This window comes from Bacillus sp. FSL K6-2971, from assembly GCF_038006405.1.
Taxonomy (GTDB): Bacteria; Bacillota; Bacilli; order Bacillales; family Bacillaceae; genus Bacillus; species Bacillus pumilus.
Genome location: NZ_JBBOVD010000001.1, coordinates 2,293,446 through 2,351,116, shown reverse-complemented (window position 1 = coordinate 2,351,116; position 57,671 = coordinate 2,293,446). Strand labels below are relative to the sequence as shown.

Annotated in this window: 61 protein-coding genes, 1 other RNA gene, 4 pseudogenes and 1 riboswitch (2 of these 67 cut by a window edge); of the genes and pseudogenes, 23 read left to right on the top strand and 43 right to left on the bottom strand. The window is 36.3% G+C overall.

The window, feature by feature from the left end:
- From MHI33_RS12420 to MHI33_RS12365, 12 genes and pseudogenes are all read left to right on the top strand, one after another.
- Positions 1 to 1,242, top strand: partial view of a DEAD/DEAH box helicase gene (locus MHI33_RS12420; protein WP_340911688.1) — the 3' portion only. Its footprint begins 1,005 nt before the window's first position; the window shows 1,242 of its 2,247 coding nt (coding positions 1,006-2,247); the start codon falls outside the window, past its left edge; the stop codon is at positions 1,240 to 1,242.
- 23 nt (positions 1,243 to 1,265) lie between these two features.
- On the top strand, positions 1,266 to 2,513 hold the full coding sequence (locus MHI33_RS12415; protein WP_340911685.1) for a ribonuclease H-like domain-containing protein: 1,248 nt from the start codon (positions 1,266 to 1,268) through the stop codon (positions 2,511 to 2,513).
- Positions 2,514 to 2,828: 315 nt separating this feature from the next.
- Positions 2,829 to 3,068, top strand: coding sequence for a spore coat protein CotD (gene cotD / locus MHI33_RS12410; protein WP_034661015.1), 240 nt, complete (start codon positions 2,829 to 2,831; stop codon positions 3,066 to 3,068).
- 49 nt (positions 3,069 to 3,117) lie between these two features.
- Entirely contained in the window at positions 3,118 to 3,660 is a 543-nt protein-coding gene (locus MHI33_RS12405) for a DUF1273 domain-containing protein (protein WP_221450818.1), read from the top strand.
- 75 nt (positions 3,661 to 3,735) lie between these two features.
- Complete coding sequence (gpsB, locus tag MHI33_RS12400) at positions 3,736 to 4,041, top strand: cell division regulator GpsB (RefSeq protein WP_044141143.1); 306 nt, start codon at positions 3,736 to 3,738, stop codon at positions 4,039 to 4,041.
- Positions 4,042 to 4,102: 61 nt separating this feature from the next.
- Positions 4,103 to 4,486, top strand: an RNA gene (rnpB, locus tag MHI33_RS12395) — RNase P RNA component class B.
- A 110-nt stretch (positions 4,487 to 4,596) separates the two neighbouring features.
- Positions 4,597 to 5,751: a THUMP domain-containing class I SAM-dependent RNA methyltransferase gene (locus MHI33_RS12390; RefSeq protein ID WP_065098229.1), complete on the top strand. Its 1,155-nt coding sequence runs from the start codon at positions 4,597 to 4,599 to the stop codon at positions 5,749 to 5,751.
- Positions 5,752 to 5,856: 105 nt separating this feature from the next.
- Positions 5,857 to 6,054: a hypothetical protein gene (locus MHI33_RS12385; protein WP_113768505.1), complete on the top strand. Its 198-nt coding sequence runs from the start codon at positions 5,857 to 5,859 to the stop codon at positions 6,052 to 6,054.
- A 74-nt stretch (positions 6,055 to 6,128) separates the two neighbouring features.
- Positions 6,129 to 8,066 carry an ATP-dependent DNA helicase gene (locus MHI33_RS12380; RefSeq protein WP_278175298.1) on the top strand — a complete coding sequence of 646 codons (1,938 nt, stop codon included), beginning with the start codon at positions 6,129 to 6,131 and terminating at the stop codon, positions 8,064 to 8,066.
- Positions 8,067 to 8,194: 128 nt separating this feature from the next.
- Positions 8,195 to 9,700 carry a carboxypeptidase M32 gene (locus tag MHI33_RS12375; RefSeq protein ID WP_003216050.1) on the top strand — a complete coding sequence of 502 codons (1,506 nt, stop codon included), beginning with the start codon at positions 8,195 to 8,197 and terminating at the stop codon, positions 9,698 to 9,700.
- A gap of 136 nt (positions 9,701 to 9,836) precedes the next feature.
- A riboswitch (purine riboswitch) is annotated at positions 9,837 to 9,936 on the top strand.
- Positions 9,937 to 10,054: 118 nt separating this feature from the next.
- On the top strand, positions 10,055 to 10,639 hold the full coding sequence (gene xpt / locus MHI33_RS12370) for a xanthine phosphoribosyltransferase (RefSeq protein WP_065098227.1): 585 nt from the start codon (positions 10,055 to 10,057) through the stop codon (positions 10,637 to 10,639).
- Positions 10,636 to 11,028: pseudogene (locus tag MHI33_RS12365) on the top strand (solute carrier family 23 protein); the annotation flags it as partial. The gene xpt and the pseudogene MHI33_RS12365, both read left to right, overlap by 4 nt.
- A 58-nt stretch (positions 11,029 to 11,086) precedes the next feature.
- Here MHI33_RS12365 and MHI33_RS12360 read toward each other — a convergent pair.
- Entirely contained in the window at positions 11,087 to 11,332 is a 246-nt protein-coding gene (locus MHI33_RS12360; RefSeq protein WP_340911666.1) for a hypothetical protein, read from the bottom strand.
- 206 nt (positions 11,333 to 11,538) lie between these two features.
- Between MHI33_RS12360 and MHI33_RS12355 the strand changes: the two genes are divergently transcribed.
- From MHI33_RS12355 to MHI33_RS12340, 4 genes are all read left to right on the top strand, one after another.
- Positions 11,539 to 12,648 (top strand): response regulator aspartate phosphatase, encoded by a 1,110-nt coding sequence (locus tag MHI33_RS12355; RefSeq protein ID WP_340911663.1) that lies wholly within the window; start codon positions 11,539 to 11,541, stop codon positions 12,646 to 12,648.
- The gene (locus tag MHI33_RS12350; RefSeq protein ID WP_268493610.1) at positions 12,649 to 12,783 is read left to right on the top strand and encodes a hypothetical protein; all 135 of its coding nucleotides are present in this window, start codon (positions 12,649 to 12,651) and stop codon (positions 12,781 to 12,783) included.
- Positions 12,784 to 12,872: 89 nt separating this feature from the next.
- A complete protein-coding gene (locus tag MHI33_RS12345) occupies positions 12,873 to 14,636 on the top strand; it encodes a T7SS effector LXG polymorphic toxin (protein WP_340911654.1) in 1,764 nt (587 codons plus the stop codon).
- Between the two features lies 1 nt (position 14,637).
- Positions 14,638 to 15,210 (top strand): SMI1/KNR4 family protein, encoded by a 573-nt coding sequence (locus MHI33_RS12340; RefSeq protein ID WP_340911652.1) that lies wholly within the window; start codon positions 14,638 to 14,640, stop codon positions 15,208 to 15,210.
- A 109-nt stretch (positions 15,211 to 15,319) separates the two neighbouring features.
- Here the strand turns inward: MHI33_RS12340 and MHI33_RS12335 are convergent, their stop codons facing one another.
- Both MHI33_RS12335 and MHI33_RS12330 read right to left on the bottom strand, forming a co-directional pair.
- Positions 15,320 to 16,102, bottom strand: a complete 783-nt coding sequence (locus MHI33_RS12335; RefSeq protein ID WP_340911649.1) for a hypothetical protein — start codon at positions 16,100 to 16,102, stop codon at positions 15,320 to 15,322.
- Between the two features lie 43 nt (positions 16,103 to 16,145).
- Positions 16,146 to 16,331: a hypothetical protein gene (locus MHI33_RS12330; protein ID WP_340911646.1), complete on the bottom strand. Its 186-nt coding sequence runs from the start codon at positions 16,329 to 16,331 to the stop codon at positions 16,146 to 16,148.
- 145 nt (positions 16,332 to 16,476) lie between these two features.
- On the opposite strand from MHI33_RS12330, the gene MHI33_RS12325 reads away from it, so the two are divergent.
- From MHI33_RS12325 to MHI33_RS12305, 5 genes are all read left to right on the top strand, one after another.
- Positions 16,477 to 16,806: a YolD-like family protein gene (locus tag MHI33_RS12325; RefSeq protein ID WP_340911644.1), complete on the top strand. Its 330-nt coding sequence runs from the start codon at positions 16,477 to 16,479 to the stop codon at positions 16,804 to 16,806.
- Positions 16,799 to 18,067, top strand: coding sequence for a Y-family DNA polymerase (locus tag MHI33_RS12320; protein WP_340911641.1), 1,269 nt, complete (start codon positions 16,799 to 16,801; stop codon positions 18,065 to 18,067). Before MHI33_RS12325 ends, MHI33_RS12320 begins: the two co-directional genes overlap by 8 nt.
- A gap of 261 nt (positions 18,068 to 18,328) precedes the next feature.
- A complete protein-coding gene (locus MHI33_RS12315; RefSeq protein ID WP_340911639.1) occupies positions 18,329 to 19,339 on the top strand; it encodes a DUF418 domain-containing protein in 1,011 nt (336 codons plus the stop codon).
- Positions 19,340 to 19,354: 15 nt separating this feature from the next.
- Positions 19,355 to 19,705 (top strand): DUF1093 domain-containing protein, encoded by a 351-nt coding sequence (locus tag MHI33_RS12310; RefSeq protein WP_340911636.1) that lies wholly within the window; start codon positions 19,355 to 19,357, stop codon positions 19,703 to 19,705.
- A gap of 51 nt (positions 19,706 to 19,756) precedes the next feature.
- On the top strand, positions 19,757 to 20,800 hold the full coding sequence (locus MHI33_RS12305; protein WP_340911634.1) for a YdcF family protein: 1,044 nt from the start codon (positions 19,757 to 19,759) through the stop codon (positions 20,798 to 20,800).
- Positions 20,801 to 21,339: 539 nt separating this feature from the next.
- Here MHI33_RS12305 and MHI33_RS12300 read toward each other — a convergent pair.
- From MHI33_RS12300 to MHI33_RS12240, 13 genes and pseudogenes are all read right to left on the bottom strand, one after another.
- Positions 21,340 to 21,513, bottom strand: a complete 174-nt coding sequence (locus MHI33_RS12300) for a hypothetical protein (protein WP_340911631.1) — start codon at positions 21,511 to 21,513, stop codon at positions 21,340 to 21,342.
- Between the two features lie 89 nt (positions 21,514 to 21,602).
- Positions 21,603 to 21,857, bottom strand: a complete 255-nt coding sequence (locus tag MHI33_RS12295) for a phage holin (protein WP_340911629.1) — start codon at positions 21,855 to 21,857, stop codon at positions 21,603 to 21,605.
- Positions 21,858 to 21,870: 13 nt separating this feature from the next.
- Positions 21,871 to 22,260, bottom strand: coding sequence for a hypothetical protein (locus MHI33_RS12290; protein ID WP_106037369.1), 390 nt, complete (start codon positions 22,258 to 22,260; stop codon positions 21,871 to 21,873).
- A 108-nt stretch (positions 22,261 to 22,368) separates the two neighbouring features.
- Positions 22,369 to 23,121: pseudogene (locus MHI33_RS12285) on the bottom strand (peptidoglycan-binding domain-containing protein); the annotation flags it as partial.
- Between the two features lie 153 nt (positions 23,122 to 23,274).
- Positions 23,275 to 23,721 (bottom strand): annotated as a pseudogene (locus tag MHI33_RS22080) (peptidoglycan recognition protein family protein); the annotation flags it as partial.
- Between the two features lie 129 nt (positions 23,722 to 23,850).
- Entirely contained in the window at positions 23,851 to 25,968 is a 2,118-nt protein-coding gene (locus MHI33_RS12275) for a tail fiber domain-containing protein (protein WP_340911625.1), read from the bottom strand.
- 24 nt (positions 25,969 to 25,992) lie between these two features.
- Positions 25,993 to 26,811, bottom strand: a complete 819-nt coding sequence (locus MHI33_RS12270; protein ID WP_340911622.1) for a hypothetical protein — start codon at positions 26,809 to 26,811, stop codon at positions 25,993 to 25,995.
- Positions 26,812 to 26,828: 17 nt separating this feature from the next.
- Positions 26,829 to 29,522: a DUF7359 domain-containing protein gene (locus MHI33_RS12265; RefSeq protein WP_340911619.1), complete on the bottom strand. Its 2,694-nt coding sequence runs from the start codon at positions 29,520 to 29,522 to the stop codon at positions 26,829 to 26,831.
- 10 nt (positions 29,523 to 29,532) lie between these two features.
- Positions 29,533 to 30,324, bottom strand: coding sequence for a phage tail domain-containing protein (locus tag MHI33_RS12260; RefSeq protein WP_216927292.1), 792 nt, complete (start codon positions 30,322 to 30,324; stop codon positions 29,533 to 29,535).
- A 45-nt stretch (positions 30,325 to 30,369) separates the two neighbouring features.
- The gene (locus MHI33_RS12255; RefSeq protein WP_340911616.1) at positions 30,370 to 37,215 is read right to left on the bottom strand and encodes a phage tail tape measure protein; all 6,846 of its coding nucleotides are present in this window, start codon (positions 37,213 to 37,215) and stop codon (positions 30,370 to 30,372) included.
- Between the two features lie 88 nt (positions 37,216 to 37,303).
- Complete coding sequence (locus tag MHI33_RS12250; protein ID WP_340911613.1) at positions 37,304 to 37,474, bottom strand: hypothetical protein; 171 nt, start codon at positions 37,472 to 37,474, stop codon at positions 37,304 to 37,306.
- Between the two features lie 38 nt (positions 37,475 to 37,512).
- Positions 37,513 to 38,211, bottom strand: coding sequence for a BRO-N domain-containing protein (locus MHI33_RS12245; protein ID WP_340911611.1), 699 nt, complete (start codon positions 38,209 to 38,211; stop codon positions 37,513 to 37,515).
- Positions 38,198 to 38,434 (bottom strand): hypothetical protein, encoded by a 237-nt coding sequence (locus MHI33_RS12240; protein ID WP_024428177.1) that lies wholly within the window; start codon positions 38,432 to 38,434, stop codon positions 38,198 to 38,200. Before MHI33_RS12240 ends, MHI33_RS12245 begins: the two co-directional genes overlap by 14 nt.
- Positions 38,435 to 38,690: 256 nt before the next feature.
- Between MHI33_RS12240 and MHI33_RS12235 the strand changes: the two genes are divergently transcribed.
- Positions 38,691 to 38,906: a helix-turn-helix domain-containing protein gene (locus MHI33_RS12235; RefSeq protein WP_024428178.1), complete on the top strand. Its 216-nt coding sequence runs from the start codon at positions 38,691 to 38,693 to the stop codon at positions 38,904 to 38,906.
- A gap of 48 nt (positions 38,907 to 38,954) precedes the next feature.
- A complete protein-coding gene (locus MHI33_RS12230) occupies positions 38,955 to 39,203 on the top strand; it encodes a hypothetical protein (RefSeq protein ID WP_340911606.1) in 249 nt (82 codons plus the stop codon).
- 11 nt (positions 39,204 to 39,214) lie between these two features.
- On the opposite strand, the gene MHI33_RS12225 is transcribed toward MHI33_RS12230, so the two are convergent.
- The 27 genes and pseudogenes from MHI33_RS12225 to MHI33_RS12095 all read right to left on the bottom strand — a co-directional run.
- Positions 39,215 to 39,844: a hypothetical protein gene (locus MHI33_RS12225; RefSeq protein WP_340911603.1), complete on the bottom strand. Its 630-nt coding sequence runs from the start codon at positions 39,842 to 39,844 to the stop codon at positions 39,215 to 39,217.
- 77 nt (positions 39,845 to 39,921) lie between these two features.
- Positions 39,922 to 40,461 carry a hypothetical protein gene (locus MHI33_RS12220; protein WP_340911598.1) on the bottom strand — a complete coding sequence of 180 codons (540 nt, stop codon included), beginning with the start codon at positions 40,459 to 40,461 and terminating at the stop codon, positions 39,922 to 39,924.
- 86 nt (positions 40,462 to 40,547) lie between these two features.
- Complete coding sequence (locus tag MHI33_RS12215) at positions 40,548 to 40,898, bottom strand: helix-turn-helix domain-containing protein (RefSeq protein ID WP_340911595.1); 351 nt, start codon at positions 40,896 to 40,898, stop codon at positions 40,548 to 40,550.
- Positions 40,899 to 41,041: 143 nt separating this feature from the next.
- Positions 41,042 to 42,043 (bottom strand): tyrosine-type recombinase/integrase, encoded by a 1,002-nt coding sequence (locus MHI33_RS12210; RefSeq protein WP_340911592.1) that lies wholly within the window; start codon positions 42,041 to 42,043, stop codon positions 41,042 to 41,044.
- Positions 42,044 to 42,062: 19 nt separating this feature from the next.
- Positions 42,063 to 42,485 carry a hypothetical protein gene (locus MHI33_RS12205; RefSeq protein ID WP_217012346.1) on the bottom strand — a complete coding sequence of 141 codons (423 nt, stop codon included), beginning with the start codon at positions 42,483 to 42,485 and terminating at the stop codon, positions 42,063 to 42,065.
- On the bottom strand, positions 42,485 to 42,964 hold the full coding sequence (locus tag MHI33_RS12200) for a hypothetical protein (protein ID WP_217012347.1): 480 nt from the start codon (positions 42,962 to 42,964) through the stop codon (positions 42,485 to 42,487). Before MHI33_RS12200 ends, MHI33_RS12205 begins: the two co-directional genes overlap by 1 nt.
- Before the next feature lie 74 nt (positions 42,965 to 43,038).
- On the bottom strand, positions 43,039 to 43,227 hold the full coding sequence (locus tag MHI33_RS12195) for a hypothetical protein (RefSeq protein WP_216927275.1): 189 nt from the start codon (positions 43,225 to 43,227) through the stop codon (positions 43,039 to 43,041).
- Positions 43,214 to 43,360 (bottom strand): XkdX family protein, encoded by a 147-nt coding sequence (locus tag MHI33_RS12190; RefSeq protein WP_254117325.1) that lies wholly within the window; start codon positions 43,358 to 43,360, stop codon positions 43,214 to 43,216. Before MHI33_RS12190 ends, MHI33_RS12195 begins: the two co-directional genes overlap by 14 nt.
- A complete protein-coding gene (locus MHI33_RS12185) occupies positions 43,361 to 43,633 on the bottom strand; it encodes a hypothetical protein (RefSeq protein ID WP_073205334.1) in 273 nt (90 codons plus the stop codon).
- A gap of 14 nt (positions 43,634 to 43,647) precedes the next feature.
- Positions 43,648 to 44,730, bottom strand: coding sequence for a hypothetical protein (locus tag MHI33_RS12180; RefSeq protein WP_340911580.1), 1,083 nt, complete (start codon positions 44,728 to 44,730; stop codon positions 43,648 to 43,650).
- On the bottom strand, positions 44,730 to 45,098 hold the full coding sequence (locus MHI33_RS12175) for a hypothetical protein (protein WP_216927273.1): 369 nt from the start codon (positions 45,096 to 45,098) through the stop codon (positions 44,730 to 44,732). The genes MHI33_RS12180 and MHI33_RS12175 overlap by 1 nt, the downstream gene beginning before the upstream one ends.
- A gap of 41 nt (positions 45,099 to 45,139) precedes the next feature.
- On the bottom strand, positions 45,140 to 45,715 hold the full coding sequence (locus MHI33_RS12170) for a hypothetical protein (protein ID WP_216927272.1): 576 nt from the start codon (positions 45,713 to 45,715) through the stop codon (positions 45,140 to 45,142).
- A gap of 25 nt (positions 45,716 to 45,740) precedes the next feature.
- The gene (locus MHI33_RS12165) at positions 45,741 to 46,532 is read right to left on the bottom strand and encodes a hypothetical protein (protein ID WP_216927270.1); all 792 of its coding nucleotides are present in this window, start codon (positions 46,530 to 46,532) and stop codon (positions 45,741 to 45,743) included.
- A gap of 42 nt (positions 46,533 to 46,574) precedes the next feature.
- Positions 46,575 to 47,303 carry a hypothetical protein gene (locus MHI33_RS12160; protein ID WP_216927268.1) on the bottom strand — a complete coding sequence of 243 codons (729 nt, stop codon included), beginning with the start codon at positions 47,301 to 47,303 and terminating at the stop codon, positions 46,575 to 46,577.
- Positions 47,297 to 47,812, bottom strand: a complete 516-nt coding sequence (locus tag MHI33_RS12155; RefSeq protein ID WP_216927266.1) for a hypothetical protein — start codon at positions 47,810 to 47,812, stop codon at positions 47,297 to 47,299. The genes MHI33_RS12160 and MHI33_RS12155 overlap by 7 nt, the downstream gene beginning before the upstream one ends.
- Positions 47,809 to 48,453 (bottom strand): hypothetical protein, encoded by a 645-nt coding sequence (locus tag MHI33_RS12150; RefSeq protein ID WP_340911573.1) that lies wholly within the window; start codon positions 48,451 to 48,453, stop codon positions 47,809 to 47,811. The genes MHI33_RS12155 and MHI33_RS12150 overlap by 4 nt, the downstream gene beginning before the upstream one ends.
- On the bottom strand, positions 48,440 to 48,676 hold the full coding sequence (locus tag MHI33_RS12145) for a hypothetical protein (protein WP_340911570.1): 237 nt from the start codon (positions 48,674 to 48,676) through the stop codon (positions 48,440 to 48,442). The genes MHI33_RS12150 and MHI33_RS12145 overlap by 14 nt, the downstream gene beginning before the upstream one ends.
- Positions 48,673 to 49,074, bottom strand: a complete 402-nt coding sequence (locus MHI33_RS12140; RefSeq protein WP_340911567.1) for a hypothetical protein — start codon at positions 49,072 to 49,074, stop codon at positions 48,673 to 48,675. Before MHI33_RS12140 ends, MHI33_RS12145 begins: the two co-directional genes overlap by 4 nt.
- Before the next feature lie 10 nt (positions 49,075 to 49,084).
- Positions 49,085 to 49,555, bottom strand: coding sequence for a hypothetical protein (locus MHI33_RS12135; protein WP_340911565.1), 471 nt, complete (start codon positions 49,553 to 49,555; stop codon positions 49,085 to 49,087).
- 35 nt (positions 49,556 to 49,590) lie between these two features.
- Positions 49,591 to 50,604: a hypothetical protein gene (locus MHI33_RS12130; protein WP_144534008.1), complete on the bottom strand. Its 1,014-nt coding sequence runs from the start codon at positions 50,602 to 50,604 to the stop codon at positions 49,591 to 49,593.
- 41 nt (positions 50,605 to 50,645) lie between these two features.
- Positions 50,646 to 51,182 carry a hypothetical protein gene (locus tag MHI33_RS12125; RefSeq protein ID WP_340911558.1) on the bottom strand — a complete coding sequence of 179 codons (537 nt, stop codon included), beginning with the start codon at positions 51,180 to 51,182 and terminating at the stop codon, positions 50,646 to 50,648.
- A gap of 17 nt (positions 51,183 to 51,199) precedes the next feature.
- Positions 51,200 to 52,621 (bottom strand): hypothetical protein, encoded by a 1,422-nt coding sequence (locus MHI33_RS12120; protein ID WP_340911556.1) that lies wholly within the window; start codon positions 52,619 to 52,621, stop codon positions 51,200 to 51,202.
- A 37-nt stretch (positions 52,622 to 52,658) separates the two neighbouring features.
- Positions 52,659 to 54,134: a hypothetical protein gene (locus MHI33_RS12115; RefSeq protein WP_340913833.1), complete on the bottom strand. Its 1,476-nt coding sequence runs from the start codon at positions 54,132 to 54,134 to the stop codon at positions 52,659 to 52,661.
- Between the two features lie 69 nt (positions 54,135 to 54,203).
- Positions 54,204 to 55,972, bottom strand: a pseudogene (locus tag MHI33_RS12110) (terminase large subunit domain-containing protein).
- Positions 55,959 to 56,882: a hypothetical protein gene (locus tag MHI33_RS12105; protein WP_340911553.1), complete on the bottom strand. Its 924-nt coding sequence runs from the start codon at positions 56,880 to 56,882 to the stop codon at positions 55,959 to 55,961. Before MHI33_RS12105 ends, MHI33_RS12110 begins: the two are co-directional and overlap by 14 nt.
- A gap of 76 nt (positions 56,883 to 56,958) precedes the next feature.
- A complete protein-coding gene (locus MHI33_RS12100; RefSeq protein ID WP_340911551.1) occupies positions 56,959 to 57,543 on the bottom strand; it encodes a hypothetical protein in 585 nt (194 codons plus the stop codon).
- Between the two features lie 42 nt (positions 57,544 to 57,585).
- Positions 57,586 to 57,671: the end of a hypothetical protein gene (locus MHI33_RS12095; RefSeq protein ID WP_340911547.1), read on the bottom strand. Its footprint extends 214 nt past the window's final position; 86 of the gene's 300 nt are visible here — the last part of the coding sequence; the start codon falls outside the window, past its right edge; it ends in the stop codon at positions 57,586 to 57,588.

Here is a 57,671-nt window from a genome sequence, read left to right as displayed (position 1 = left end):
ATTGAAAAAGGATTGAGAGAAGGAGACATTCTAGGTGTCGTCAGTACGAACGCACTAGAATTAGGTGTGGATATAGGTCAGCTCAAGGTCTGTATCATGACCGGGTATCCTGGCAGTGTAGCGAGTACATGGCAGCAGGCTGGCCGTGCTGGAAGGCGTCATGAGGAAGCACTTATTATTATGGTGGCAAGCTCCGCACCTCTTGATCAATATATTGTCAGACACCCTGAATATTTCTTTAATAGACCACCTGAAGCTGCCAGAATTAACCCTGAAAACCTCATTATCTTAGTGGATCATTTAAAATGTGCATCCTACGAGCTTCCGTTTCGGGAGGATGAACAGTTTGGCGGTATGGACGTAGAAGAGATTTTGCAATACTTACATGAGGAAGGCGTTCTCCATTTTAGCGGGAATCGGTATTATTGGTCAGATCAATCGTTCCCGGCGCATGGCATCAGCCTTCGATCTGCAAGCCAGGAAAATGTCGTGATTGTGGATCAATCAGAAGTGGCAAATGTTCGGATTATTGGAGAGATGGACCGTTTCAGTGCGATGACGCTGCTTCATGATGAAGCCATTTATTTACACGAAGGGGTTCAGTATCAAGTGGAAAAGCTAGATTACGAGCATCTAAAGGCTTATGTGAAACAAGTAGATGTAGAATACTATACAGATGCGAATTTAGCCGTCCAACTTAAGGTGCTTGAAATCGATCAGACGACAGAGAAGAAAGCTGTATCTGTTCACTACGGTGATGTGACCGTCAACGCAATGCCGACGATTTTTAAAAAAATCCGACTAAGTACCGGTGAAAATATCGGGTCTGGACCGATTCACTTACCGGAAGAAGAAATTCATACGAGTGCGGCTTGGTTTGAATTACACGAAGCAGAGCGGAGATTTGAAGAGAAGACACTTGAACAGCTGCTGCTAGGCATCGCAAATGTTCTTCAGCACATTGTACCTGCTTTTGTGATGTGTGACCGTTCTGATATTCATGTGGTTTCACAAATTAAAGCGGCACATACCGGAAAACCGACGGTCTTTTTATATGACCATTATCCTGGCGGCATTGGCTTAAGTAAGGAAGTACAAGCTCGTTTCGATGAAATAGCAGGCGCAGCCATTCAGCTCATTGAGCGGTGCCGCTGTGAAAATGGCTGTCCATCCTGCATTGGCATGGAAATGAAAGAAGTCAACGGAAAAAGCAGCATCGTTGAATTGATGTCCGTATTTTAAGGAAAGGAGGGGGACACCTGCTCATGTCTTTAAAAGGGAAATTAAACAGAATGAAAAAGCATCTATCACACAATCAGACACATGAAAACCGGCAGAAAACATCGGAAGGACAACCTCAGCCTGTAACTTCAGAAAATATCCCATTTTTAAAAGAATGGGAAGCATTAGGTGTGTCTCCTTATCATTTTGAGGATTCCTTTTGTCTGGTTCGGGAAGTCACCTATTCATTAGATGATCAGCATGGACGCTATTCGTTTGCGGAACTGCCGAAGATCATCGAGGCATGGAACGAAAGCGGCATCCAGCATTCGCTATCGGCTAAAGGGTACGAGCCGCACGAGCTGTTTTTCTTTGATACTGAAACAACAGGATTATCTGGCGGTACAGGAAATATGATTTTCTTGCTTGGACACGCACGTGTCTTTTCAGGCAAAGTGGTGGTGAAACAACACCTGCTCACCAATCCAGGAAATGAAGCGGCTCTTTACAAAAGCTTTCTGGATGAAGTAAATGTAGAATCGTTAGTTACATATAATGGTAAAACGTTCGATTGGCCGCAAGTGAAAACGAGACATACACTTTTACGAGATCAAATCCCTGCACTTCCTGAATTCGGCCATTTTGATCTACTGCACGGATCAAGACGATTGTGGAAGCATAAATATGAACGAATGGCGCTATCCGTTGTGGAAAAAGAAGAGCTGCACGTGCAGCGTGAAAACGACACGCCGGGGTTTTTGGCACCGATGATTTATTTTCATTTTTTAAAGGAACAAAACCCAAAGCTGATTGAAGGAATCTTGACTCATAATGAACTAGATGTCTTATCGTTAATCAGCCTCTACATCCATCTATCCAAAAAAATACTATCTGAGGATGCGGTAAAGGAATACAATGAGAAGTATGCGCTCGCTAGGTGGCATCTTGCTCATCGTGATGTACAGGAAGCAACGAAGCATTTGCAAGAATTAACGGATGCTGATTTTGAGCATGCGAATCAGGCGTCTTATGATCTTTCCTTGCAATATAAACGACAAAACGAGTGGGATGAAGCGGTTCAAATATGGGGGGGATTATTTGAATCAAGCGATCTCCATTTAGCATTAAAAGCGGGTATAGAGCTTGCGAAGTATAAAGAACATCGAGAAAAAGATGCAAGCTCTGCTCTATCCATCACTGAATCTTTATTATCATTCTCATCGTTAAGTCAGCGAGACATAGAAGAACTTGAAAAGCGAAAAAAACGACTTTTGAGAAAAGCTGGGCAATAAACATTATTGCCCGGGAAAGCGCAAAACATGACAACGTTCGGCTCTCGGCCGAAAATAAAAATTGTTTAGCACTTTTATTGTAGAAAAGTCATGAATCCTGTAAAATAACGTTAGATATTGAATGAGGAGCGTAGAGCATGTATAAGGGTCTTTTCTACTTGTTTTTTCTTGTTGTCATTTTGGTCGCATTTGTGTTTTCAAACTATAAGGATGTTTTCCTTGCAAACTTTTAAAATAGGTTAATGCATTAGTACATGTACACCTCTTAATTCATACATTGTTAATGTAAGTAAATTAAGGAGAGGGGAATGCTACATGTACCATCATCATCATCATTGCCAACCAAATGTTACACAGCCAATTGTTCATCCGACGAATCATTGCTGTACACACAGTGATTCAACAACAATTGTGCCGCATATCCATCCGCAACATGTGACAAATGTTCACCATCAAAATTTCAAACATGTTCACTACTTCCCGCATACGTTTTCTCAGGTGGACCCAGCAACACATCAACACTTTAACTGCGGTGGACCTTGCTGTAACAGATAAAGTGGAATGGGACTTTTATAAGTCCCTTTTTTTTAAAGCAGGTGGAAAAATGAAAATTATTGCTGTCACAGGGTACAAGCCATTTGAGCTTGGGATATTCAAACAAGACGAGCCTGCACTTCAATACATAAAAGCGGAGCTTCAAAAAAGGCTGACAGCCCTGATTGAAGAAGGCCTGGAATGGGTTCTCATATCAGGACAGCTTGGGGCAGAAATCTGGACAGCTGAAGTGGTATTTGAGCTTCAAGAGGAGTATCCAGCGTTAAAACTTGCCGTCATTACGCCATTTTATGAACAGGAAGAGCGCTGGAATGAACAAAACAAAGAGTTGTATGAAGGAATTCTTGCACAGGCCGATTTTGTAGAAAGTGTCACGCATAGACCGTATGAAAGTCCGGCACAATTTAAACAAAAGAACCGTTTTTTTATTGAAAAAACAGATGGACTCCTCGTCCTTTATGATCCGGAGCATGATGGCTCACCAAAGTACATGATCAAAGAAGCGGAAAACTATACCGATTACCCCATTATGTACATCACAATGGATGATTTGAGAGCGCAAGTTGAGGCGGAAGATCCGTTTTTTGACTAAAAGCAAGAGAAAATTTGACAACGTCACGTATTTCTGAAAAAATATACTATGAATTCACGATATGAGGTGAAAAAGATGCTTGCTGATAAAGTAAAGCTTTCTGCAAAAGAAATTTTAGAAAAAGAATTTAAAACAGGTGTCAGAGGATACAAACAAGAAGAAGTCGATAAATTTTTAGATATGGTCATTAAAGACTATGAGACCTTCAACCAAGAAATCGAAAAGCTTCAACAAGAAAACCTCCACTTGTCTAAACAGCTTGAAGAAGCCGTTGAGCAAGGGAAAAGACAGCCTGCACAGTCTAATACAACAAACTCTGATATTTTAAAAAGACTATCTAACCTTGAGAAACACGTTTTCGGCAGCAAACTTTATGATTGAGCCCTGCTGAAAAAAGCTTGTGCCTGATGTCATTGTCGTTTATAATAACGCTTGTTGATTAACGTTCGGGTAATCGCTGCAATGCTTTTAGACATTGCAGAGGAAAGTCCATGCTCGCACGGTGCTGAGATGCCCGTAGTGTTCGTGCCTGGCGAAAAAATAAGCCAGGGCAGCCTGGGAAAGGCTGACGGCAGGAAAAATGCCTACGTCCTTTTAGGATATGGCAAAGTATCCTTGAAAGTGCCACAGTGACGAAGTCTCACTAGAAATGGTGAGAGTGGAACGCGGTAAACCCCTCGAGCGAGAAACCCAAACTTGGTAGGGGAACTTTCTCAAAGGAACCAAACGGAGAGAAGGACAGAGAATTCTGTAGATAGATGATTACCACCTGAGTACGAGGCATTTGCCGTTTGCAGTACAATGGAACAAAACATGGCTTACAGAACGTTATATCCGTTATGATAAACATGATGAAAACAAAGCTCTCCTATTTCAACATATGGAGAGCTTTTATCTTGGAATACATAAAAGGACGAGAAAACAGGTGATAAATCAATGAAAACCTATACACTTATCGCAACGGCTCCAATGGGAATTGAAGCGATTGTTGCAAAAGAAGTAAGAGACCTTGGCTATGACTGCACAGTAGACAACGGAAAAGTGATTTTCGAAGGAGACGCTCTTGCGATTTGCCGTGCGAACCTTTGGCTGCGTACAGCAGACCGCATAAAGGTACAAGTTGCTGAATTTTCGGCAAAAACATTCGATGAGCTGTTTGAACGCACAAAGGCGATTGACTGGGCCGCTTTTTTACCGAAAAACAGCACGTTCCCAGTCATCGGTAAATCTGTGAAATCACAGCTTGCCAGTGTGCCGGATTGCCAGCGTATCGTCAAAAAGGCGATCGCGCAAAAGCTCATATCCACTTACAACATACAGTCTGAATGGCTTGAAGAAACAGGACCTGAGTATAAAATTGAGGTTGCTCTTTTAAAAGATAAAGCTGTGCTCACGCTTGATACATCTGGTGTAGGTCTTCATAAACGGGGGTACCGCATGGATCAAGGCGGAGCACCTATTAAAGAAACCCTTGCGGCTGCACTCGTGCTATTAACGAACTGGACACCTGACCGTCCGTTTGTTGATCCTTTCTGCGGATCAGGAACAATCGCTATTGAAGCGGCCATGATTGGACAAAACATTGCCCCAGGATTTAACCGGGAATTTGCGTCCGAGTCATGGGAATGGATTGGTGAAGATGTATGGAACAAAGCGCGTCACGAAGTGGAAGAAAAAGCGAACTATGATCAGCCGCTCCACATTATTGCAAGTGATATCGACCACCGGATGATAGACATTGCAAAAATGAATGCAGAAGAAGCGGGACTAAGTGAATTGATTGAGTTTAAACAAATGCAAGTGAAAGACTTTCAAACAAAAGAAGATTACGGTGTGATTGTCGGAAATCCGCCTTATGGAGAACGACTCAGTGATAAACCAGCTGTTGAAAAAATGTATCAAGGAATGGGCGAAGCATTTAAAAGCCTAGACACATGGTCCATTTACATCTTAACGTCACATGAAAAGTTCGAAGAGTGCTTTGGTAGAAAAGCAACGAAAAAGAGAAAACTGTTTAATGGTTTTATTAAAACAGACTATTACCAATATTGGGGAAAACGCCCGCCTAGAAAACAGACAACTGAATTATAAAAAATGTCACACCTACAGAAGGTGTGGCTTTTTTTATCCCAGAAAGGTATAAACCTTCACGGGACGGAATAAACTGAACTTGATTTTAAAAAAAGAGGTGTCTCCATGATACAATATGATCAATTTCAGTTAATCCAAAAAGCACTCGCTTCGACTGCTCAAGAAATTGAAGGGCAAGAAGGTGGACAATCTGCTCATCTGACAGCAGCCATCGAAGATTTAGCGCTTGCTCAGGCTTACATAGAGCGTTCTGAGCATGCATTTTTAATGAAAGAAACCTATCAACATCGTTTGCGTTCGTAAAAAAGATTGTCATTCCCCAGCAAAAATGTTACTATAGAATGTCTGAATGATTCAAAAGTTGGGGGTTGAAGCAGGTGACAGCATCTCGTTTGCCTTTTTCATTATCAAAAGAACATAATTTTTACGAAGAACTGGGCAACTGGATTGGTGATGTGTTCTATGACATTTTGCCAGAAAAGGGCTTTGATCTTCGAGATGAACAAATATTCATGGCTTTTCAACTAGAAAGAGCCTTTAAAGAAAAAAGTGTGATGTTTGCCGAAGCTGGGGTAGGCACAGGCAAAACCATCGTTTACCTATTATTTGCGGTCACATATGCAAGGTATACAGGGAAACCTGCGATTATTGCATGTGCAGACGAAACGTTAATTGAACAGCTAGTGAAACAAGAGGGTGATATCTATAAAATTGCCAATCACCTTGATATTCAAATAGATGCGAGATTAAGTAAATCACATGATCAATATTTATGCTTAAAGAAATTAGAGAAAACCATGCAGCGTGAAGATGATGAGAAGTGGCTCGATATTTATGAATCGCTTCCTTCGTTTGTTCATGAATCACATGGGATGCAGAACTTTTATCCGTACGGTGATCGAAAAGAGTACCCAGAGCTATCCAATGATGAATGGTCACGCATTGGCTATGACTCGTTTCAGGACTGCTTGACGTGCGATATGCGTCATCGCTGTGGTCTGAATTTATCAAGAGATCATTACCGGAAAGCAGCAGACCTTATCATCTGTTCTCATGATTTTTATATGGAGCATGTGTGGACGAAGGAATCTCGCAAACGCGAGGGCCAGCTTCCGCTGCTTCCAGAACATAGCTCCGTTGTATTTGATGAAGGCCACCTTCTTGAATTTGCCGCACAAAAAGCACTGACATACCGAGTGAAGCAATCAATGCTCGAAACCTTTTTAGAGCGCCTGCTTCAAAACGATATACGCGAAGAGTTTGCCGAGCTCGTTGAAGATGCACTTGCCACAAACGATGAGTTCTTTTATCTCTTAAAAACACATGCCAAAGAAATCAAGGGCTCGCATCGACTTGAAATTGGACGTGTGGATGAGGTGAAGCGTTCTGCAAGTGAATTGTGTGATTTACTTGAAAAAATTGGAGAAGCACTCGTATTTGAATCAGAGATGTATACAATCGATCAATACGAATTGTCTGTTGTGGAAGAGTACATTGAACAAATGGCGTATTCTCTGTCGCTTTATCAAAAAAATGCGATTAGCTGGCTTGAAAAGCAGGAATTAGATACGACATTTGTTGTGATGCCAAAGACTGTCGCAGAGGTGCTTGGTGAAAAGGTATTCTCGCAAAAAAGACCATACATTTTCTCTTCTGCTACATTGTCTGAAAATCAATCCTTTGATTATTTAGCTGAAAGTCTTGGGATTAAAGATTACTTATCAATGAGTGTCGCTTCGCCGTATGATTACGATGAACAAATGAAGATTTATTTCCACGGGATTCAGCAGCTTCAAGAGCAAGAAACAAAAGGACAGCAAGTGATCACTCAGCTGAAAGATAATGGAGGACGCTCTCTCATTTTGTTCCCTTCATTTGATGAACTTCATTTCTTTAGAAAGCATCTTGAGGCATCGAATGAATCACTGCCTTTCCATGTGTACTTTGAGGGAGACGAGGAAATCAGCACGATTGTTCAAAAGTTCCAAGCAGATGAGACATCTGTGTTATGCTCTGTTCACCTTTGGGAAGGGCTGGATATTCCAGGACAATCATTAACAAATGTGATCATCTGGGGACTTCCTTACCCGCCTCATGATCCGGTATTTGAGGCGAAACGGAATGAAGCAAAGGATGCTCGTGCAGAAGTCGACCTTCCGTATATGCTGCTGCGCTTACGACAAGGTATTGGAAGACTGATTCGGACAAGCCAAGATGCAGGAACCATTCATATTTACTTTGACCGCAAGGAAGATACAGAGCTTCAAAGTAAAATTGAATCCGTTCTGCCAGTAAAGCCAATCATCACATCTTAAATAACACCCGAACGAGAAAAAGAGGAGGATACCATCTGTGTATCCTCCCTTTTTCATTGACAAAAGAACATTTCTTGAAGTAGCCTTGAAACGTACATACATATTTTATCGATTGGGGGAACAAACATATGAGTCTTGAAGCAAAAGAGAAAGCGTTTTATCAATTACTAGGAAAAATCGCCCACTATACGGAGGCGCTCCATTTACTTTATTGGGACTCTAGAACACAGGCGCCTAAAAAAAGCGCCGATTTCAGAGCTGAAACGATCGGTCAATTATCAAGTGATATTTTTAATATGAAGACTTCTGATGAAATGAGAGATCTTCTTCACGCATTAAATAAACACCGAGATGAGCTGTCAAAAGATACACAAAAGGCGCTCGAATTATCACAAAAAGAGTATGATGAAAACAGCAAAATTCCGAAAGAAGAATTTAAAGAATACTCCATTTTACAATCAAAAGCAGAGCATGTCTGGGTAGAAGCAAGGGAGAAATCAGACTTTTCACTCTTTGCACCATACTTAAAACAGCTCATTGATTTTAACAAGCGTTTTATTCAATATTGGGGCGTGAAACAAACGCCATATGACGTGCTGCTCAATAACTATGAACCAGATATGACGGTTGAACAGCTCGATCAAAAGTTTGGTGCACTTCGTGATGCCATTGTTCCTCTCGTGAAAAAAATCGAAGCCTCTCCTCATAAACCGGATACTTCATTTTTATCGAAAAGCTTTCCGATCGACAAACAAAAGGAACTGAGTCTTTTCTTCTTAAAAGAATTAGGGTATGACTTTGACGCAGGACGTCTGGATACAACAGTTCATCCGTTTGCTGTGACATTGAGTAGAGGGGACGTTCGTGTGACGACCCGTTATGATGAGCATGATTTTCGGATGGCGATCTTTGGCACGATTCATGAGTGTGGTCATGCCATCTATGAGCAAAACATTGATGAGGCACTGAGTGGAACGTTATTATGTGATGGCACATCAATGGGGATCCATGAATCACAGTCTCTTTTCTTTGAGAACTTTATTGGCAGACATGAAGACTTCTGGAAAACGTATTATCAAAAGCTTCAAGAAGCGTCTCCTGAGCAGTTTAAAGATGTCTCTTTAGAAGACTTTGTGCATGCAGTGAATGAATCGAAGCCGACTTACATTCGAATTGAAGCAGATGAGCTCACATACCCGCTTCACATTATCATCCGCTATGAAATTGAAAAAGCGATATTTAATGAAGAGGTGGCGGTCGAAGACCTGCCTGCACTGTGGAATGAAAAATATAAGGCATATCTTGGCATTACGCCTCCTAATGATGCACTCGGCATCTTGCAGGATGTTCACTGGTCTGATGGTAGCTTTGGATATTTCCCTTCATATGCCCTTGGTTATATGTATGCGGCGCAACTAAAGCACCAAATGATCAAAGATTTACCGAATTTTGATGAGCTAATTCAAAATGGGTCTTTTGCACCGATAAAAGAATGGCTCACAACACATGTTCACCAACACGGAAAACGCAAAAAGCCATCTGAAATCATTCAAGATGCGACTGGTGAGGAATTAAATGTACAATATTTAATCGATTATTTAACTGATAAATATACGAAACTGTATTTATCTTAAATAAAAGGCACCCTTTGCTTAGAAGGGTGCTTTTTTGATGCTTGAATATTCTAAAAACGAACGTTTTGATCTGATCTATTATTTAAGTTCGGTATTTTTCTAGAAAAGTGCTTTCCAAGCGTCTGAAATCTTGTTATAATTTGAACACTATAACACTCATATAATCGCGTGATGATGGCACGCAAGTTTCTACCGGACACCGATACCGTCCGACTATGAGTGAGCAAATGAAACAGCTCTTGTTTGAGCTGAAGATCCGTGGATCGTTTTCGCATTGCTTGCTCCTCATGGACAGCAATGCTTTTTTTATGCGAAAAATGAAAATGTTTGCCAATATGCTGGGAGGAAGAAATGATGGAATTGTTACGTCAAAAAATTGAGAACGAAGGAATCGTTCTGTCAAATCAAGTGTTAAAGGTTGATGCCTTTTTAAATCATCAAATTGATCCTGTCTTAATGCATGAGATTGGGCAAGAGTTTGCTAGATTATTCAAGCATGATGGCATTACAAAAATTATCACAATCGAATCTTCGGGCATTGCACCTGCTGTGATGGCTGGACTAGCTCTTCAAGTACCCGTTGTTTTTGCTCGAAAACGTCAATCACTAACACTAACAGAAAACCTATTAACAGCGAGTGTGTACTCTTTTACAAAAAAAGTAGAAAGCACGATCGCTGTCTCAAATACGCATCTCGGTGAAAAAGATTGTGTATTAATCATTGATGACTTTTTGGCGAACGGTGAAGCCGCTAAAGGACTTGCGGCAATCGCAAAGCAGGCGAAGGCAAAAGTAGCCGGATTTGGCATTGTCATTGAAAAGTCATTCCAGCCGGGAAGAGATGTACTTGTTCAAATGGGCTACCGCGTCGAATCCCTTGCACGGATTGAATCACTTGAGAAAGGGAAAGTCACGTTTGTACGAGAGGTACAATCATGAGTGCTACTAAAAAAGTCAAAACGCTCTCGCTAGGGATTCAGCATGTGCTGGCGATGTATGCAGGGGCCGTTCTTGTGCCGCTCATTGTGGGAGATGCACTCGGCCTCACGCCTGCACAACTGACTTACTTAATCTCAGCAGATATTTTCATGTGCGGGGCTGCCACGCTTCTTCAAGTTTGGAAAAACCGTTTCTTTGGTATCGGTTTGCCTGTTGTATTAGGCTGTACATTTACTGCGGTTTCTCCTATGATTGCGATTGGCTCTAAATACGGGATTTCGTCTATCTATGGAAGTATTATTGCTTCGGGGTGTATCATCATTCTACTTTCTTTTTTCTTTGGGAAGCTTGTGAAATTTTTCCCGCCTGTCGTGACAGGGTCTGTCGTAAGGAATATAGTTTGAGTACAACATAAATTTGTATGAAAAAAGAGCCGTACAATAGGCTCTAGTCTATAGATAAGTTGTTCATAAATTGATTGACTGCTCGATTGGTTTGAACCAAAGCTTCATCAGAGGGCTTGTTACTTGAATAAACTGTTATGTTATAACCTCCTTTAGAATACTTGGAAACACTTTCTGCCTCATCAATTTCTAAAGAATCTAAGGTCTTCTCAATAAACTTTAGAACACGTATGTAACTCGATTTGATAAAATCATTTGTGGAAATTTCGTTATGTATGTACTCGGTCATCATTTTCACCTCCCCTTAATCTATGATACCACATATATATGTAATTTGTATTTTATTAAATGATTATTTCTGCATAAAACATATCTTTTATAGATAAACATTTTGCGGTATGCCGAAAACTTTCAAAATGAGCAACTCAACTTTACATATGTTGTAAATATCGTGTTAAAATTATACAAAGGAATTGTTTACAAGGGGGTAACGGGATGACAAGGTTAATTGCCTCTCAAGAGGTAGGAAACATGTTAAATACTTGGAATCTTGCCATACAAAAAGGGGATTTATCAGCAGCTATTGAAATGCAAGATGATATAGACAGTGCAATTGAAACAATGGAAGAAAATCAGGATATTCTTTTGTATTATCAGCTACTGAGCTTTAGACTTAAGCTGAAACTTCAGAATATTAGCAGAAATTTAGACAAGCCATTCTTTGAGAGAAACGCCCCAGATGAAAAAGAAGAAAAAACAAATAAACTCATGTCCTATTACTTCTACTTTTATAATGGGATATATCATGACTATTTGCAAGATTATGATAAGGCACTAAGTTATTTCAGAATTGCTGAAAAGAAGTTGGCTTATGTTGATGATGAAATAGAAAAAGCAGAGTTTCATTATAAATTAGCTGTTCTATTCTATGATATGAAAATGACTTTCCTATCTAAATATCATGCTCAAATCGCTTCAGATACTTTTAATGCACATGAAACATATATCAAAAGACAAATCAACTGTAGGTTGCTTCACGCACTAAACTTAATAGATCAATTTAAATATGATGATGCAAGTGACCTCTTTAATGAAGCAGAGGGAATGATTAAGAATATAGACGATAATCACTTAATAATTCACCTGTATTACAATATGGGGTTTTTAGAAAGTAAGAAAGGTAATTACTCAGATGCAGCGGAATTATACAGGCGCACCTTAAGCTACAGAGAAATTGAAAACCAAGATTTATTGAAATTGAGATGTTTGTACGAATTATCTAGAGTTGAAATTTCCACTCAAAGTAAAGAAGCAATAGAATTAATTGACCAAGGGTATGGTTTATCTGAACAAGTTGGACATGAAATCTTTCAGATTAAATTTAAATTATTAAAAGAGCTTGCTTATGATGTTACTGAGTCTCAAATAAATAATATTACCACCCTGTGCTCAGAACTTGAAGAAAAAGGAGTGTGGGTTGATTTAGAGGAAATCTTAGTTGATGTGGCGAAATATTTAGAGAGAATAGGCTTGCTGCAACAATCATTGGATTTCTATAAAAGAGCCTTACGTGCAAGCCAGTATGTGGGAAAAGGAGTGAATTAAATGAAAAAGTCAATTTTTATAACATTATCAATAGCTGTAGTTGCACTAGGTACACTTTTCTTTACAAATGGTTTGATTCAACCTCTACATGATGATATCCAAACAGTTGCATCAAGAGGAAGCTCTGGAGGTTGAATGGTTAAAATTAGATAAAATGGATTAAAGCATAAGGCTCCTTATGGTATTCTAGTAAAAGAATATTCCATAAAAGGAGTCTTTTTTATATGAAAATATTAGATGCTCCTTCCCTGATATCAGCTGTAGAGAAGAGATCGAAGGTATATCAACAGCTTAGGGAAGAAATAACAGACTTAAAAAAAGCATTGCAAGGCGTGGCTAATTTAGGTGATGAGTTTACTGGAAAAGGTGCGGATAATATCAAAGCTTTTTATAATGATCTTGCACTTTACACGGATTCTTATCTTGATTTTATCGATATGCAAAAGGCTTTTTTAGATGGAGTGAAAGGAAAGCTTGATGATGAATCATTAGGCGGTAGTACATTTATTGACGAGCACTTCTTAGACGCTCAATTGAAGCAAGGCATTCAGAACAATAAAGATATGGTTAAGGAACAAAAAGAAGCCCTTACGGCTATTTTTGACGATGTCAGTGATCTAATTGAATTGCAGACGTTTTCCAGCAAAGAGGTAGATGAGCATTTAGATGATGCGAACGAAGAAAGAAAAGATGCGATTGAGGCATTACATAAAATAGACCATGATCTAAAAACAGAATACGCAAAGTCAGAAGCGATTGAAAAACATCTCGAAACTTTTTATTCAAAAATGATGGCTGCTACAGGACAAGGTAAGAACGCTCAGCCCATGTATTATGATGCAAAGGCATTTCATGAGACAGATGTGTACAAGAATCATGATAAAATCGATGCACAGGTGAAAGCATATTTAAAAGTGAAAAAAGAAGAAAAAGAGAAGCGAAGAATCAAAGAATTGAAAGAAAAGCTCAATGATCCTTCGTGTATATCAGAAGCGAAATACTTTGAGATTGTAGATGAAATTGGATATGAAAATCTTTCTTACGATCAAAAAATGTATTACAGCCAGCTGCTCCAAATCAAAGCACAGGAAGAAGCATCAAGTGTCTTTATTGATGGTGTAAAAGGCGCAGCAGTTGGTATATACGATGTGGCAAAAGACACAGTGACCGGAATATATGATCTTGTCACTGACCCTGGTGGGGCTGTAGAATCAGTTGTGACAGCTGTTTCTCATCCGATTGAAACATCGAAAGCAATTGGGAAATCTATTTCAGACTCCTATGAAAGAGATATGGTAAACGGTGACTCTTATTCGAGAGCGCATTGGGTGAGCTATGCAACAGGCACCATTGCTACTTCTATATTTGGAACAAAAGGTTTAGGGTCTGTTTCTAAAACTGGCGTATCAACAACGAAAACAGCGGTTATAAGCGGTGTGAATAAAACTAAGCATTTTGCTAACATTTCCATATACGACTTGCTTCCTTATTCGCCAAAGCATCAACTAGCAGGGATTTCAAATGTTCCTTATAATGTAGTAGATGGAGCTTCTTTAAAAGAACGTTTAGTAATGCTGGCTGAAGGAATAAAAAACCCAAGAACTCGTCTTCCGAGATCAAATGGACGATGGGAAGGTGTGCCAGGTAACGGAAAATGGTATTCAGATAACCCAAAAGTAAAGGTCGTTACTGGAGGAAAACCAGTAGAATTTATAGATAATCGCCCAAATTTTACTCCTTGGGAAAAGGGTCGACTTCATTTTAAAGAGGGGAAATTGACTGGTGAAAAATCTGATTTTAGCTTGGTTTATAAAAAACTAAAAAAACAGTATGGGTTTAAAACACAACATGAGGTGAAAGAATGGCTTGCAAAAGTGAAGCTAACTCCTCATCATTTAGATAATAAAACAATACAGCTTGTTCCGACTGACTTACATAAAAATGTACCACATATTGGTGCTGCATCAGATTTAAGAGGAGGCTATTAAAATGAGTTTTAAACGAATTAAAGACAAACTTGATCAATACACTATCGATATTAGATCAACCAAAACAAATGATTCATTAAACGAAATGAATAAAATAGAAGAAGAAAATGGATACCATATTTCTTCTGATTATAAAAGTTTTATTAATGAATATGGGGAATGTTGGATTGAGGATAATATATATAGCTATCTAAGAGAAAAACCAGTTTGGTTAGTTGGTGAATCGGTGCCAGTCGAATTGTTTTATGGGTTGGAGCAGAATGATTATGATATACGAGAAGCCATAAAAACATATAAAGAACAATTGCCAGAGCAAATAATTCCTATCGCAGATGCAGATGGCGGAGACCTAATTTGCTTAGATGTTAGTGAAAAAAATCAAGGGAAAATATATTTCTGGGATCATGAACTAAGAGATGGTGAACAAGACCTATTCCTGATTGCTGATACTTTCACTGAATTTATTGAAGGATTATTTGTTGTCGAAGAAGATGATGACGAAGATAATGATACAGAAGATATTGATATCCAACTTAGTGACGATCTCTTAAAAATGTTAAAGGAAAGAGATTAAAAGTTAGCAAACTATCTATGAATGTTACTTTTAATTTAATGACTTTTAAGTTTAAAGGGTGCTAAAAAGCATCCTTTTCTATTATTAAAAACACCCAACAAGGGGTGTCTTAATTTGAATTAACTATAGAACGTAAAGCATCATCATATTCTTCTAAATCATAACCTGGATGAGCTTTTAGCATTGTATACTTAACAGTTTTGTCAGGATTGTTTAAAAAGTATTCAGCAAGTCTAATGAGCGCAGCACGAATATCTTGGTCGTTGATATCATTAAAATCAAAGTATTCACATTCACCGAACCTTGCTTTATAAAGACAAATTTTACTGAATTCAATGTCATCGAAAGGAAGACTTTCTGATACGCCATAGTTGTGCTCTATTTCTTTTAAAAGTTTATTAAGAAGAAAGTATCCAGTTAACTGAAGAACATCCGCAGACTTGTATCCCACATCTTTAACTACTTTGAAATCATAAAGTACATCATCAACTAGAATATCTGCATCTGCACCATCAACCAATAGGGAAGCAATGCCAAAGTGAGGGTTGAAAACCACATTGCTGTCTGTTTTAACAAGTCCACTACCAATGAATTTTTCTTCGAATGTATTCATTAATCCATTTAGTTCATTAGTTAGCGTGTCCTTTCTTTGTATATCGAAAATATCAGTCTCGCTAACACCTGCCAGTATATTAGCTCTAGAGTACCTCTCCAAGTTCGCAAGTTTTAAGGCTGTCACACAAACCTCATTGTTCAATGATTGTTCGCCTTTAATAAAGGTATCAATGTCTTTTTGAATAGTTGAATAATATTTATCTTCCAAACTATTATTCCCAGTGAATTTTTGCAATTTTTTAAGTCCGTTATAGGCAACTAGTTCTTTAAAGCTCATCTCTAGATTTATTATTTGGGCTATTCTAAACCTTGCTAAATAATCAAAAGCAGTCCCCTATTAAGCTTGCATCAGATGGATTCTCCAATGTATAAGGTACTAACGTTTTATACTCTTTAGAAAAGGGACTTTTCCCACTTAAAGTTTTGAAATCTTTCTTTTTAGGCGCAATAGCAGCAACTATTTCTTTGAATTGTGGTACTTTGCTTAAGTTCGATGTAAGTGACATTGTTAACCTCCTAATTGTTATACATAAATTGTAACAGAAGGATAGAATTTGTATACCAATATTTACACCGAACAAAAGTTCTTAAAATGGATTGATAAAGAACGTTTGTTCTGTTACTATTTAATCATTCAGAAGGAGTGATTAAATGCTTAGAGACAGAGGTACGATAAAATGGACAGCTATGATGTTACCTGAGCATGTTGCACGACTTAAACACGACCTAGCAGAAACGAAAAAAACAGATAAACCAATTATAGATGAACAACAAGCAGAAGAATTTGAATCAACAATCGCCTATGCAATGAGTGTTAACAAGCCTTTGAATTTTTCAGTTTTTGATTTGGGAGTTGTCAATCAACTAAAAGGTTTTACACAATACATCAACTACGAAAAGAAAATGCTACATATAAAGGATTTATCAGATGATATTCACTTTGTTTTATTAGATGACATAGTGGGTGTTTCTAATGATTGATTACTCAAATTTCCCACGTCACAAGATACTGTGTGTAGACATGAAATCCTTTTATGCTTCCATTTCAGCAGTTATGATGGGTTTAGATCCTCTGAAGTGTTATCTAGCCGTTGTAGGAAACACAGAGAGACAGGGGAGTGTAGTGTTAGCAGCAAGCCCCAAATTAAAGCAAGATTTTAAAATTAAAACTGGCTCAAGATTATTTGAAATTCCTAGTGATCCAAGAATCCATATTGTTAATCCTAAGATGGATACATTTATAAATGTTTCAACGAAAATTACTCAATTGTTTTATCGTTACGTCCCAGAATGTGATGTTCACACTTATTCCATAGACGAATCTTTTTTAAAAGTTGACGGTGTTATGAGAATGTGGAACAGTGTTGAAGAGATTGCTGAACATATCCAAGATGCAATCATGAGAGAGTTTGGGCTGCCTTGCACAATTGGGATTGGTGACAATATGCTGATCAGCAAACTTGCTTTGGATTTAGAAAGTAAGAAAGCACCGAATGGTATTGTTAGATGGAGATATGAAGACATTCCAGAAAAGCTATGGCCAGTTAGACCAATCTCTAAAATGTGGGGAATAGGCAGGAGAATGGAGCAAAACTTGAATAGAATGGGTATATTCACAGTCGGTGCATTAGCTAAGTATTCACTGGAAACCTTAGAAAAGAAATTCGGAGTAATGGGGAACCAAATCTTCCACCATGCATGGGGAATTGATTTATCTGAGATAGGTGCTCCAGTACTACAAGGACAAGTGAGCTTTGGTAAAAGCCAGATTCTGCTCAGAGATTACACGACAAAAGAAGAAATCAAAGCAGTCATACTTGAAATATGTGAAGAGGTTGCTAAAAGAACAAGAGATCACAACAAAGCAGGGAGAACGATTAGCTTAGGTATCGGATATAGCAAAGATGAATATGGAGGAGGGTTTCACAGAAGCAAAACAATCGAAAACCCAACAAATATCACTATGGACATCTATAACACATGTATTGAATTATTTAACACGTTTTATCAACATAAGACTGTTAGAAGTATTTCAGTCACATTAAGCAAAATTGAGGAAGATGCTAATCAACAGTTAACTTTATTCGATGAAAGAGGATTAGAGAAAAAAAGACAGCTTGGATACGTTATGGATGGTATTAGAAATAAATACGGAGCGAAGTCGCTGCTGAGGGCTGTTTCATATACTAAAGGCGGCACTGCATTGTACAGAGCTGGTTTAACTGGTGGTCATAGAAGCTAATATTGAAAATATGCATTTTTTCAGTTATAGATAACTAATACTGCATTAAATCACCAAATGATTGGTGATTTGTCACATGTTATAATTTTGAAAGTGACAATATTGTTATATAGATACAGTGATTGTCACATAATATTGTAGTGAGCCTTTATTATAATATGATATGTTAAAGATGTAAGGAAAAATAATGGATGTCTAAAAAGCATATCAGATAATGAATTTATTATACTTATGCAATCTAGAATTAAAAAGGAGTAAGCAATGAATAAAAGAATAAAGAGTTTAGATTTTATTAGAGGTTTTGCAATATGTGGTATTTTGTTGATTAATATACCAGCATTTGTGATGGTAACTGAGGATATGAACCTACCAGAACCCACACATATTGAATCTATGATTAGTTCGTTAATTGATATTTTAGTTACGAAAAAATTTTTTGGTTTATTTTCAATTTTATTTGGAATTGGTATAGGGATATTTATGGATAATTGTAAATCAAAAGGTATCTCACCATATAGATTTATGTCTCGTAGATTAACCTTTTTATTAATTTTAGGTATTATTCATATGGTAGCTATATTTTGGGGAAGTATATTAGTGCCTTATGCTTTGGTGGGATTTATTGTTATGGGTTTATATGGATTATCATCTATTATATTAAAAAACATATCCATAAGCATTATGTCTCTTTACCTTGTTAGTGTTATTATAAAATCTTTTCATATAGAGTTTATGGGTTTAGATTTTATAGTGAATGACAGTATACTAATTCTTAACTTCTTCATAATAGGATTATATATGGTTAAAAGCCGATATATATACAGTGAAGATTCTATAGTATCAAAAATAAATAGAAATAAGTATATATTCTTATCAAGTGTGTCAATAATGATTATTGTTGTAATTATATATATAGCGGGTACTTATCAATCTAAAGACAATTTAGATATAAGTTTATTAGCAATTCCACAAACAATATTATATTTTCTCATTTTACAAAATATTTCACTAAAAATGGAAAAAATGGTATTTGCTTTTGAGAGGATTGGTAAAATGGCATTTACGAATTATGTCATGCAAAGTATCATAGGTGGAATCTTGATTTCTGTATTAGGTATTGTATTTCCTAATTCTGTTCAAATACTATACCTTGCATTAATTATAATTTCAATTAATTTTATATGTAGTTATCTTATACTAAAGTACTTTAAACAAGGACCATTAGAATATATATGGAGAAAATTAACTTATCGAACGTTAAAAAAGTCTTAATAGGATAATAAAATTATGGCTAAGTTAGCATTAATATTATTTTTAGTTATTATAGGAATTGCATCATTCGGAGGGTATTATTTATTTTCTGATCAAGGTTACTATAAAACAAATGAGTATTATATTTATAATACTGAAGACCCTAAAATAAAACATGAGACAAATGATCAAGGGGAGTCAAACAAGTATTATATTTATGAAGTATCAGGTTATAGAGATGGTAAGAGTGAAAATCTTAAATTGAGCTTATTGAGTCCAATTAAGAAGAATCAAGCATACCTTGTCAAATGGGAAGAAAGAAGAGCTATAGTAAGTAACATAAAAGAAATATCTAAGTCTAAGTTTGAAAAAAATAAGAATCCATAAGCATGCTATAATGTTTATGGATTCTTAAATAATTATGGATTGGAGAATATTATGGATATATGGTTGATTTTATTTTTATGGTTTCTATTTATAATATCAGTAATCGGTTTAATACTATCAATATTGTATGATCGAAGAAATATGATTAATGGTTTTTTAGTAATAACTTCCATATGTTTATTTCCCTTTAGTCTCATCTCACTGTTAGGTAAAATTCCTATAATACCCAATTTAGGCATACTCTTACTAGTTGTCATTATGGTCTTCTATTCCAGTTTTTTATGGTGGTTTATACCTTTATTTTTATATAATGGAATTAAAATAAGAAAATTAGAAGGTAAAAGGTTTACAAATAGCTTAACATTAATCGTTTTAGTTAGTTTAATCTTATATATAATATGTATTCAGATTTTAAATAATTATCAGTATATTAGGGAGATAGGGTTTATTAGTATTGGAATTACACTCGTTTATGCATATTTTATAGTACATATTACAGTTTTTATAAACACATATTTATTGCAAAAATTACCTATAATTGAACGTCCTGATTTTATTATTGTCTTAGGTAGTGGCTTAATAAATGATAAAGTACCCCCTTTACTAGCAAGTAGAATTGATAAAGCTATTGAAATCCGTAACAAATATGAGAATAATGAAAGTATTAAAATAATATTTTCTGGCGGCCAGGGAGAAGATGAAAGTTTACCCGAAGGGAAAGCAATGGCAAACTATGCTAAACAAAAAGGTTTAAATGATAATGTCATAATAGAAGAAACACGCTCTAAAACAACGGAAGAAAACATTCTTTATTCAAAAGATATAATGAGTAGATTGAGTAAGAACTATAAGGCTGTATTAGTATCGAATAATTTCCATATATTAAGAGCATCTTTAATAGCTAAAGAAATGGGTTTGAAAATATATGGTTATGGTTCTAAGACAAAGCTTTATTTTTGGATAAATGCCTTTATAAGAGAGTATGTAGCTATTCTAAGTATGAAGAAGCGACAACATTCATTAATTATTGGTATAGTTATGTTCTTAACAATTTTAGCTATTTTAATAAGTGTAATAGCAAGAGTTATATATTAAGGAAAAGACGTAATATCATTAATTTATTCCGTGATGCAGCGGTGGGGCGGGGAGCACTCAACTCCTCCAACAATAACTGAAAGTTGATCTTTAGTTGGGTCGTAATCTGGAACTTCAATAAACGAGATCATTTGCTCGTTCTCGTCAGGCGTATATTCAAAAGACCATTTCAGTGATATTCCATTGTTTAACCTGGGATTAAAAAAGCTCATGTGTGAGCACCAGCAAAGTTATACTGAATTCCTTTTTCTTTGATTACAAAGCTAAAGATAGGAGTGTCAATATGATCCATTGAAAAGCCATCCCCAGACCTGATGAAAATGGGTTCTCCGTGATTTATAGAAACAGTGCAATCTTGGTCATTGCGAAATTGAAATTTATAAAACTGTGTCGGTCTATTCGAACCTTGTGATTCTGGAGGGACAATATCGAAGTTCTCAATGTTTGTTGACTCTAGTTTTAAAGAGCCTTTGTATCCAGATCCTAATCGTATAATTTAACCTCCATAAAAAATGAAAAAAAAAGAGAGATTACCTCTCTCACATTTGTTTAATCATATCTTTTAAAACTTGAAGAAATGCTTTAGCATCTTCTTTTTCCATCCTTAAAATGTCTTCGTTGCCCAAGCCTTCAGAGAGTGAAATCTTGAGAACGGGGAAGATAGCTGGTTCACTTTCTTCATCAGTTTGGGGAACTTCAACTTCGTCTAACAACAGAGTTAGAACTTTCTCCTCACCCTCAGTATTAATGTGGGCTTCACTGAATTTATTTGGGTATGGCGAATACTTAATATTTACCGTATTCATTTCTCTCTAGGCTCGTCATATTCTAAAGCTTGCTCACTGTCTGATACACCTTTAGTGGTCGGATCATCAATAATTCCGATAGCAGATAAAAATATAAGCAGAGCATTAAATTTTACAGTTAGATCATCACCAAATCCTGTTAAGTCATAACCGAATGCCTCAGCGACCATTTGAACGAATAAAAGGGTGGCTGAGAGGATTGACACCCAAAATGTTTTCTTTTTTAAACGTACTTTCCAGTTGATTTTCATTACATCAAGCTCCTTATTTATTAATTCCGAAATGGTATAGCAAATATGCTCCGATTATCGTTGCAGCTACTGAAGGAAGAATCTTATAAAAAATATCTTTGGTAAACTGCGAAGGATCTATCTTTCTTGTTGAATCACTTCGTTCAAGAGTTTCAACCCTTGTATCTAATTTTTCATAAGATTTATTTAGGTTTTTTAAATTATTACTCATTTCAATGAGTGTTGAAGTTAACTCTTTCGATTGCTTTTGAGACTCTTTATTAAATTCAAGTTGTTGTTCGCATATCATTTCAATTCTGTTGAGTGTATTTGTTTTATCTTCTAGCTTAACAATTTGAATTGCTTGCTGATTTGATTTTTCTTCAAGCAAGCTTATACGAACATGAACGTCATTACTTTCCATTTGACACCAGCCTTAGAGAAGGAGGTGATTTTAGTTCACCTCCCTGAAGTTGATTTTCATAAATTTTCATGGATATTTGTAAATCCACAAAAATCTATATTAATTTAGTTATACTTTACTGCCATATTGTCCTGAAATGTAAGCACGTTTACCTTCGTGAATTACTTCCCAGTAACCTTTAGGATTGTTACTACCTTTAACAGATCCAGAAATTTCAATTGTTTTACCTAATGAGATGGTGTCTAGATTCTTGGCTGAATTGCGATCAGGTTTATCCATAATAAAAGCAGCACCTGACACGCCGATAATTTTGATTTTCCCAACAGATTTAATTGATGAACTTTTAGAGCTCTGTTTTGGCTTTGAAGCGGTCTTAGCAGGAGTAGATGCTTTAACTGTGCCTGTTACTTCAACATACTTATCTGAAGCAGTGATATAAAACGTTGCACCTTTTGAGTTTTTCACTTTATATTGGTATGCCGTACCAACTTTTACTTTTTCGACAACAGTAGGGAAGCCAATACCTTTATTTACAGTACTGACAACATCTTTATCATCCCATGAAGCTTTAGCATAAAATCGAAGACCGTCTACTTTAGATTTTAGAGAGCCACTTGCTTTAGAAGAGTTAGACTTAGAGGAAGAAGGGGCTTTAGATTTAGTTAACAACTCTTTGATCTTAGCAAGAGTCGCTTTCCCAGCGATTCCATCTACTGCTAGCTTGTTTGCTTTTTGGAATGCCTTCACAGCAGCAACAGTTTCATCACCAAAGTGGGAGTCCGCACCGTATTTAGGCAATTTATAGCCAAGCTTAATTAGATTAGACTGAATTTCTTTAACTTTTGCACCTTTATCACCAAGACCGTAAGCTTCAACTAACTCAAGGTCATTTTTGTCTGATGGCTTCGGTGTTGGAATAGTTACAGTTTTACCTGTTAAAGCTTTATTAACATCACTGACAAATTGAACCCAAGCACTAGGGTTGTTAGTGTAATAACGATGGCAGTCTTTCCATCCTACTACTTGGTTATGTGTCCACAGATTTTCAGATTTTAGCCCATAAGTTTTAAGAAGGGAGGCAGCTAACTCTACAGTTGTTTTATAAGTTGCAGTATCAGGTTTACCAGTCCAATCAGGATGAGTCATTTCAATGCCAATTGTGCAATTATTTGGGTATGAGCTCAGATTTCTAAGGGCACTTGCTGTATAAACATTCGAGCCGACGTGATAAGCTAACTCGCTATTAGGCAAGCATTGAATTACTTTATTACCTTCAACAATGTAATGAGCAGAGCCGAATCCAGAAGTTCCACTTTTACGATTGTTGAAGAAATTGCGATTTCCTTCAGCGGATGATCCTGGATTAGCAACCCAATGGATAACAACTGCTTTGACACCTTTTAAAGCTGTTTGAGGTCTGGAGTATTTGTTGGGAGTCAACAAACTTTGAGTAATGTTCATTAAATAAATTCCTCCAATTAATTTTTTGAGCACAAAAAGAGAGCAGGGGATAACCCAAGCTCTCTCGTTCTCACACATGCTCTGTCTTTCTCTGTTATGCATAAGCAATATTCCTATAAAATCATAGTTTTATTTTAATAAAGATGCCTTAAGTTCACGCATCTCTTGTTGCATCTTTTCGGTTTCACGTCTCATAAGTGCCATCTCAAGGAATTGGCATTCATCAGCACGAATGCCCCACATGTATCCACCTTTTACGACTTCAATTGTTTCTCCAGTGAATTCACCCGTTTTAGGGTCTACCTTGTTTACAAATTCAGAATTCCACTTGTCATAACAAAGTAATCCAATTTCAGTTGCATCTAAGCCGTGCTTTTTAAACACTTCATCGATTTTCTGAGCAATGACACCGATATGCCATCTTGCAGAACTTCCTTTTTCACTTACTGCATCTTTAAACTTAAATCTACAGAAATCAACTTCAGACCATGCATCTAGCCATTCGTCAGGAATATCAGTGATGTTTTGCTTGTATCTCTCATCAGAAGTGTTGATTGTTCCATTTGAAGCATAGATGTTAGCCCAACGTCTTGAAGGAGCACCTAATGATTGAGAAGCATCAGTATCAGGTCGCAAGTTTGCACGAAGGTTCATAATGTTATTTCCCATATCACCGTATATGAAAGGAGAGGCATTGCCATCATTACCGTAATCAATCCATAATAATCGATCTTGGTTACTGTTAGGCATTGCTTTATTTCCGATGATAATAGAGTTGTTGCCAGTATAGTTGATACCAGCTTCAGTACCTACAACAACGTTTCGACTACCATTTGCACCATTTAGAAGTGTTCTAGCACCGATAGAAACGTTTGCTTCACCATCTGTTTTATTTTGATGAGCGTACGTCCCAATAACAGTATTTAGAGTGTGGGAAGCATTCTTATTTCCGTTTGATCTTTGTCCAGCTTGATGCCCGATGAAAATATTTCTAGTGCCAAATACGTCATACCCCATAGCGTTATTACCGATAACAATGTTCTTTTGACCAGTTTGGTTATACTTCATTGCATTTCTACCAATACCGATATTCTCTTTACCAGCAAGGTTATTGGCCAATGCAAATGCACCAATAGCTGTACATCTTTCAGTCGTATAAGATCTTGCTAGAGCTTGATACCCAATTGCAGTATTATGGATACCTCTAACCAATTGAAGTAGAGCATTACGACCAACACCAGTATTACCTAAAACTTGAGATGAGGAAGTTGCTGCAGGAAAGCCTCCACCTTCATTAACAATAACAGCGCCTTGTGGAGCAGGGTATCCTGTAGGCTGAATCAATTTTTCAACTTCAGGATTCATTTGTTTCAAGATGTAAGAATCTGTTCCTGAAATGTTCCAAATGTTGTTTAAATCCTTCTCATTTAGCCACAGTTCATGTCTAGACACGATTGGATCTTTAATGCCTGCCCATTTTAATGAGTTATTTCCGATAGCCGTGGTACGACTATAATAAGTTCCTTGTGCTAAAGTACTTCCACCGACTGAAACGTTTGAGTACTGTGTTTGGTTATTCATTTGGGATAAGAAGCCGATAGCGGTATTTTGCTTACCAGAAGTAAGGTTTCTTAAAGACTCTTCTCCTGTAGATGTGTTTCCATAAGCGTCTAAAGTGATTTTGATTCCTGAGTTTTTCCCATAGAATTCATTGAGGATAGGAAGGGGTGAAGAGGTGAGAGGGAACAGACGTTGATCTCTTTTTTGACTTGGGGGAGCAGTTGCGTTGAAAGCTTCTCTTTCTTTGACAATAAGAAATGCACCATTACCAAAGTAATTACCTTTCAAGTCTGCTTGATCAGCTAAATAAGTACCTGGTGGAACGAAGATCGGATACTCATTGTTAGATAGAGCTTCTGCAGCAAGGAAAGCTGGTGTGTCATCTGTTTCACCGTCTCCAACTGCACCAAGCCATTTAACGTTTATCCCACGTTGGTTTAGTTCTTTTTTAATTGTATCTACAATACTTCCAGTATCTCCTGCAAGCTCGCCAATGTCTCCAATTAAGTCAGCCATTTCTTTCAGCTTATCAGTAGTTGTTGTAGACAGGTTTGTTACTGAATCTAGAATTCCATCAAATTTGGCTTTAATTTCAGGTGCGGTATATCCAACACCGTCAGATTTCAGCAATTCAATGGCCATTGGTACATATTCGCCAGTAACAGGATGTGGCATTCTAAAACCCATTAATTAATTCCTCCTTTATGTGTATCAATCAGGCTTATACCATATCTGGCCTGTTTCTGGAGCTGCGTTAGAAATAACAACTCTTTTCTTGGTAGGACTTAAACTCTCATCTTGATACCAGATATAATTTAAACTGTGTGGCTCATAAGCACTCAAAAGAATGTTGAATCCTTCATAGACTTCTGAAACACCTATATCAACCCATTCGAATCCATCCCATCGATAAACTGTTTTTATGTTCTTAACAGCGACTGTCCAACCAACTTGAGGATTTGGATATTCAACAATTAAATCTGAGTAGTTATTGACAGATGGATAGTATTTCTTTTTCGTTTCTTCAACAACACGCTCGTATTGCGAAGTGATTTGACGGCACCAAGTAGTTATTTCTATACAGCGTTTGATGACCCGTTCGCATTCTAAGATTCTCTCGTTCATGCGAATAATACAATCTTCAGCTTCATCAATAAGACCTTGAAGTGTCTCAACTACTGTATTACCTGACCGTCTAACCCAAATACGTGCTGCAGGGAAGAAGTGGGCACCTTCGCCAACGTATTTAACTTGCAATTCTTTTCCTTCGTTAGAGGAATTAAAAAAGACAACTCCCATCATGTAATCAACACGAAAACAGTCGTCTTCTAATTCACCAACTTCAATTTCTTTCCACTCTTTGTTTCCTCCGGTAATAACAACTCTATTTTCACGATTAGGATTTTCAGTTAGAAGTATTCGTCCGTTAAGAATAGAATGTGTTTCATCGTAGCTCATATAAGGATCATCATAAGTATCTTTTCTTTTGTGATATAAGATTGGATCATTATAAAGTTTTGGGAAAACCATTTAGAATCACTCCTTTCTTATAGATTTCTATACGCTTCAAAGAAGTATGTGACTCCTTGTTTATTACCTTTAGACGTTGAATCTGAACCAGTCACAAATCCCATATTCGCAAGTCGTCCGTTTGTGTTATCTGGAAGGTTGCTTATTCCTTTAAAATAGATATTTGATTCGAATATTTCCTCCACATAGCCTCCACTAGTACTCACAATAGCTAACGCAGGATCACTTTGAACTGTTGATTTAACCTTAACCAGGGAAGGGGTAAAGGGAAGAGAGACTGTTCTATTTTGAGTCCCATTACCGATATAGGTGCCTACAAAACTTAATTGCTGAAGATTTGACAGCTTAATTTTTCCGTTTGCATCTAATGCAGCAACTCCATTCGGCACATCTTTATCTGTCTTTAAAATAAAGTCTTTGTCTGTATACTCACCTAATTTAGATGCACTTCCTGATATAGATGCTGAAATCACACCGTTGTCATCTCTAACAGGTATAGTGTTGGGTTCTTCGTTTAGAGCAGGAGTTATACCATTTAAGGAGTCTGCGTTGCCAGCAGATTGAACAATCCACTTTTCGCCATCATACAATTCAGATTTATTAGTTGTAGGATCAATCCAGAGAGTGTTGATATCTGGACTAGAAGGCTTTTCAGGTGTAGAAATCTGGCGTATTCCGTTTACTTTACCTTTAACCTCAACAGTATTAGATGGGCGGTAAGGATTCTCACTCGGTGATTGTGGTTGAACTATATCAGATAACAAAACACCATTTGAACTAATCGAGGTTTCAACGTTTCTGTAAGACTGTACTCCAAAGGTGAAGTATTTTGTTGGAACTTGTGAAGTAAAGGTAGCTATTCGCTTATCATATCTAACAGAAATGCGTTGTTCCTTCGCTAGTGAAGCGCCGAATAAGTAAGTTTCTGAAGATGTATCAGGATAACAATGTACGATAAAACCATCAATGTTAAAACCATCTTCATTAGAACTCGGATAATCCCAGGCTACAGAAATATCAACAGAGCCATTTTCATTTACTTTGTGTGTTATAGAATTAATGCCAATCATAGGAGGGATAGGAGGGGTAGAAATACGGTCATTACGTGCATTGTAGTTAGTAGCAAGCGTATTATAATCGATTTTACGAGTGTTGAATTCAGTAGATGCTTTATCAACTTTATAAAGCAACTGTATAAAGTCATCATCTTCCTTAGGTTTTTTTCCGTTTGAGACTGTTACAGAAATAGACGTATCATCAAAATTTAAGCTCATACCAGTTAAAGTTGCTTTATATTCAGTTGCAAATTGCTTATCTTGTACTCTAACAATATCCCCTAAAGAAACTCTGTCCCAATACTCCTTTTCACTTAGAGCATTATAAAAGTTGACTATATTTGTTTTGATGTCGATAGGAGGGGATTTACGCTTATCTAACTCTTCATAACTCTTTTCGTACAATTCCGTTTCATCGAAGATATTTTCATTAGTCCATTCATCTTCAAGTATAAATTTGGACAGCTCATTGGACATCTCTTCACCAAGAAAGTTACTCATATCTAGTCGTTTTCTAAGCTGCTCAATTTGACTGTTTAACGTGGAAATCTCAGAAATATTTTTATCGATTTCTTTCTTTTTTGTATCAACTTCTTTTTGCTTCGCATCTCTTTGCTTTATTAGATCTTTAGTGTCTCCCTCAGTCTCTTTAACCACTTCAATTCGATCTAAAATTTGCTGCAGTTCAAGGTTTTTAAGAACGAATAGCTCATTCTCTTGAGCAGTCTTTTTGGCTTCGATTTTCTTTTTGTCATCCAACATTGTTTTAAACTTTTTTGATTCTTTGTCGACAAGTTCATTGTAGTCTAGCAAAGCATGACAAAGCTCATTGCTCATGTAGTCACTTTTTTTAACTACATTCCTGTTTTCATCACGTTGAAAAGCGTTCAAAAAGAAGCTGAAGTCATCCAAGTAACCTTGACCTGTTGGATTAACTGAATTGATAACAATGCCGTCTTTTCCGGTTACATGAAGCCTAGTCACGACATCATCCATGCTTCTAGTATCTGTCATATCAATCATAAAGTTATGAGATGAAATCTTAACACCTTTGTATTTAGATACACTGTCTTTTTCGAAGAATGATACTTTATTATTGATAGTGTCAAACACAGGCACAGCGTCAAATGTTTCACAAATATTCCTTAGAAAATCAAACCTTGATGTAATTGATCCAATGGAGAATGATCGTCTTTTTTCATTAAGCGTACTTTCAATTTCTCCAACAGTCCAACCAGTTCCCTTTAGACAAACCTCACCGATTTCTTGGAGGTTCTTTGATATACCTTCATATTGCCTGATTTTTGGTTTGTTTAGCATATAAGGAGAGAGTTGACAACTTACCTGAATTTCTTCTTTTTCTGAGGTGTTATTTTTAGTAATACTGTCAATCACATAATATTCAGTTCGGTTAAAAAAAGTAGCCTTAATCAAGTACCACTGTTTGATAAGTTGCGCTATGTGATTGGTCTTTATTTCATCACCATCATATCTAGCTTTAAGTGGTATGCTAAAACTCAAATCATTAATGGCTGCGTGATTTAGGTTGACTGAAGCGCTATTAAAATCAACAATATTTGCGATTTTCTTTTTGTTCGTCTTACATAGCTCTAATTTAAGCTTGCCTGGCTTAAAAGTGAATTCTCCTAAATTCATAGCAACCTCCTTAATAATATTTGAATCGATAGCTAAATCTTATCAAGCATGAACCCTCAATTTTGATTCTATTTTGACCTTCACCAAGAATCACATAGCTTTCGTTTGATTGTTCGTAACATTCGTAGCCCGTCACACTAGATTCCATTAACTCTTTTACCGAGTCTATTTGTAGTACTTCTTTATCTTTTAAATTATCAATTGTGAAAGGAGTTCGATACATACTAAGATTCGTGATTTTTAAATTCCCATCACCTATTTTTTGAATCTCCATTGAGAGAGGGACATCTAAGTCTCCCTTATTGTCAAAAGTGATAATGTTATCACCTTTATTTGAAGGGTTTATCCAAGGTGTTGAGATTTTTGTGCTGAATTTAAAAGGGAGGACTTTCATAGTCAATCTTATATAACCGTCTTCAGAACAGTTATGTACTAAATCCATAGCATTTATTGGAATTGCGTAGTAAACGATATCTAAATTCGAGCTGAAGGAGAGGGGAGAGTAGTCAGTAACCGTCAACCATTTTGCAATTTCTCTTAATTTCTTTTGCGTTAGATTTCTATTTTTATAAAATCCTTCACGAATGTTCTGATCAACATAGAAATTTAAAGGCATCTCAAAAGGTTCGTAAACAATACTATCAACAATAGGATCAGGTCTATCTTTAAGAAACGTTTCGTTAATTGTCTTTCCCGCTAAAAAGTTCTCTTCTTGTAGGCCACCATCAGTATTAACATTAACAACACCCATATCAATAGATCTTATATGATTAAATAAAAAATATTGGCTTTCTTTTATCATTTAAAATCTCCTTAGTTAAAAGGAAAAGAGCCTGATTTCAGACTCTTATACCTTACCTTTCATTTGCTTTAATCCTCTTCTGATGTTTTCCAAAGCATTGTTTGCACCATTTTCATCGCCAACCATCTTATCAATCTGCAAGGTTAGATTGTAAACATCGCCCTGATCGTTCGACACAGAAGACATAACTGTAGGCTGAGGCGCTTTTGTAAGCCTAGTGATTGCACTTGGAATAATGCTAATAGCAGAAGCAGCACTTTTCACTATATTCGCTCCTGCTAATTTAACTGCTTCAGTTGGCACGCTAGTTAAAGCAGAGCTCAGCTTTTGTCCAGTTCCCCATTTCGGGGTAAATGACCCATCATTTTGGCTGATGTCTCTAACGGTTTCGACAGTTTTAAGCATATTTTCAGTGTCAGTCTTGTTAAGAACTAGCTCTTTATCATGGAGTACAGCTAATTTACCACTACCTAAGCCAGTACCAGTGTAACCACCAGTGTCAAAAGCGGCTACCTTTTTACCTGTTGTATTTCCCTTAACGACAACACCAAGAGCATTTGAAGCCTCTTTAAGCTTATCGATCAAATTGTTAGAGATAGACTTGCCGATTGACTCCATATTTGAATTGATGAATTTAGTGAACTCAGAAAGCTGTTTATTGATATCACTAATCTTACCGTTCATCAATTTTCCTTCTAAATCCTTGAACCCACGCTCATCGTTTACAAGATCATCATATTTTGTGTTGATTGATTTCTCATCTTTTTCAAGTTGATCTTGTAGCGCTTCTTTACGTTTGGAGTTTTCACGATCTTTTAGGAATTGATCTAAATCAAGTTGTTCTTTTTGCATCTGTTCGGTAAGCTCTTTAACCTTTGACTTACCAAATTCTGAATCATCTAACGCATATTGATTTATCTGATCTAGAAGCTTTTGAATGCTTTCCTGACGATCTTTTAAATCCTTTTGGAACTTAGCTTCATCATCTTCCTTATCGATGCCATCAATGATGTCTTGAGTAGCTTTACGATGAGCTTCAAGCTCAATATCAAGCATCTTTTCGTACATCTCTTTATAGATAGAGACGACTTCATCAGCAAGCGATTTGTAAATATCTTTAATACTTTTCTTGGTTTGGTATAGCTCTAAGTTGAAATCTTTTTGCTTATCTTTCCAAGAAGATATTTCGTCAGATATTTGTTTTTGGATTTCAGGGAAACCCTTAGCTGCTTTCTTTTGTTTCTCTAAATCTTTTATGTACTTTGCAGCTTCTTTTTGTTGTTGCTGAATCAGCTTGATTTGCTGACTATAGTACTTAACTTTATCTTTGTCTTCTTCGGTTGTCTGAATCTTAATATCAACATTCTTAAGTTTTGATTCAGTCTTTTTGACTGACTTATCAATATTATTAAGGATTTGATCAGTTTTAGATTGAACTATACTAGCCTGTAGCTCATAAACCTGATCTTTGATGCTGATGAGGTCAAGTTTAGCTTGTTTTAATTCTTCACGTAATTGATCACGTTGAGCAGCGTTTAATTGCTTATTTTGCTTTAGCTCTTTGTTGATCCAACTTACTTTTTGATTCTGAATCTTTTGTTGCGCTTCAACTGCTTTACGTTGCTCATTTGTGTATTTTCTAAACTGTGCACTGTCATTGAGATAGCGACTAGCTTTAGATTGGTTTTGAGCAACTTTCAACTCTAAATCGGATTTACGCTTTTCGAATTCATCAAGCTTAGATTGGACTAGCTCATATTGCAAATCTTGAATTTGGTCTTTAACAGAAGAAAGGTCGCCTTCAAGACCTAGTAAATCAGATTTTGCTTGTGAAATAGCTTGCTGACGTTCAGCTTCAGAGCTAGACAAATCAGAGCCAATTTGCTGCATATATGCTTCTGGGTCAATCGCTTTGCCATTCTTTTCGATTTGCATATGAAGGTGAGTACCTGTAGAGTGACCAGTGCTTCCCATTTTACCGAGAGTTTGGCCAGCCTGAACCTTTTGCCCAGCTTTAACTTTGAGTCCTTTTTGCATATGCATGTACTTAGCAACTGTGCCGTCATCTTGTTGAACAACAACCCAATAACCAGCTGATTTAGAGTATGCAGCAGTGAGGACTTTACCTGATTTAAGAGACTTGATTGGAGTTCCAGATTTAGCAGCTAAGTCTAAACCTTTATGAGGAGCAGAGCGTAATCCTTTTTCTTGCTGACCGAAATGAGATGTTCTTCTCATTGAGTCATAGTAACCAGCAGCCGATCCACCACTTGAGGAGAGTGAACCACCCATTTGTTTAAAGTAATTGTTTACTTTCTTAACATAATTCTGGGTTTCCTTAAATGGAGGAATGCCACCATACTTTGTTACATTACCAGGCCCCGCATTGTATGCAGCTAATGCTTTTTCAATCGATCCAAACTTATCAAGCATTTGCTTAAGATATTTGGTACCGCCCATTACGTTTTGATAAGGATCCCTAGAATTCTTAACACCAAGACCTCTGGCCGTTGCAGGCATAAGTTGCATTAAACCAGTTGCTCCAACCGATGAACGAGCATTAGGGTTGAAGTTAGATTCTTGCTTAATAACCGCAGCAATTAACGCAGCTGGAACATTGTACTGTTTTGCAGCTTGATTAATAATGTTTGAATACTTACCTGAATAAGAACCGCCTGAAGCAGAATATGAAGAGCTAGAAGGGGAGTAGGATGAAGAAGAGTCAACAATGCCTGTTTGAGCAATGTATCCAGATTTAATCTGTTCTTTAAGGAGCTTAATCTGACTCTTGAGAAGTTTTTCTTTTCGTTCTAACGCCTTGATTTCCTTCTTAATTGAATCACGATATTTCTGCGACCATTTAGGGTAGTCATTAGTTTTTCTGTTTTGTTCTTCAATTTGCTTATTGACTCGCTCTAATGCTTCTTTATATTTGTCGGCAACGTAAATTGAATTTTTGGTAGACTCTGAGGCTTTATCAGCAGAGTCAGACATTGTTTCATAAGACGTGCCAGTTTCATTTAGAGATGCTTGAGTTAAGTCTGATAGCTTATCTAATTCTTCTAGTTGATCAGTGATATCAGACAAATTCTTTAAATCTTTATTCGGCTGTGGGAGGTATTGAATAGCTCCGTTGTTTCCTTTTTTTAGCTCATCTAATATTGCATCTCTTTGATTTTCTAACTCTGCTTTCTTTCTCAGAGCATCCTGAACAGTTTTAATGGCAGTAACTTCAGATTTATAATAGCCGATCTTTTTACTTAAAGTATTAGCTTGATTTAAAAGCTCTTGTTTTACTGAAGTTTGCATATCCGCATATGCTTTAACCTTAGTATTTCTTAGTTTAATCACTGCATCACGATTGATTTTCACTATGCCATTTTCAACTGAAATGGCACCAGCCAAATCTTTTTCCTTTTGGATGAGCTTCATTGCTTCTGAAGCCGATATAGATTTACCTTCAGCCATTTTCTCTAGCAAGCCATTGAGAGGGGACACTTGATCAGCTAAATCATCGTATACATCACCGACTAAAGCTTCCATAGCAATAGCTGCTTGATGAGATTGTAGCAATTGATCTAAAACATCTTTCGTAGCTTCAATGTCACCTTTAACTTCTTTAAGCTTATCAGATAGTTTGCCAACTGATTCACCTAGCTCATCTACACCTTCACCATTTTCGTTCCAAACCACCTTTGCTGAATCACCAGCATTTTTAGCCTGATCTAACGAATCTTTAAGAGTAGAGTATGAGAGGTTCAAGTTGTCAACTTTTACTTTCCCATCTGAGAACTCAGTAATAAGAGTTTTCAGTGATGCTGTTTGCTTATCAAATTCTGAGCCATTGCCATTGTTTAGAGACTTTTGGAGTGAGTCCATTATTGTGGCCACTTGTTGCGAAAAACTCTTAAGTTGCTCAGGACTTAACTTACTGAAGTCCATTGTATTCAGGATGTCAGTTATGGATTTCTTAATATTAGGGTTAATATCAATGGAATTAAATGCACTGATTACGTCTAATACTGAAGCCTGAATTTCAGCATTTGCGCTTACTATTGACTGTTTCGCACGCAAGGCTTCACGCTCGTATTTGTATCCTTCTTTTACGTAATCATCATCATTAGCAAAAGGGTTTTCGAAGATTCTTGTAATCCAACTTGAACCTTCTTTGTAGTTATCAGCTAAGGCTTTATTTGCTTCCATTTCTTTGTTCAAATCTTTAAGCTTTTTAATTTGATCTTCAAAGTTGGAAGCTGCATTATCTTTCAAATCACGTTTATTGAAGTTTGCCATCTCTTCAGTGTATTTAATTGCCTCTTTCAAGGCCTTGTTGTTCTTTATGATGGCATTGCCTTGCGTATCATATCCTTCAACGAGGTTAGGGAATGTTGCTGCTAACTGCTGAGATACTGATAGATATTCTTGTTCTTTTTCAGGCGTTAGCTGATTATCCTCTTTTGCTTTACGAAGCTCTTTATATTTGTCTATTAACCCTTGAGTAGCTTCTTTGTTCGTAGTCCAAGCTTCTACTGAAGTTTTCTGTGCTGTTTCAAATTCCTCTTGGGCTTTTTTAGCATCAGCATAAGTACTTACAAGCTTTTCGATCACAAATCCAAGAGCTGCAAAAGCTGCAATTGGAAGGGCGGTTCCAGCTAAGAATATTCCTGCTGATCTCGCAGCTTTACCTAGTGCTGTAAACGAATGCGATAATATATTAGTAGTAGCTGTTGTAGTTGCTGCTTTTATAGAATAGGTTTGCAGATTTGCCGGAATCTCTCTTAAGGTGTTTATAATCTTGACACCACTCTGCATTGACGTGCTTCTTAGTGCAGATGAGAACAATAATGTGGCAACTGTAGCTGTTCCAAAAGCAGGGGCAAGGAAGCCTATATTCTTAACTAGCCCAGTTGTTAATCCCATAAAGTTTCCTAGTGCTTCAGTAGAAGCGATAAGACCATCCGAGATAAAGGCATCACTTGCGGCAACAGCGAATTCAGTAACCGTATTCTGAAGGCGGTTTATCCGTGCCTGTAAGCTATCAGCATACTTTTCTTGTTCTTTCCATGCCGAACCCATTGAGTTTGCAGAAGTGTTAGCTGCGTCTTGATAGATTGAGTAGTTATTCAATAGGGCGTTAAATCTGGATAACTGATAAATACCCGCAACACCAATAGATGTGTTTTGCTTTTGGGCATCAGACAAGCTGTCCCATTTTTCTGCTACTTCTCCAATTAACTGACTTGATGTTTTTGCTTCACCAGCTGCTGTTTGCACAGAGATACCAATTTGGTCTAAGGCTTTAATAGAGCTTCTGTTATTACCAATTCTTGCGAAAATGGTCTTTAATGAGTTACCTACTATATTTCCACTTTCACGTGTGGTGCTCCCGATGGCTGCTGTGTAGCCGATTAAGTCATTCAATTCAACACCGAACGTAGCAGCGGTACTTCCAGCTTTTCTTATGGAATTAGCCATATCGAGAGTGGAAATTGCAAAGTTGTTATCAACTTCATTAAGTTTATCAGCGATAGAAATTGAATCTTTTGCCGATACGTTGAAATTGAGAATGGCTGCAGTAAGAGTGTTTACAGTATCTGATGCAGTTAGATCTGAAATATTCTGCAAAACTTGTGCTGTTTTGGTTAAATCGGAAAGCTCATCTGCCTGGAAACCCATACGCCCAAAGCTACCCGTAATTTCAAGCACATCTGATACTTTATTGGATAATTCGTTACTTAAATCTAATGAAGTTTGAAGGAGCTCATTAAATTTGTAATCTGGCAAATCCATGACTCTTCGTATGTTTGTCATTAGAGTATCAATCTCAACCGCTTGCTGAGTTATATTTTTTAAAGCTGTAATAGCTCCATAAAATATAGAACCCGAAAGTAAGTAAGCAGGTATACGACTAAAAGCATCACCCAATTGTTGACCAAATGATGTAGCTCTTTGAGTTGAATTTTGAATAGAGGATGAAAGCTCTCTAAACTGCATATTGAGGTCTTTAATCTTTGAAGATAGAGCAGGGGTTTTAGAGGTGAGCTGAGTAACAGCAAGAAGGTATTCTTGAGTTTGCGCCTTGCTTTGATTACTTAAGTTATTGCCATATTTACTTGCTAAATTGTTTGCATTAAGTTGAGCTTGCCTTTGGTACAACGCAATTGTTTGTTTTAATTCATTATTCTTTGCAACTGCGGAAGATTTGTCATCCAAAGTACGAATTTTTTGCTTGAGGGAATCAATTTGGGCTGAGGATTGAGCAAGGTTGATTTTACGACCAAGGGAAGAGAGGGTAGTATCAGATAAAACACCTTGATCCCGAAGTCTCTGCAGGGAGGCACTTAACGCTTCAATATCTTTTCTTTTTTTCTCAAAATTTGTGGAAACAGTTGAGTTTTTTACGTTTCCTTTTTCTTCAAGATTGTATGTGTAATCCTTGTAACCATCACGATTTTTCTGAGTAGATCCAGTAACCTTACCTTGAGCATTCAGTCTGTCAGTATTTTTAACAACTTCTCCGAGTTTTTGTTGAGCACTTGCTAATTTATTGGTTTCTGTTGTTTGCTCTTTGATTTTTTGTGTTGTTCTTTGAATAATTTCGCCACTGCGCTTATGCTCTTGAGTTACCTTAGTAACATTACCATTAAGATGTTGAGTAATCTTAGTGGTTTCTTTTACAGTGTCGTTGTAATTTTTTAAATTGGACTGATATTTGCCCATTGCCGCAGTGAACTCTTTTAAAGCCTTTAACGTATTGTTATCAATGTTCGTTTTTAATTCAAGGGCATTAAGCTTGGATTGTATTTGTCTGATTTGCTTGTTTAGGTTTTCAGTTGTTTGCGAAGACGTGTCTGCTACAGGAGTAACAAATATTTTTAGTTGTTCGCTCAATTAATTGCTCACATCCTTTCTAAGCTACCGAGAATAGAAGAGGGGAATCAAAAAGGACTCCATAATTTAAAGGAGTCCTTTCTAAGATTTATACTTCTTCTGCTTCGTTCACTTCATAGTTCAACTCATATGCTTCGAGTTTTAGAGTTTCTCCATGTCTGTTTATCAAAACAATCTCAAGTATATCGTTGAATTTTGCTAAGAGATGATCAGTAGACAAATCAGCTGTCTGATGTGATGAAGAAGTTTGATCAACCATTGCAACTACATCTAATATGACTGAATTAACATATTTGCTCATTTCGCTTGAGCCAACTTTCCTCTAGTCTTGTTATGTTTTATTGACTTAATGTCAAGAGCAATAATTTTCAATAATTCAGATACAACTGATACAAAGGCAAAATTGAGAGATTGCTTATATTTTAATTCCCGCTCTTGAAGTACATTTTCAATCTTTTTCATCATTTCAATCCGAGAATCTGACAGTGATTTTTTCTTATCATTTCTTCGATGTTTTGAGCTTCTTTTATAATCTAATCGGATTCTATTTTCTTTGTAATAATCAACGCATTCCTTATAAAGTTCATGTAGATTTTCTATACCGCAGTTATGGAAAGTCTCTTCTAATAGATCATAGTTGAATAGTTTCTGCTCTCTTGTAGCATCTTCTGAGATATACATTCCGTTTTTACGAATTGCAGGCAATACATCATGTGTGATCCAGCGTTTGAATTGTTTTGCTTCAGGTTTGCGACTGCTTAGGATTAATGTATAGAGACCTGATTCATTAATGATAGCAAATTCCCTTTTTTGTCTGCCGTCATTTAAAACGACGCCAGCTTTTTCATCGTCATCAAGACGACTTACAGCGTGACGGTTATTATTAATTTCTAATATGTCACATACATCCTTAGCGACAAACCAAATTTCCTCATCTCTCATAAACGTTCTTACATTATTCCCTTTATAATCGAAAGCTTTTTCAAATTGATTCATTCTTTATTCCCCCATTAAAATTATTCCAAGAAATACTCACATTATGTACCTTAACAGTTCCTAATTTTTTACCGTTCTTGTGCACAAGCATCAATTCGTCTAGGTGAACTCTTTCTTCTGAAATAGAGTAATAAGACTCCAATATGGCCAATTCCTCTTTATTAGAATCAACACTTTTTGAAACGTCTAACAATATAGTCCCAGTAACATTGTTAACTGACATTTCTGTTCCTCCTAACAGTGATTCTTTTTGTTTTAGCTGGAGATTAAATATCTCTTGGATACTCAACCCAAAGATGTTTCATATAATCCTCCTTCATTTAAACGTTTGTGAACAATATTTCGCTTTCGTGAATTAATGATAAGCTATCACGAATAAGTAGTCAATACACATTTTTGAATTTATTTATAAGTTTGTTTATATTCAAACTTACATATGTTATTATTAATTCAAGAAAGCGAAATAGAGAGGTATGCGAATGAAATCTAAAGTGAGTTACAAACCCCTGAAAATTACACTCGTACTAAAAGATAAAACTACTGCTGATTTGAAAACTGATTTAGGGATTGCTCCAGCAACAGTTGCAAAATTAAATAAGAATGAGTATGTTGCATTAACAGTAATTCATAAAATTTGCGATTATCTGGATTGTACTATTCAGGAGGTTGTTGAGTTTGTAAGGGAAGAGTCTTAAGCAAAAGTATTGCAAGTGATGTTATAATTAGAGGAGAGGTGATACAAAATGGAGAGCAAAATTTTGCAAGCCATCCATGAACTTTCAAATGAGTTGAAGACAATTAAATCTGAAATTGTGGATTTCAGAGAAGATACAAACAAAGAATTTAATCAAATCAACGTTAAACTAGACAGATTGGAAGAAAACCAACCGAAAGATATCACTGCACATTTAAAACAGATTCAAAATGTAGACAACAAAACTGTCCTGCTAAATAAAAGGCTATTCGAAGTAGAAAGCCGCCTAAAAAATTAAGTCGCCCAAAATTAATGAGCGACTTTTTCAGCGTTTCGAATAGCTAATTTGAAATATCTAAACCAAGTTTCTGCTTCCTTTAATGCTTTTTGAGCTTCAGGAGAGGATCTTTTAATCGATGTGGGCAAATCAGGATCATAAACAACCCCACTGTAAAAAGCAACATCATAGAAGGGGATATCGAAGTCTTCAAAACAAACTCTCAAATGTACAGAATCAATATATTCGTTTGTTTTACTAGATGCACTATTGCTTCCAATTATGGCACCTATTCCCCCGCCGATTGCTCCACCTACAGTTGCTCCTAAAATCGAATCTCCTTTAGACGCCTTTGAAACAGTGCTGCCATCTATATTAACTTCAACGTCAACTATATCTTTGAAGTCATACGTTTTTATGATGGGAGTAACATTACTGTCCTTAAAGTTGTCAATTGAAATGTAGCCAATCTTCACTTTTTCACTTGTTTCATCGAAGAACACTTTGGTTGATCCGTCAGTTGACGTATAAGTTCGGGAATAATTTTCTTCATCGATGCTATCGAGTGCTTTTTTTCTGTTGGTTTGATGATCAATTGATTTAGTGACTAGAAAAATGCCTACCCCGCAAAACGCTAAAAATCCAATAATAAGCCAACCCACTCATTCCCACCACCAGTATATTTTTCCTATAGTATACCACGATACTCAGTCTAGAGAAACAGGGCAGGGGAAGATGCCTAATTACTGTCGGAACCTCCTTTTTCTATTAAAGTTTGCTCCAGTAGCTCCCTAAACGATGTCAGTAGGGCTACAATATATTTATCTTTAATCATAGCCTTTAAAAAGAATATCAAATTAAACATTGTAAACACCATAATAAAAACACGTGTGATGATGGTGAATTCAGGAATCAAGTCACCAAAGGCTGCTATTACTGGAACAGTAGATGTAAGAATAGCCCCAACAAAAAAAGTTGCATATTTTGTTTCATATATCTTCTCCATACCTTTTGTTCTAGCTATTGCGTTCAACAGAACATCTTTATCCAGCGACCTCACTACTCGAAGTTTACTTCTAAATACTATCAAGTCGTCCTGTCCCTCAAGAGAGAAATGGAAATCTATATATTCAACAAGAACACGCACCCTCATTTTTATCAGGTTATTTTTTAAATTGATGTGGTTAAATACTTCTTTTCTAAATCCCTTGATTGCCTTATTTTCTTCTATCCTTAGTTTTCTTTTTTCTATTTTTTGTTTCATTTTCTTGAGTATCAACCTTTACCACCTCAACAGAATTATCGGCAGAAGGGGAGAGTTGTTAAATGATGGCATAGAAAAACCCCACGTTAAGTGAGGTTAAATTAATCTTGTTTGCTTTTGATTTTAATAAATTCCCAAAACTGAATTAACTCTTCAATTTTATTGTCGGGAGCTTTTAAAAGATCATAGAAAAGGTTTGCTATTTTCGGATTATCTATTTCAAATTTGGATACATTCCCACTGAATTCATTACCCGTTATTAGATACTCAATGCTTATTTTATATAATCCAGCTAACTTTCTAAGAGTATCAATATCAGGCACATTATCTCCAGTTTCGTATCTAGCATAAGTCGCTCGGCTTATATTCAATTCATCCGCAAGAGATTGCTGAGTCAATTTAGGTTGGCGGGCATTTCTCAACCACTTCAGTCGTTCACTTAAACTAGGCATATAAATTACTCCTAACACTTTCAAATGTGCTTATTTATACATCGATTCTATCATCAAGAAACAAAAGAGAGAAGGCGTTAGTATTTTTAACCATAAGCAAAATCCCTCAAAAGAAGGATCTTGATTCTGAATAAAGAGGGATTTCAAACGAAGATTTGATTCTTTTCTTCTTCGAAGTTTCTTAAATCGTAATGTTTGATTGTAGTTGATACATCTTTATGGTGAGCAATGTATTTACTAACCAATTCCAACTTGATCTTTTTCACTTCGAGAAGGTAGGTAATACAAGAGGCTTTAAATAGGTGAGGGTTGATTCGTCTGCCGAGAATGTCCGAAAGTACATCTGAACAAAAATAATCTGCCCACGACTCTGAGATTTGCTTAGGCTCACCACCATATTGAGTAGTGAAGATGTACTCATGATCATATCCACGTTTTTCATGCCATATTCTCATGTACTTAAGTGCCTCTAAATTCACCATGTATTCTAAAACTTTCCCTTCGCCTCTGCCTTTTCCGAACACTTTATGACTCATAACATATGATTGACCTTCACTTAAAGGATAGTCTAGTATTTCTGTTTTAAACTGGACTAACTCTGCTCTACGACCACCAACATTAAATGCAGTGGCTAGCCATGCCATCCCAAGATAGTTTTCGTCTTCTTCTAGAGTGTCCATCATTAATTTGTAATCATCGTATGTTACTTTAACTTTTTCATAAGTCACCGTTTTAGGTATAGCAGGGAGGCCACGAGTGAAGTTTCGAAAAGTCTTATAGTTCGGATCGTCTTCAGCCACTATGTTTTCAAGATAGTTGTTAAGAGAAGACACAGAAGCTTTTTTTAGTGCAATGCCACTTGAAGACATTCCACGATTTTTCAAGAAGCTCTGGTATCGTATAAAATCTCTTTTAGTGATCTTGTATAGCTTCTTGCCGTTTAATGATGTATGTACCCACCAGAAAAACTGACGTAGTGTAGAATGATACTGTTTTTTAGTTTTATCCCTGAATGAGTTGGCATCTAGAAACTCTGAAACCAGGTCTCGATGTTCTTGATCAACCTGCGACCACATATCATCTGTAACTTCAGGGAGCTTCTGTGCTCTTTTGCGGAGCATATTTTGTTCAATTTCTTTACTCATTTTTAAATTCACCGCCAGGCTATTTGATTGTCTTGTAACCAGCCTTGCGAACATCTTTCATAGCAGCGTCCAAAAGTTCTCCACTGTTTTTTAATTTTTCCGTAGTGTTGTTCATAAAAGGACGAGGCTCACCATATCCATAACCATATTCATCAGGGAATTGATATCCTTCACCAGTCTCAACAACTGTTGCAACATCTCGTCCATCGTCTGCTCTTACGTTATCTAATGAGATTCCATTCGACTCATTCGCTACAACAAATGAAGCCTTTAATTCACCAGTTCGATTGTATTCCACAGGATTGTACGAGTCATACACAACTGATTGGACTTGTTCTTGACCTGTTTTGATTAAGAACTCTTTTGTATGACTGCCAGTTTGCAAGGCTTTTAAAGCTGCTTTTTCAACCATAACGGCTAATTCTTTATGATTTTTAGCCATTAAGATTCTTCTGTTAACTTTTGAACTTTTTTCAAGATTTCTTGATTAGCTTTGTCAACAAGTGCTTCTTGAGTTGCGATCACGCCTTCTGTCATAGTGCGTAATTTCTCATAGATGCTTTCAATACTTTCTTCTGGAAAGGACTCATTGATCGTTTTAAAATATGGGGATTTAACCAATTCGCTCATTAAATTAACTTTAGAAGTAATACCTTGGGGGATATTAGCGACATCACTGAATGTAAGGGTTGTATAGATGTTTAAAAGATCAGAGAAATTAAGTTTGTGTTTGATCTTTTTATTTGTCTCAATTTCAGTTAAATCTTCTAGAGCCATTTTGATCATTTGAGTAATCTTAATTGGATCAAAGTTAGGGTAGATGTGAACATGGAACTTATCATCTAACTGAACTTTAACTTTCTCATCGTATTTTTTATTCCCATCCTTAATATGATCAAGCGTTAATTTTTGTGTTGTCATCATATCTCTCCTTATGATTAAAATAAAAACACCTCAAACAGGGGAGAGGTGTCTAGATAAAATTCTTATTTTATTTATTGAATCAACGATACGAAGGTTTCATCAAAACCCTGTTTGTTAAAAGCGTCTACTGCATTATTTGCACCTTTTTCTGATACAACAATCATATAGTCACATTTTTTAGGATCAGATTTCATTCTTCCTAGAACTAAAAATTCCCCTAAATAACTCCCTGTGTTTAATTGGCGTTTATTGTTTAACATATGCTTCACCTGTAATCTGTTCGTATTGCTCAGGTGTGATTCTCCCTGCAGCAACCGTATTGTATACTCTTTCTTTAGACCATGAACCTTCGTCATAAAAACTTTTAATCAATTCATACCAGTCAATATCCAATTAAATTCCTCCCATCGCAATAATATAATAAAGATCAGATACCCGTTGTTTAACTATGCTTATTTCAGAAGGCTCGGGTTCGACTTTGAAAGAGTCCATGTATTCTTGAGTAGCTGATTCTTTCCACGTCTTTTCTTCTGGATAGAATTTACCTAAATATAGTGATTGGGGAGGTGCGATATCTGTGCTCATTTCTGGCAAAACTTCTCCTTCAAAGTAATCAGATTGTCTTAAGTAAATAAAGTTTTCATCATAGTAAAATATTGTTTTCATAGATGTGACCCTCTTTATGATAATGGTATAGTTTCATTTAAGGACACTCTTTCAACTTTGCTATCATCCTTTGAAAACAAACCAGAATAGATTAAGTCTCCTGTTGTCGTTAGTGTCATTCGTGCTTGCCCATAAGAACCTACAGTAACACCAGTAAAATCAATGTTTTGGACAGGGAAATAGGACAACTTGGCAATCGTTGCACCGAGCGGAGCGGTGAATGTTCCCTGTATCTCTAAAGTTTTGGAAACAGGTATATACCTGTGTCTTAAAGGATATTGAGGATTTGTGGTTCCAACTACTAAAGTGGTGTTCACCCAAACCACATTCATATCTTTAGAAGATACAACTTTGTTCCAAGTTGAATTCGCATTTTGAAACTTTGAAAAAAGCCACATTTCATTATTTTTTAATGAGATAGCCAAGATTGACTTATTGGAATTATCCTTAGAATTGATGAAGAATAGGAAGGGATCATCTGCAGATGGGGCATTAATTAAGCTTTGACCAGTGTATATTCCAGGGGATAGTGTTAATACATCAGTTCTATTCGAAAGGGGCTGCGCTTTCCCATCATCTTGAGTTAACCTATATTTTTGCACAACATTCAAAGAAGTCGCTAAAGTATCAATCAAATTTTCATAACCATTCCATTTGTCTTTCTCACCTGGCTGGGTGTGAAGATTTGTTTTTTGTGCGTGCTCATCAGTGTATTCTTTAGAATGAACTAAAGCTAAATCAGCTTTCTCTTGTGAACCTTCAACGGTTTCTTTTTTATCCCATTGTTCTTTTTGATCTTGATCAACATGGATAACATAATCGTTTTGATGTTCATTAAACTCTGTTTTAGTGGCTTGTTCAATGTTTAATACATCACTGAGACCGACTTGCTCTTTTGTGACAGCATGTGGATTTTTAGTGTCTTGTTTATGAGTTTCGAAGTCACTTTTAATTTCAAACTTAAATGAATCATTATCACTTTTGAAGCTTTCAACATCACGCTTCATGGAATCCTCACTGGTTAAAAAGAGGTCTTTGAGGTTAGCGATTTGTTTCTCCAGCCTTTTATACAACCCTCTTATTAATGAATCAAGCATTATGTCGAAGCCTCCCCAAACACAGAGACATCTCCATCAGTCACATCTTCTAATTTAATAAATACTTTTTTGAAAGGGAAAATCGAGAATTCCCAAGCCTCATTAATTCCTTCTGTTCCTACGGCAATTCGGTAATCACTTAACTGAGTACCTCCTAATTCAATTTCCTGACCATCATTCATTACTCCCACAAACGAAATTCGTCTTGAAGTAGATGTCCCAGTTATAGTGATACCTAATTTTTGATAATGTTTAACTTCTAATGATTCACCGTCAGAAGGGGAGACTGACTTCTCATGAAAAACAAATGATGTACGATCAGGAATTACTACAATAGGAGCTGTATCTTCTGTAGCTATAATAATCACTCCTTATAAAAAAGAGGAGGGGAGACCTCCTCAGAAATAAATTAATCCATACCCCAGACAGCTAAATTCAATTCCGTTAAATCAACAGTTCCACTTGCTTTGACAACAATTGAAAGCTTAGGTGATTTAAAAGAGATCGATTTAGAAAGAGGGGAATCTTTTGTTAGTGCAGACTCTTTAAATAACACGTTGTTATCACTTTGGGGAGAAGGAAAAAATGCAGAAGATCCTTTTGGGATAGCGTAAACTTCACAGTCAACTTTACCTAATTCATCTTCTTTCGCTGTTAACAATGAAACCCCGTATGTATTAAACAAACCAAAATCATCTACCAGATCAATGGTATATACAGAAGATTCTCCACTTGCGATATCTACATTTTCGGCAAGCAGCGCATCTTTATAACCTTTTTGAACAGTTGTTTTAATTGGAATTGTATTTCTAATAACAACAGGGATAGAAGTGGTGTTAGACACCTCTACAGAAAGTTTTTCATTTGATAGAGTCACATCAATCGGCTCGTTGTTGTTCACTTCAACAGAGGTGATAGGATTACCATTTCCGTCATCTTTAGATGATGTATACCGTCCGTTAGACTGGTTTAAAAAGTCAGCCAATAATATAAACCTCCTTTAAATATTCTTAATCTCCTAGATCGCCATCGCCTTTGTCATCGTCTGTCTGATCAGGCGTTTTGTTTTCAGATTGATCACGTGGGATTTCTGAAATGACAGCCATGTTATCAGTGTCCATATCAGCAAGCGCTTCGAATTTGAACTCAGGAGTTAAAGCTTGACCGTTTTCTAAAGATAGCTCAAATTCTCCAGAAGGTGATACGTTAGGGAACTGAATGATGATATCAGAGTAAACTTGCTCAGTCTCTGGATTGTAAGCGATTGTTCTATATTCAACTTCATATCTCTCAGAAAAACGAGAAGCCTTGATATTCATACTTCTACCCATTTTTTCAACATGGAACACTGCGGTAACAGTTTCCTTCGGAGATACAAACGCAGTTGGCAACGTGTATTTTCCATCACTGCTAGAAATGACTTGATATGTCTGATTCTTTTTGTTGTAAAAAGTAACCATATGATCTGCAAGAGACTTTCCTTTTAATTCAACGCTATTGTCATCCGCAACTTTAACACTGTGCTCACGATCAAACAATTTAACAGTGACATCCTCTTGAACACCTTCACCTTGAGACATTGCTAAAAACTCTAGGTCAAACAAAGCGTTTCTAACAGATAGCGTTAACTCTTTTTGAGTCTTGAGAATGTAGACAGGCTTGTTGCCAATTCCAGCGTATAGCTTTTCTTCGGAGATAGCTCCAGAGAGTGAAGCTAATTGAGCTTCAGTTGTAAACACAGTATGTCCATCAGATTTACGTTTAAAATAAACATCGGCTGTGTCTTGAATTACCATTTTCATTAATGAATTCCTCCTTAAAATAAAAAAGGACGATGCAATGCATCATCCTTGTGCGAAACCTTTAGTTGAATTAAAGAAGCTCTCTCTACTCATGTAGTGTTTTTCTTCTTCAAATAAATCTATAGACTTACTCCAACTTTCGATATTTTTCCCAGCTTCTGGGCTTACAGTTGCAAACAAAGTAGTGGTTTCGTAATTCTTGAATTGCGCTATTCGATAATATAGCCTGTACAACTGATACATCGAACCTTCATTGATAACATGAATTGGAGTATTTGCACCAATTGCAACACTGTCAATAATGTCAGCTAGTTCAACGTTACCTGAATCTGCTTGTTTAACTCGTTGACTTCGCTCGTTTGCTCTTTGAATTTCGGGATTAGAGCTGATTTTCTCTTCCTTAAGAACACACATTTTTAGAATCAAGTTTCTAATTTCATTAAAATCATCTTCAGAGATGTTTTCTAGGATGTTTTTCCCGAACATGTAATTAAAGATTGATTCATATGCTTCTTTGAAGTTTTCTAGCTCACCAGTTATCTCAAAAAGCGTCATTTTTTTTAACTCAGCTATTAATTCATCTAGCTCACCATACTGATTGTTTTCTTTCTTACTGTAGTTATAAATTATTTCTTTCTTTGACATTTTGAACAAAGCTAAATGGTTTTGGAATTGTGGATAATCTTTAATTTTTATAAAAGAACACTCGCCATATGGAGTTTTAATGGGTTGGCCAGTGATTAAATAATCAAGATTAAACGCAATCACCATTTCTGACCACCGATCTTTAAAATCAATTTGTATCCTGTGTAACCATTTGGGGGATTTGAAATCGGTTGACACCTTACGAACCGTGTTTTACCATAACCAGCAACATTCTTACCCAAGTATATGTCTGAAAGTCTGTCAATGATTTTAAGACTTCTAAATTCGTTTTCTTCAAAAGTTTCAATATGTGTGTAAACATCAAAATGTAAATCTCGTTCTAAAACTTTTTCGCTTAAGTGTGAAGGAAGGGGGGAAGAGATCCCAAAATACATACACACTCTACAAATAGGCTTGTCGTCATTTAGATCGGTCGTTTTAGCAGCCCTTTTAAAAATTGTCTTAAAAATCGGAGGTTGCTCATCAGGAGTTGATTCAAAATAGTTATCTAGTTCTTGGACATCAGGAAGATCAGTGGAGAGAGGACTGTCTTTGTAGTAGAGAAGACGATTTAGAGTATTATCCTGCCATGCACTATTGAATAACTTAGTCATTTCTTGAACCATCATACTCATTTGTTATCACTGACTTTCTTTTTTGCGATGAGTTTAATGGTGCCCACGCCATCAATTACTTTTGAATAATCAATATCGTGTACAATAAACTCTTCTGAATAAAATTGCGTTTTTAACCCAATTTTTAATTGAGGATTAGTAGAGTAGGGGAGAGTGATGTGGGCTTGGCCATCAGGAAGATTGATCGGTTGATCAGAGCCGTTAACTGAAACAGTTCGATCAAACACACAAGGGATTTCAATGCTTTCACCAGGAACAAGTTTTCTAATTGGCTTTCCAGTGATTTCATTGATTTTACCTGTATCTACATATATGTCTCCTGAAGATAATTTGATTGAACTGTTGCACAGTCGCATTTCTGCTTTTTTGTAAATCTTATTGTCATAAGGCTGTGTTACAATTAACCAATTACTGAAATCCCATTCAACAACACTACCTAATTTAATCTCATCAGGTTTTGCTAGTATGTATCTAAATAATCCATCATTTGATTTAGATTGGATCAGACATTTCACGGAAACACCGTCAACAAAAACCTCTTCACCTTGAAAGCCTTCTAATCCACGTTCAAAAATACCCCGACCATCAAAAGAAATCTTCTGATTAGGATTAAATTTATGATAATTTTTAAAGTTCCTCATCATGATCACCACAAACAATAGAATTTTCCAAACGTACGATATCACCACTTACTGATAAAATAATGTCTCTAATTTCAGACAAAGAGGGATCAGCAATCAATTTTTTATCTAGGAATTCTTCCAATTTGAATAGCACTGAATTATTTTTCTTACTTAGTCTAATGAGGTGTTCATTAATTGGAACGTAGCTAGAATACAATTGATCGTTTATATATAATTTCATACGAAGTCTACCTCCGTATTAAAAATTATTTTGTCAATTGTTCTTTGCTGCTCATTCACTTGGGATTCCAGCGCTTTAATTTGAGCTGAAAAATGAGTTGTCCCAATGTCTTTGGAGAAGGGTTGCCAGGTGCTCGAATAAGCGGTTAATTCATTTTTCAAAAACACTAAACGAATGTAGTTTCCCAAGATTAGCAGATCATCTTCATTAAGAAGACGATCTACAGTCTCTGTATCATTGTCACACTTTATTCGATTATCTCTAAACCGATTATTGAAGAGAAGGGAGGCATTCTTGATTTGAGAGTAAATACCTTCGTCGTCAGTAGGGAGGTTTATATCGGAGGTTTTGCAATTATCTAAGAAACATTGCCAAATTTGATCATATGTAGTATTCATAAATTACCACCTAATCAAAAAGAATAGAACTGTCTTCAACGCCCATCCATTCAGCCATCGCTTTTAGCTTTCCGCTTGGAATTTCTTCGCTGAATTCAGAAGCAACATCAATTACAAATTGCTTTTCTGCATCTACAGTGATTTCAGCTATTTTTTTTTTGAGTTGCGGGATAGTGCTAGATTTAATCATAGTCTCAATTTCTTCTTTGGTGTGAGTGTTGTTAACATAAGATTCAACGTCATTAATAGAGTCTTGAATTTCTTTCGATTCTTCATTTTCCTCAATCAAAACTAATTCACCTTTATCAAAACATACGCTACTCATAGTTAACCAATCAACCAGTTCTCTTGGAACTTCTTTGACATCGACTTTTCCATTTTTACTTCCTGCCCAATTATACTGTTTGAGAGCGCCATCACCTGTATAACCAACAAAATACGATGTATTTCTATATCGTGCTAATTTAACTTTTTCCGCCAACTAATATTCCTCCTAATAAATCCTTATTGTGTAAATTAAATAGATACTGCTGCTTGTTCTTCGATAATACCAATAGCTTCACCAAACAATAGAACGATTGAAGCAGATTGAGTAATTTTCATTTTGACTCTTTCATCCTCAATATCTTGCTCTGTCATTTGTTTCAAACCACCATACTCAACTACAGAGAATGGTTTTTGTGAAACGCCACCAGCAAACATATAACCTTTATTTACAGGTAGCTCGACCTTTGAATTAGTCTCATCAGTGAATGGATTGATTAAGTTTACTGCAGTAGTTCTTCCGATAGTGGTAGGGTTTAAAGCTGTAAGAAGTTCCTCTTTAATCTTGTCAGATAAAAGGTTTACGTACTTCGGATCAGTTCCTTGTTGAGACGCAAAGTAATCAATCAATAGTGAGTCAGCGATGAACACTGGGCGACCACCATATCGCTGAAGGACAGAAGCTACTTCACTGTATTTTTGCAGAGTTAGATTAGATCCAGTTTGAACATTCTTTGCAGGGATCTTACCAGAACCAACAGCTGCCGCAGTCAATTCATGAATTTTGTCTAGATACAGCCTAACTTTTGCATCTGCAATATCGTTTACGAGATTATTGAAAGCGACAATTGAATCTGTTACAAGATCAAGAGGTTCGTAATAGAATCCAGCTGACATTGTTTCTGGAACGGCAGTGATCGATTCACGGCCTTCAACACGAACCAAGTCTACGCCTGATCCTGATGCTGACCAAACGACTTTAGCTTTAGTTTTCTTAGGGATTTTAAGCTGTTTTAAATTGCCTGGTTTCTCTTGTGAAGTATCAGCGAACAGCTTTAGCAACTCAGTTACTTTAGGTTTTGCAATTGCATCAGCTTGTTCCACAATCAAATTGTTGAATTGATGCAATAAAGAAGGATCAGGAGTAACCGTACCATCACCAAAAACTTTTTTAATACAATCTTTAATATCCGATTCATCCTTTTGCTCCATTTGGTTGTTTAGAACACGGCTGAATAGGCCTTTAATTTTTACGTTATCAAACATTAAAATGCTCCTTTTATTGAGAAATTTTTGTGTGTAATTACTTAAGCTTCAATTACTTCAAGTCGAACAAGTTTTTGACCCATCGTATAACTAAGGTCATCTTCACCATTAACTACTAGGAATTTAGCTGAAGAGTCTTCATAGTCTTCATGTGGCGCTGCAGCATCACTCAGAATATATTTATCCGAAGCAATGTCGAAATGAGCCACTTGTCCACGTTTAACTTCAGTTTGACCAGTGTTAAGCGTGAATGCCGAAACATCGAAGCGAGTATAAGCGGGCTCTAGAATAACGATTCTTGCACGTTCACCTTCACCATTGTAAAAGTCTCTTAGTGATTCACCCATGTAACGAGTTTCTGGAGTCGCAATCAAATAAGCTTTTTTCGCCTTATCAGACAATTTTTTCGCAATACGATCTCCGTCTGAATTGAATCCTAGTTCCACTAATGTGAAATTATCAATATCAGAACCAGATACTTCAGCGCCGTGCGCCACTGTTTTAATTTTTAATGAATTTAAATTGCCTGTAGTATGTTTACCTACTTCAGTAATAGCTTTTTGTAATTTAGTAGCCATTTAATTTTTGCCTCCAATTATTTAATATAATATCTTGCTTCGAATGAATCATCTTCTGGAATTAACTCTTTACGAATACTGGATTGTTCTCTGAGAGGGGGGATCTCGGTAGGAGAGATATTAGTAGAAACCAAATCAACCAGAATAGAATTCAGTTGTAATAAAGCTTTATCCGAATAATCATCCTGTTTCGCAATTTCTGATAGAAGTTTTTGAACTTCGTTAGTTTCGAATTTATCCGATGCATTCAACGCATTAAATTTAGCTTTAAAATGTTCACTTTTTTCTTTTAAACGAGCCTCGAATTGAACTTTCTCGTATTGCTCTTTAAAAGGGGTTAACTCTTCAACCGTTTGATTGAGCTGCACTAGTTTTTCGCTTGCGCTATTGAATTTAGATTCTATATCTTCCTTAGCAGACAATTTAGTTGTTAAATCACTGATTTGCTGATCTTTTGCATTAAGCTGATTCTTGACTTCTTCTGAAGTAACCTCTTCCCAATTTCTCTTAAGGAACACTTCTTGTTTAGAGTCGAATTGGATTTCGACAATGTCATCATTTTTTGTGTAATTGTACTTGTAATATAAGTCTGTCTCTGCGTTGTGATCTTCAATGTTGACGACAAAGTAATCTTCATAAACATCACAAATATACGAGTATACATTGACTCCTAATTGTGGATCCAGCTTAGAGTACAATAGCGATCTAATATCACTGTGAGACAACTCAAAAACTTTTTTGAATTTCACATTTTCACCTTCTTTTTCATTAATAATCGCTTGAGCAACAAGCTTTTCGAATTTATTTTTTTCATTGAAACTTAGTAGTTTGCTTGAATCATATGCAGGCAGGACAACATCTTGATCTCCACGCTTTTCAGAGTTTAAAATAGCATGACCTTCCAAATAAACAGGTGACTCAAGGTATTCAATACCGTCTTTAAATGTGTAATTTGAATACAATAACTCGCAACTTGTATTAATATTTATTCCTCTAGAGTTCCATTCTAAAAGTAGATCACAAGCATCTTTAAAACGTGATCTCCATAGAATGGCATCAGCAGCAAGGACTTCAGTCTTTTCTCCATTAGAGCCCAACATTTCCATAATATAGCCCTCACTTGTGAAAACACCGATTGCTGCGGTGTCCATCTTCACCTCTAAATCACCATGTTTATCAGTGCTTAAATATGCCTCATGTGACCCGAATGAATCAGTTGCTGTTCCAGTGGAATCAACCTCATTGTACTTTGCAACAATTGGCTTATTGATAATGGTAGCAGCTGTTTCAAGGGCTACTTCTTTTGAAATTACTGTATTATTATGAGACTTTTCAAAATCAAAAATGACAAATGTACAAGATAACTTGGATGGATCATCACTTGCTTTAATTTCATTTAATTGAAGTTTATAATCAATTTTCTTTTGTTTGTCTTTCAAGTATTTTCACCTCCTTCCAAAGACAAAAAGGGAAGAGCTATGGAGTGTTATTCCCGTCTGATGATTTTGTTTTTAAAGTGTTTTCATTAGTCGAAGTGTCATCAGAAATATTCCCTGGATCGTTACCTGAGAATGTATATGATGTCTGGTACGGCTTGATTTTATCTTGCAGTTGCAATGTTTCGGTTTCGTGAAGTGTTTGATCTAAATATGATTCCCACGACACCCCAGGTATATTGTCAACTACATGTTTAATAGACCATCCTTTATCGTTCAATTTCAACAATAAATCAACTTTCTCTTTGAGAGTCAGCGGTTTCTCTTTGTCGTATACAATATAGTAATTGTCATTTTGGTTCTTCGGAAGAATTAAATTAAACAATTTCTGATAAACTTCTTGTTCAATATCTTCCAAAAGAACTCCGATTCTTTTATAAAAGGTATCTAAATTCAATGAAGATGTTGCATAGTTGCCACCTTCGCCATTTAACATAGAGCCAGAAAGACCATATGCAGATTGAATGTCGTTGTTTATATGATCGAATTTCTTGCCATCCAAACCGTCAGTTTTAACATCAGGAAAGTCTAAGCTTGCATAATCTGGGATGGAAACGACAGTTACACCGTCAGTTTGGTTTTTCTCTAGTGCTTGCTTTACTCCAGAGTGAATCTTTTGTTTGATAGGCTTAGGAAGTTTTTGGTTACTGTAATCTCCATTATTTTTATCAGTACCAATTGTCAATACCGCAACCGCATTAATAATTTTATTCGCAATGGATTGCTCAACATCTTTAAGCTTTTTCTTATGAAGAACGTCATATAGACCAGGGGCAACCCAAGATGTACCTAGACCCTGATTTCTCTTAAGAGTTCCAGTTCTAAGACAGAACGTTCTATTTTGAGGAAGCTCTTTATGTTTATATCGAACGGTATCTTTTTGGAAATTTTGATAATCTTGATATGTAATATAAGGGTGGAAATTCGAAATGAGGTCTTTGCGGTGGGCATCATTATCTGAAATATTGTCAAAAAAACTCATATCTAATGTGCATACCCATTCACCATTTCTACGATAAGAGGGCTGCACATATTTCAATCCATCGAAGATGAAGGGGTAAGGGGATTTTTTATCACCTAGCCAAATTCCAATCAAAGTACCCGCAGCTGCTGTTTGTTTCATCAAATCCCTAGTTAAACGCTTGTGTTTATTCTTATGCAATACTTTTTTTATTGTTTTAATATGACTCTCTGAAGCATCGGGGTTTTCAAAGGAATCTATTTTGAAATTTAATATAGGTAGAGCTTCAATTAGTTCGAAAAGTTGATGAATTTCTGCAGTGGATACATAAAAATAGTTGGCTAAATCTTCGATGTCATCTTGGTGTTCATCAGGTGAAGAAAAATATTTTTTTAATTGTTCAGCAGTTACGTCATTTATAATCCCTTTTGAAAACAAGTTCGAAACAAAACCAGTAGCATAAGTAGATGTATACGTTTCGAAATCATTCAACATTTGCTTATATTCTTCAGATTCAATATCAACTTGTTTAATTTTTTTTGTCACTTTTTCACCTCTAATCTATTAGAAATATACTAAATCATCATCATCGTCAAAATCATGTTTCTTATTCATGTTTCGTTCAAGCAAAGAAGCGATATAATTTCCGTAGGCAACAGAACTATACCTGTCTTTCCTTTTACTCTTAGGCTCTTTTAACCTGACTTGTCCGTTGTCTGCATACTCAGCTTCAAGGTTGATCATTTCGTTGATCAGCAATGTTATCTGGGCATAGCTTGATATAAACTTAGCTTTCGTTTCTTCAGGTAATGATTCATATCCTTTGAATTTTTTCATGTATTCTTTGCCTTCATTCTCACTAACAGGCATTTTGATTTTTCCTCTTTTAAATCCATCCTTTAATAAGACTGCTATTTCACTGTTCAATTGCCCATAAGCTTTAATACTATATATGATTTTACTGGCATGTTGATATGTACACCTATCTGCTAGTTTATCGTCATTTATACAAGAAATAGGCTCGTATTCTTTTGCTCTATCTTTATCATAAAGAGGTTGACAAAGCGCATCATAGACACCAATTCCAGCATTTTGAGTATCTAAAACAATATAGTCGCATTCAAAGTCTTCTTGCAATTGGCGTATTCTAGTTGCCTGCGTGCCAGTATGACCACCAACCAAACTTTCCATATATACAATATGTCTATCAAATCCAGTGGCATTAGGCAATAATCTAAAAACAGTATAAACACTTGCATCATTTTCTTTGCCAGCGATTGTAGCAATATCATTTGAAACCAGTCTTATTTCACCAGGTTTTTCGGCTCATATTTAAAATTGGAATCTTTAATTAACGAATAATAATCTTGAGGGAAAAGGGGAGAGGCCAGTTTTCTATTTTTCTCTAAATCTTCGTACTTGAAATATGCTTTTTCTGATTCGCCAAACCATAGTGCTTCCATTTCCATTGACCATCCAACTGAATCAAAGTCTTCTTCGGACATTTCATCCTTAACTTGATCTTTATCTAAAAGACCTTCTTTAATAGCGATTTGATATGGTAGCCCGCACACGAAATACTTTGAACCTTTCATCATTGCATTAAAATAAGTTAAAAACCTATTATAAGACCAATGAACTTTGTACCAGCATGAGGAGAGGTAAATTTCTTTGTTTCGTTCTTTTAGATGTTGATATTCTTCTTTTTCAAGATATCGAGGGGAGCGGGGGGCAGTTAAAAATTTCCTTAAAACTTTACTAATGATTTCAAAATCAACCATTCGGAATTCGTCAACAATTAGCAGGTTAGCCCTTTTTGAACGTGCTCCATCATTTGAAGCAACAACTTTTATCCAACTGCCATTATGGAACTCAACTCTAGCATCATTAGAAGAAGTTCTCAGGTCAGATATTTCCCTTTTTAGGTTTATCGATTCTTTCCTCAGATCGTCTATTTTTTCAATAACTTCTCTTGCTTGACCTTTAGTGCCAGAGGCAATTACAATTTTTGTCCCAGGAAACAAGATAGCCTGTACACAACAGTAAACTGAGGTTAGCCATGTTTTCCCCTGACCACGACTTGCAAGATACATAAGGTAATGGTTATGAACCATCATATAAATCAAGATGCATTGAAATAATTTCAGAGTGATACCAAGATATTCTCTTACAAAACGGTGAGGGTTGGCTCTATAAAACGATGCCCACACTCCAATACCTTCCATCAACCTCTCTGATTTTGTTTTTTTTTCAAAATTTCTTGTCTTTTTGAAAATGTTTATACCTTTGGTTCTTTTATGACTATCTGGTTTGAAGTTGTTAATTGTGACCATCAGAATTTTCCTCATCTTCTTCAATCGGTTCATTAACGGTAAGCTGATCAATTTCTTCCCAATATTCATCAGAATATTTATTATTAACACCTAACATACGAGATAGGTGTCCTAAAAAGAAAACCTTGATGTACTTTGAAATCTTATCAGGATCTCTCCATCTTTCTTCAGGCTCTGGAACAGGTCTTTCATTCTCATATTTTTTCAGCAGTGTTCCGAAAGTTTCTTGTTCAGCCCCGTTTGCTCCAGTTTCTTGAACAGGCTTTAAATTACTTGAACCAAGTAGATCTTGCAGTGTTTTTTGCTGCTGATCTACTTTTTCTCCATTTTCTCTTCGTTTTCTAATATCAAGCATTGTCATACATATCTGACTTATTAAAAGCTCCATGCCTTTAGAGTCGCATTCGTAGCGATTAGTAAAGTCAACATATTCGTTTTGAAGCCAAACATAATCTTCATAATCTAAACCACGCCCCCAAAAGTGAATCAATTCTTGAATGTCTTGTTCTGATATATCACTATCACTTTTTGATAATAGGAGCTGTTTAGTGTATTCATCTTGTTCTTCCACGTCGTATTCACTGTCTGACCAATTCTTAGAAATGAAATCCTTCATACCGATGTTCTTCATATAGGTGCCGAAAACATTCAATTGATTACCCTTACTCTTTAATTTAGCTTCTTCCTGAGAAGACATCCAAATGTCATAAATGAATGGCCTGTCAATCATTCGAAAGATACTCTGTACGTGTTTAATGTCTTCAGGTGCCTTTTTGAATTCTTCCTGTAAACACGATTTGCAAACACTTATTTTCCCAGAGTTTTTGTTAAAGGGTGACTCAGATTTATAGAATTGTATTGCACTTTGCTCTTTTCCGCAGCACGTGCATGTCAATTTACTGACTGCCAATTTTGTTCACCTCCAATTAAAAATAAAAACACATTTTACGAAACGCCCAGATCAACTAGACGCTCTAAAAATGTGTTTAAGCAGTATAGAATCCGCCTAAAATTTCAATATCTTGATTCTCTTTGATAATCTGTAGTTGTTTTTCACTGACAGATTCATCAATGTAAGCGTTGCCTTTTCTACCATTAAGCTGATCAACTGTTAGAATGTATTCAGCTGTTCCTTTGAGCTGAAAAACACCATTTTTCTCAAGAACAACTCGGTATAATTCACGATATAATTTAGCGATAGTTAAATTTCCCACCACAATCAACGCACTATCATCGTAGCAGCAATTGAAAAGAATAGTGGTTTTACCTTTGCCTCTGTCATCTTTAGCATTTACTTGTGCCAATTTCGGCTGTGCTTCCCTAAACCTTTTATTTAATTCAGAGTCCACTAAACCAAATCGGAGTTTATTTGTTGCTTTTCCTCCATTAGAGATAAAGCTATTGTCACCTAATCTAATGGTAGGTTTTTGTTTAAAAACAATTCCGTGTAATTTTGATAGAACATCATTGATTTCACGATCACATCTATATCCAGTTTCCTTTAGTCTAGTTAGAATTTCCAAATGTTCACGCAAGAATTCAATATGGTCTTTGCTTTGGTTCTCAATCATCATTCATCATCCTCATCAATAAATTAAGTTAAAATTAAAGTTTTAAACTAAATTAACCGTCCCGTAGCCGCCTAATCGTTTTATTTCTTCTCCTAATTGCTTTACATCAATAGGCACATACAGTTGCT

Coding starts and splice junctions, on each gene's coding strand:
- MHI33_RS12270 (WP_340911622.1), bottom strand. CDS start 26,811: ATGGTTTTCCCAAAACTTTATAATGATCCAATCTTATATCACAAAAGA.
- MHI33_RS12250 (WP_340911613.1), bottom strand. CDS start 37,474: ATGGTTGATCAAACTTCTTCATCACATCAGACAGCTGATTTGTCTACT.
- MHI33_RS12140 (WP_340911567.1), bottom strand. CDS start 49,074: ATGAATACTACATATGATCAAATTTGGCAATGTTTCTTAGATAATTGC.
- MHI33_RS12405 (WP_221450818.1), top strand. CDS start 3,118: ATGAAAATTATTGCTGTCACAGGGTACAAGCCATTTGAGCTTGGGATA.
- MHI33_RS12180 (WP_340911580.1), bottom strand. CDS start 44,730: ATGCTTGATTCATTAATAAGAGGGTTGTATAAAAGGCTGGAGAAACAA.
- gpsB (WP_044141143.1), top strand. CDS start 3,736: ATGCTTGCTGATAAAGTAAAGCTTTCTGCAAAAGAAATTTTAGAAAAA.
- MHI33_RS12290 (WP_106037369.1), bottom strand. CDS start 22,260: ATGGAAAGTAATGACGTTCATGTTCGTATAAGCTTGCTTGAAGAAAAA.
- MHI33_RS12210 (WP_340911592.1), bottom strand. CDS start 42,043: ATGAGTAAAGAAATTGAACAAAATATGCTCCGCAAAAGAGCACAGAAG.
- MHI33_RS12125 (WP_340911558.1), bottom strand. CDS start 51,182: ATGGCTACTAAATTACAAAAAGCTATTACTGAAGTAGGTAAACATACT.
- MHI33_RS12230 (WP_340911606.1), top strand. CDS start 38,955: ATGGAGAGCAAAATTTTGCAAGCCATCCATGAACTTTCAAATGAGTTG.
- MHI33_RS12185 (WP_073205334.1), bottom strand. CDS start 43,633: ATGAAAACAATATTTTACTATGATGAAAACTTTATTTACTTAAGACAA.
- MHI33_RS12345 (WP_340911654.1), top strand. CDS start 12,873: ATGAAAATATTAGATGCTCCTTCCCTGATATCAGCTGTAGAGAAGAGA.
- MHI33_RS12160 (WP_216927268.1), bottom strand. CDS start 47,303: ATGGTGATTGCGTTTAATCTTGATTATTTAATCACTGGCCAACCCATT.
- MHI33_RS12100 (WP_340911551.1), bottom strand. CDS start 57,543: ATGATTGAGAACCAAAGCAAAGACCATATTGAATTCTTGCGTGAACAT.
- MHI33_RS12390 (WP_065098229.1), top strand. CDS start 4,597: ATGAAAACCTATACACTTATCGCAACGGCTCCAATGGGAATTGAAGCG.
- MHI33_RS12360 (WP_340911666.1), bottom strand. CDS start 11,332: ATGACCGAGTACATACATAACGAAATTTCCACAAATGATTTTATCAAA.
- cotD (WP_034661015.1), top strand. CDS start 2,829: ATGTACCATCATCATCATCATTGCCAACCAAATGTTACACAGCCAATT.
- MHI33_RS12310 (WP_340911636.1), top strand. CDS start 19,355: ATGGCTAAGTTAGCATTAATATTATTTTTAGTTATTATAGGAATTGCA.
- MHI33_RS12240 (WP_024428177.1), bottom strand. CDS start 38,434: ATGTCAGTTAACAATGTTACTGGGACTATATTGTTAGACGTTTCAAAA.
- MHI33_RS12330 (WP_340911646.1), bottom strand. CDS start 16,331: ATGTCACTTACATCGAACTTAAGCAAAGTACCACAATTCAAAGAAATA.
- MHI33_RS12195 (WP_216927275.1), bottom strand. CDS start 43,227: ATGTTAAACAATAAACGCCAATTAAACACAGGGAGTTATTTAGGGGAA.
- MHI33_RS12375 (WP_003216050.1), top strand. CDS start 8,195: ATGAGTCTTGAAGCAAAAGAGAAAGCGTTTTATCAATTACTAGGAAAA.
- MHI33_RS12415 (WP_340911685.1), top strand. CDS start 1,266: ATGTCTTTAAAAGGGAAATTAAACAGAATGAAAAAGCATCTATCACAC.
- MHI33_RS12385 (WP_113768505.1), top strand. CDS start 5,857: ATGATACAATATGATCAATTTCAGTTAATCCAAAAAGCACTCGCTTCG.
- MHI33_RS12115 (WP_340913833.1), bottom strand. CDS start 54,134: ATGTTGAATGATTTCGAAACGTATACATCTACTTATGCTACTGGTTTT.
- MHI33_RS12325 (WP_340911644.1), top strand. CDS start 16,477: ATGCTTAGAGACAGAGGTACGATAAAATGGACAGCTATGATGTTACCT.
- MHI33_RS12315 (WP_340911639.1), top strand. CDS start 18,329: ATGAATAAAAGAATAAAGAGTTTAGATTTTATTAGAGGTTTTGCAATA.
- MHI33_RS12305 (WP_340911634.1), top strand. CDS start 19,757: ATGGATATATGGTTGATTTTATTTTTATGGTTTCTATTTATAATATCA.
- MHI33_RS12295 (WP_340911629.1), bottom strand. CDS start 21,857: ATGAAAATCAACTGGAAAGTACGTTTAAAAAAGAAAACATTTTGGGTG.
- MHI33_RS12235 (WP_024428178.1), top strand. CDS start 38,691: ATGAAATCTAAAGTGAGTTACAAACCCCTGAAAATTACACTCGTACTA.
- xpt (WP_065098227.1), top strand. CDS start 10,055: ATGGAATTGTTACGTCAAAAAATTGAGAACGAAGGAATCGTTCTGTCA.
- MHI33_RS12355 (WP_340911663.1), top strand. CDS start 11,539: ATGACAAGGTTAATTGCCTCTCAAGAGGTAGGAAACATGTTAAATACT.
- MHI33_RS12150 (WP_340911573.1), bottom strand. CDS start 48,453: ATGAGGAACTTTAAAAATTATCATAAATTTAATCCTAATCAGAAGATT.
- MHI33_RS12130 (WP_144534008.1), bottom strand. CDS start 50,604: ATGTTTGATAACGTAAAAATTAAAGGCCTATTCAGCCGTGTTCTAAAC.
- MHI33_RS12260 (WP_216927292.1), bottom strand. CDS start 30,324: ATGATAAAAGAAAGCCAATATTTTTTATTTAATCATATAAGATCTATT.
- MHI33_RS12335 (WP_340911649.1), bottom strand. CDS start 16,102: ATGAGCTTTAAAGAACTAGTTGCCTATAACGGACTTAAAAAATTGCAA.
- MHI33_RS12215 (WP_340911595.1), bottom strand. CDS start 40,898: ATGCCTAGTTTAAGTGAACGACTGAAGTGGTTGAGAAATGCCCGCCAA.
- MHI33_RS12245 (WP_340911611.1), bottom strand. CDS start 38,211: ATGAATCAATTTGAAAAAGCTTTCGATTATAAAGGGAATAATGTAAGA.
- MHI33_RS12340 (WP_340911652.1), top strand. CDS start 14,638: ATGAGTTTTAAACGAATTAAAGACAAACTTGATCAATACACTATCGAT.
- MHI33_RS12265 (WP_340911619.1), bottom strand. CDS start 29,522: ATGAATTTAGGAGAATTCACTTTTAAGCCAGGCAAGCTTAAATTAGAG.
- MHI33_RS12145 (WP_340911570.1), bottom strand. CDS start 48,676: ATGAAATTATATATAAACGATCAATTGTATTCTAGCTACGTTCCAATT.
- MHI33_RS12200 (WP_217012347.1), bottom strand. CDS start 42,964: ATGACAACACAAAAATTAACGCTTGATCATATTAAGGATGGGAATAAA.
- MHI33_RS12350 (WP_268493610.1), top strand. CDS start 12,649: ATGAAAAAGTCAATTTTTATAACATTATCAATAGCTGTAGTTGCACTA.
- MHI33_RS12155 (WP_216927266.1), bottom strand. CDS start 47,812: ATGAGTATGATGGTTCAAGAAATGACTAAGTTATTCAATAGTGCATGG.
- MHI33_RS12275 (WP_340911625.1), bottom strand. CDS start 25,968: ATGGGTTTTAGAATGCCACATCCTGTTACTGGCGAATATGTACCAATG.
- MHI33_RS12320 (WP_340911641.1), top strand. CDS start 16,799: ATGATTGATTACTCAAATTTCCCACGTCACAAGATACTGTGTGTAGAC.
- MHI33_RS12165 (WP_216927270.1), bottom strand. CDS start 46,532: ATGAAAATGGTAATTCAAGACACAGCCGATGTTTATTTTAAACGTAAA.
- MHI33_RS12205 (WP_217012346.1), bottom strand. CDS start 42,485: ATGGCTAAAAATCATAAAGAATTAGCCGTTATGGTTGAAAAAGCAGCT.